Origin of the sequence: Actinokineospora spheciospongiae (assembly GCF_000564855.1) — a bacterium.
Taxonomy (GTDB): domain Bacteria; phylum Actinomycetota; class Actinomycetes; order Mycobacteriales; family Pseudonocardiaceae; genus Actinokineospora; species Actinokineospora spheciospongiae.
In genome coordinates this window covers 1-54,408 of sequence record NZ_AYXG01000148.1, presented here as the reverse complement: position 1 = coordinate 54,408, position 54,408 = coordinate 1, and the positions used below count along the sequence as shown (strand labels likewise).

Here is a 54,408-nt window from a genome sequence, read left to right as displayed (position 1 = left end):
TGTCACATGATCGCCACCCCCGGCCAAACACATCCACCCACCCGGGCAGTCGCGTAGCCGGGCCGGCGGTTCTCGGGGTGATCGGCTGGCCAAGCACACCCGCCCACCCGAGCGTTTGCTTGGCTGGGCTGGCGGTTTTCGGGGCGGTCGGCTGGGCGGGCACATCCACCCACTGGGGCAGTTGGCTCGCCGGGCCGCCGGTTCTTGGGGTGGTCGGCTGGGCGATCGCATCGACCCACCCGGGCAATTGGCTCGCCGGGCAGGCGGTCTTTGGGGTGGTCGGCTGGGCAAGCACCTCCACCCACCCGGGCATTCGCTCGCCGGGCCAGCGGTTTCGGAGGTGGTCGGCCGACAAGCACATCCGCCCACCTGGGCATTTCGGTGGCTGGGCCGCCGGTTCTGGGGGTGGTCGGCCGACAGGCGCGTCCGCCCACCCGGGCGTTTGCGCAGTCGGGCTGGCGGTTTGTCGGGGTTGCCGGTTGTTGCTGCGCCGGTGGGGGTTTCGGGTGGCTGGGGCTGGGCCTGTGGTGTGTTGGTGGTGCGGTCCGTGGGTCCTAAGTGGTCACCACCTCCACTGCCACGGTATGTGCGGGGAGGGCGGAGAGGCCGAGGACTCGGGCCGGGCCGCTGCCCTCGGTCACCCGGACCGTGACCGTGGTGCGTGCTGCCATGTCCAGCAGGAGTGCCATTCCGGAGCTGCTCAGGTAGGACACCTCGGTCAGGTCGACGGTCAGTGGTTCGCCGTGTGCCGCGTGTGCCAGCAGTTCCGGGCGCCAGTGGGCCGCGCCGGTCAGGTCGAGGTCGCCGTTGATCCGCACGCGGTGGTCGGGGGTTGTGGGTGTCCGCTCCACTTGTGGTGGGGGCGTTGTGGTCGGTGTGGTTTCGGTGTTCGTGGGGAGCCGGGCGTCGATCAGGGTTCCTTCTGGGCCGTGCTGGATGGTTGTTGCCGCCAGGCTGCGGATCATGGCCAGGCCGCGGCCTCGGTGGCCGGGGTCCGCCGGGGGTGGCCGCCAGCGCCCGCGGTCGCGCACCTGGGTGCGCAGGGAGCCGCCTGCGCCTCGGGTGACCGAGTAGTCCAGTGTGCCGCCGCCGTTCGGGTAGGCGTGTTCGACCGAGTTGGCCGTCGCCTCGCCCAGGATGAGGTTGAGGTCGATCACGGTGTCCTGGGGCAGGGCCGCGAGGGCGCCCCAGCGGCTGATGTCCGTGCGCACCTCGGCCAGCACCGCCGGGGTGGCGGGCACGTCCCTCCTGCTCAGGGGGGCGGGCAGGTAGCGGGCGACGACCAGGGCCACGTCGTCGTCGTGGCCGTCGGCCAGGAGGGCGGTGGTGATGCGGTCGGTGATGGTCTCCGGGTCCAGGGCGTGCAGCGGGGCGACGAGGTCGGCCAGGCGGGCCAGGTCGTCGTCGATGAGGTGGTCACGGCGTTCGACGAGGCCGTCGGTGTAGAGCACCAGTGAGGTGCCGGGGGAGAGGTGGACCTCGTTCTCGGTGAACGTGCCGTCCGCGCCCAGGAGCGTGCCGGTGGTGCCGGTCAGGAAGCGCGCGCCCGTCTCGTCCACCACCAGCGGTGGCGGGTGGCCCGCGGCCGACCAGCGCAGGACCCCGGTCTCCCAGTCGAGCAGCAGGCAGGCGCAGGTGCTGCCCACCGCGCCGGGGTTGCGGGTCGCGAACAGGTCCAACCGCTGGAGGGCGGACGCGGGGGAGTGGCCGTCGAGCAGGTAGGCGGCCAGCGCGCTGCGCAGTTGGCCCATGACCGCCGCCGCCCGCGGGCCCTTGCCGACCACGTCGCCGACCACCATCGCCACGGACGTGCGGCTGGTGGGCAGCACCTCGTACCAGTCGCCGCCGGTCTGCGCGTGCCGCGACCCCGACCGGTACCGGGCCGCGGTGGCCAGCCGCGCCAGGTCGGGCAGCTCGCGCGGCAGCAGGCTGTGCTGCAGCGCCTGGGCGATCTCGTGCTCGCGGCGCAGCTCGGCCTCCCGCTCCGCCTCGGCCGCGCGGCGGGCGGTGACGTCGCGGCCGATCGCCTGCAGGCCCGCCGGGGTGCCCGCGATGCTCAACTCCACCGAGATCGTGGCGCCGGAGGCGTGCCGCACCTCCCACACCTCGGTGACCTGCTCCCCGGTGGCCACCCGCGCCACCAGGTCGGCCAACCGGTCCGGCGAGCCCGGCAGCAGCAGGTCGGGCACCGACATCGACAGCAGGCGCTCGCGGGAGTGCCCGAGCAGCGCGCACGCCGCCGGGTTCACCTCCACCAAGCGCAGGTCGTGGTCGGCCATCCAGACCGCGTCGGCCGCGTGCTCGAACAGCATCCGGTGCCGCCGCTCGCTCTCCCGCAGCTCCCGCGCGGCGTGCGCGCGCTCCAGCGACTCCCAGCACCGGGCGGCGACGTCGCCCACCAGCTCGACGTCGTCGTCGGTCCACGCCCGGGGCGAGGCCTGGTGCACGGCCATGGCCGCGGTGAACCGGCCCGCCTTGAGCAGCGGGACGCAGATCACCGCCCGGATGCCGGTCAGCCGGTAGGCGTCGAGGTCCCTGACCGCCGGGTCGGTCCCGCTGTCGGTCACCACCCACGGCTCGCCCGCGCGCATGGCCCGCAGGCAGCCCGCGCCGAAGTCGGCCATCGAGTACCGGCCGGGCAGGTGCGGCAGGCCGGTGGCGTGGTCACCGCTCATCAGGAAGTGGTCCTCGTCGGCCTCCGCCCTGGCGTAGGCGCACCGGTCGGCGCCCAGGTGCTCACCGAGCCCGCGGGCCGCCTCGGCCATGATCTGCTCGGCGTCGGTCAGCGGTTGCAGCGCCAACTCCAGCTCGGCGAGGAACCGCTCCCGGTCCTCGTCGAACCGCCGCGCCGTGACGTCCACCATCAACCCGCGCAGCGTGCGCGGTTCACCCCCCGCGCCCCGGACCACGTGGACGACGTCGTGCACCCACAGCACCCGCCCGTCGGCGGCGGTGACCCGGTAGTCGGACTCGAAGTCGTCGCGCTCGGCCACGTTCCGCGCGCGGAACTCCGCCGCCGCGGCCCGGTCGTCGGGGTGGGTGATCGACGCCCAGAACCCCCGGTCACCCGTCCAACGGGTGACCGGGTACCCCAACAGGGTCTCGGCGTGCTCGGACACGAACGTGAACGCCCCCGTCCGCGCGTCCGCCTCCCACACCACCAGCGGCAGCCCACCCAACAAGCCGCGCAGTCGCTCCGCTTCGTCCACGCCACGATGGTGCCCCGATCCCCCGTCCGATGCCCGACGAATCGCCGAAGGACCCCCACGACAACTCGCCGTGACGCGGGCGCCCGCCACCTCGGCTCTCCGACCCGCCGACCACCGCGTGGCGGAACACCCCGCGGACCAGGGCCGAAGATCACCCACCAGGGGCTCTAGTAGTTGCCCAGTCCGCCGCAGACGTTCAGCGCCTGGGCGGTCACCGCCCCGGCCCGCTCGCAGACCAGGTACTCGACCATGGCCGCCACCTCGTCCGACTCCACGTACCGGTGGATCGGCACGCGGGCCGTGATGCGGTCGAACGCCTCCTCGGTGTCGACCCCCCAGATCCCGGCGTAGTGCTCGCGCACCCGCGCGGCCATGGGGGTCTCGACGAACCCGGGGCACACGGCGTTCACGGTGATGCCGGTGGCGGCCAGCTCCAGCCCGAGCGCCTTGCTGAACCCGACCACCCCGTGCTTCGACGCCGAGTAGGGTGCGGCGTGCACCACGCCCTGCTTGCCCCCGGTCGAGGCGATGTTGACCACCCGGCCCCACTTGCGGTCCAGCATGGCGCCGGTGGTGAGCACCGCCTTCGTCATCAGGAACACGCTGTTGAGGTTGGTGTTGATGACGTCGAACCACAGCTCGTCGGGGATCTCGGCGGTGGCGCCACCGCCGCTGCGCCCGGCGTTGTTGACCAGGACGTCGATCGGCCCGTACCGGTCGACGGCGGCGCGGACGAACCGCCCCACCTGGTCGGCGGAGGTCACGTCGCACGCGCTCCCGTCCACCTCGAGCCCCCGGGCCCGCAGGGACCCCACCGTGCGGGCCAGCCGATCCGCGTCCCGGGCGCAGAGGTAGACCCGCCTGCCCTGCTGGGCCAGCCGTTCGGCGATGACCAGCCCCATCCCGCTGGTGGCACCGGTGACGATCGCGACCTGCTGGTCGACTCGGCTCATGGCTCTTCCCTTCGCGGTGGTGGAACGCGGGCGACGGCACGACGGTGACCGGTGCCGCTCGGAGTCCGGTCGTGCCCGTCTTGGCCCCGGGGGGCGGGGTTCGAGCGACCCGCTAGTCCGGTGCGCCACGGTGGCGGCTTCCGCACGGCACCGGGAGGAACCCATGACCACGACCGACACCGCCCGCGACCTCCACGGCGAGGTGGTGCACTTCCTCGCCAGGCAGACGCACCTGATGGACGGCCGCGACTTCGAGGGCTTCGCCGCGACCTTCACCGAGGACGGCGAGTTCAGCCACACGCCGGGGCAGTTGGCCGCCACCAGGGCGGGGATCGTGGCGGAACTGGTCGAGTTCCACCGGCGCTTCGACGACGACCCGGTGGTCCGCAGGCACTGGTTCAACATGGTCGTCCTCGACCCGGGGGAGGGTGGTTCCTGGCGCGCGACCTACTACGCCTACACGGTCAACACCAGGCCGGGTGGCGACCAGCGCATCGGGCCCAGTTGCCTGGTGACCGACGTGCTGGTGCGGGTGGGGGACGAACTGCTGACCAGGTCCAGGCACGTCCGGCAGGACCGGCTCCACTTCGACTGAGCCGCTGACCGGGGCGCGGGGTTTCCGCAGGCGGTGGAGACCCCGCGCCGGTGGACCGGGAGGTCGGTCCGCGGATCACCCGAGCCGCACGCCGCGCCGTGAGCCGACCTCGACGTCCTCGTAGCCCTCCTTCCGCAGCCCGGACCGGTAGGCGCGGTCCACCACCGGCCGCAACACCCGACCGATCCCGGGAATCCCCACGACGGCCTTGAGCGCGCGAGCGAGCGGGCCCCTCCGGGCGTCGGCCATGTTCGCGGCGAGGTGGGCCCCGGCCAGCGCCATCAGATCCGGCACCGCGTGGCGATCGAGGTGCGTGGCCGCCGTCCACACCCCCGAGCGCGCCACGGCGGCGCAGGCGGTCACCTCGGCGTGGTCGACGTCGACGAGCAGCGCCGCGTGCGGGGGCGTCCCGCGCAACGCCATCGTCTCCAACAACGCCGGATCGTCGGTGATCGAGCCCCGGCCGCGGACGTGCAGCACGTCGGTGCGGCCGGGGACGAGGGCGGCGAACGAGAGCCGGTCGTCCCGGAGGACGTTGTGGAGGCTGTCCGCGCGCCTGTTGCCCCTGCGGTCCGGGATGACGAGCGTCCGGGCGTCGAGAACCCGCGCGACGACGTCCCGGTCCCCGCGCGGGCTGGTGTCACCGCCGCCCGAATCGTCCCACGTGGACAGGGCGAGGAACGGGGCGGCGGTGAGGAAGTCCGCGACACCGGGCCCGCGCAGCGGTCCGTCGCCCTCGACGCCGGGCGTCGGGGGCGTGGGAGCGGGTGGCTGCCACAGGCGCGAGCGGATGACGGCCTGCCCGCAGTGCACGTACGCCTCCTGGACGTCGACGAACGTCTCGGTGCCCTTCCGCCTGGCAACAGAACCGTTGACGCGCAACGTTTCCCTGATGCCCGGCAGGAGGAAGACGAAGGACACCGGGCCGTGCGCCTCGCCGTCGGGCAGGGTGAACGAGATCCGCGTCGGCGAGTGGACGCGCACGAATCCCGGTGCGCCGCCGACGAACGCCGTGCGGCTGACGCCGTCGGCGTCGCGGTGACCGAAGCCCGCCAGCGGGCAGAGCGCGAGGATGGCGCGGCAGCCCTCGTCGAGGGCGCTGACCTGCTTCAGCATGATGATCGACGGCGGTCGTCCCACGACGGCCTCGACCTCGTCGAACGTCGTCATGCGGTGGAGTGCGCTGAACTGCATCGGAACCCCCTCAGCCCGGCGCGGACCGACCGCGCCGCAGGCAACCCGCGAACGGGTGAGATTATTATGAGCAATAGCTCACATGTTTTCCACTCGCTTTCGATGCCCTCGGGGAGGACCACGATGCCACCGACGGACCGCCGCTTGGAGCCACGTCGCAAGCCCCGCCAGGTGCGCGCCGAGCTCACGCGCGAGCGCATCCTCACCGCGGCTGCTCACGTTTTCGCCCAGCACGGCTACGCTGCGGGCACCACCAACCGCATCGCCGAGCACGCCCACGTCTCCATCGGCTCGCTGTACCAGTACTTCCCGAACAAGGACGCCATCCTCGCCGAACTCCTGGTCCAGCACATCGACCGCGGCACCTGGACCAGCGCCGACGATGTCGACCTCTCACCGGGGACGCTGGAGGCGACGGTCCGGGCGTTCGTCCGCGACGCCATCGACAACCACAGCGACGACCCCCGCCTGCTCCGGGTGATGATCGAGGAGGCACCGGTCTCCCGGGCGCTGCACGACACGATCGACCGGCACGAGAAGCTGCGCACGGCCCAGGTCCGCGACATCCTCGTCCGGCACCCCGACATCCACGTGGGCGACCCCGACACCGCCGCGCAGATCATCCTGTTCACCGTGGAGATCAACACGCACAGGTTCATGGCCGCTCCGCAGACCGTCCCCGTCGAGACGTTCGAGAACGAACTGGTCGCCATGGTGACCCGCTACCTGCGCGGGGGCCAGTAGGCGCGATGCACCCGCCGACGACCGGCAGGCACACCCGAGGCGGTGTCCGCGCCGAACGACGCGCAGACGTCCACCGGGGCGTCCGCAGCCCCGACCGCTCCACCGCTCCACTGCACAGGTCAAAACCCGGACCGGGCGCTGTGCTCGGCGGCGAAGGCAGCGGCGGAGGACATGGTCGTCGCGCTGTTGCGGCCGAGGGCGTTCCGCACGAACACCTTGGCGTCGGCCACGGTCTTGCCCGCTCCGAGCACGGTGCCGACCGCCCCGGGGTTGATGACCACCGTGTGCCGGGAGGTCACCAGCGCGCCCTCCGGCCCCTCGGTGAAGGTCCACAGGCCACTGTGCCCGTGCAGCAGCTCCGGGGTGACCACCTGCTTGTACGCGATCCACTCCCCTTCACCGCACACCCGGACCGACCGGGTGGTGTGCCGGGAGCCGTCCGCCGTCACCGTGTCCAGCTCCAGGTCCTGGACGCCGGGGGCCGGTTCGGACAGCACCGCCCTGGAGACGTGCGGCAGCCGCTCGGCCCACAGGTCCGCGCGTGCCACGAACTCGTAGGCGCCCGCCGCCGAGCCGGACAGGGCCCGGGCGTCGGTGAACGAGAAGACGACGTCCTCGACCGGGTGACCGGACTGCGCGACGCGGGCCAGGGCGGCGAGTTCCTCCGGGCTGTTGCGGTCCAGTGCCGCGGTGACCCACCCCACGGTCCCGGGGTCGTCGTCGGTCGTGGTGAAGCGGTGCAGCAGCACGACCTCGCACCGGTTCCCCGGCAGGGCGCGGAACCGCCACTCGCCGCCCATCGAGGCGATCGGCGGCGCGCTCACCTCGCGGTCGAAGGTCACCCGCAACCCGCCGGGGTCCAGCGTGCGCCGGGAGGTCCAGGTGCTGACGGCCCCGTTCACCGTGGCCCACAGCTCGAAGCGCTCCTCGCGCTCGGACCGGTCGAGGTGCCGGACGTGCACGCTCGGGCCGAACACGGCGGGCCAGGCGGTGACGTCGGCGACCAGGCCGTAGAGGACCCGCGGCGGCGCCGCGACGACCAGTCGGTGTTCGGTGTGGTGTTCGCGTTCGGTTCGCATCGGTGCTGTCGCCTCTTCCTCGGGTGCTGGGTGGACGGGTCGGCACCGCCCCGGCAGATGATCGGGGCTGCTGCTCGTGCTCCGCTGGTGCGCCCGTCGGGCCCGAGCCGAGGCGGTGGGGCGGGCGGACCCCGCCCCACCGCCTCGGCGCTCAGCGGTCGGCGGTCACCGAGAGCGAGTGGCGGAAGTGGTTGCCCGGGTCCCAGTGGGCCTTCGCCCGTTGCAGCCGCGGGTAGTTCTGGCCGAAGTAGAAGGTGTGCCACGGCACGCCGGACCGGTTGAACCGCGGGTCGGTGATGTCGGGGTCGGGGGCGTTGATGTTGCAGCCCTCGTAGCGCTCGCCGGGCACGGGGTAGCCGCCGGTGGACGCGAACACCTCACCGTAGAGCTCGCGCAGCCAACCGAGGTTCGCCTCGTCCTCGGCCTCGGTGACCCAGTAGTTCTCCAGCACCGCGACGAGGGCGGACCGGCGCTGGAACACCGCGGTGTCGGTGGGGGCCAGGGCGTTCACCTGCCCGCCCGCCATCGCCCCGAGTTGCAGCAGCGAGGCGCCGGGGAACGGGTTGGAGTAGTCCCGCCTGGTCATGTGCCGGTAGATGGCGCCGATCTGCTCGTCGGTGAAGCGCTCGCGCAGGTAGGCCTGCTTGATCCCGCTGCGCAGCGTCGAGTTGGTCATGACCGTGGGGTTGCTGGTGTCGATGGTCTCGGTGGAGGCCAGCCACGGCAGCCGCCGGAACGGGAACGGGCCGGTGATCCCGGTGCCCGCGGTGACCGCGTCGAGGTAGTCCCGCAGCAGCTCCTCCGCGCCGGGGACCGTGGCGTCGACCTGGGTGAGCATCCCGATGCCGCCCGTCGAGACGTGCTGGACGAACAGCAGGCCGCAGAGCGCGGCGCCGGGCGAGTCCGGGGCGCTGTGGTCGACGTACCACTGGCACTGGTTCCGGATCAGGGCGGTGAAGGTGGCCTGGTCGAGCTGCTCCCACGCGGCGAACGCGGTGCTGATCAGCACCTCGGCCGGGGGGTTCGGCAGTTGCGCCGCCGGGTCGTGCCCGGTGGCGCCCCGGGTGCGGAACCAGAACTTCGTGATCACCCCGAAGCTGCCGCCGCCCCCGCCCGCGCAGGCCCACCACAGGTCGTTGAGCCTGCCGGTGTCCTGCCGCGAGGCGACGACGGTCCGCACGTCGCCGTGCCGGTCGACCACCACCACCTCGACGGCCTCGATCAGGTCGGCGACGTTGCCGAACTGGCGCGAGAGCAGGCCGTGGCCGCCGCCGGTCGCGTGGCCGCCGATGCCGACCGACGGGCACACCCCGCCGGGGAGCGTCACGCCCCAACCGCGGAACAGCGTTTCGTAGATGTGGCCCAGTTGCGCGCCGCTCTCGACGGCGAACGCCCTGCGGTGCGGGTCGTAGTGGATGCCGTCCATCAGCGAGAGGTCGATGATGATCTCGGCTTCGGCGTGGTAGGCCAGGTCGGCGTAGCAGTGCCCGCCGCTGCGGACGGAGATCCGCTTCCCGGTCCGCACGGCTTCCCGGACCACTCTCTCGACCTGCTCGGCGCTCCCGACGAGCCGGACGCTTTCCGGCTTCGCCCCCCACCGCCGGTTGAAACCGACCACCAGTTCGGGATAACGCCGATCATCGGATGTCACCGTCACCGGTCCGAATGCGCTTCTGCGCGTCGCAGTGCTTTCTATGTCGTTCTGCATGTTCTCCGCTCCCCCTTGATCCGTTGTTTTCCCACTGAAACATTCACACATCCCCGGGCGCGGTTCCGGCGCTTTCCGCGAATCGCGAGCCGGGATTGATCCGCCTCCCAGCGATCCGCGATCGAGCCCGCGCACACTCCGAACCCGTCGATGCCGACCGCACCCGCGTGGCGGCGGGCCGAACGCGCGGTCACCCCGCAGGCGCGGTAATCGCGGACAGGAGACAAACCGCATGACACGTTTCATCGACCTCAGCGTGACCACGACGGACACCCCCAGCGAAGCGACACCGGTCAAGGTCGACCTGCTCGACCACCGCGCGGCCGCGGCCGTGCTCGGACTGCGACCGGAGGACTTCCCCGGGGGGATGGCCATCTCCAACGAGACGGTCACCCTCACCACGCACACCGGCACCCACATGGACGCCCCGCTGCACTACGGCCCGGAGAGCGGCGGGCGGCCCGCCAAGAGCATCGATCAGGTGCCGCTCGACTGGTGCCACGGCCCCGGCGTGCGCCTGGACCTGCGGCACGTGCCCGCCGGGGCGGGGATCACCGAGGCGCACCTGACCGCCGCGCTGGCCGCCGCCGGGCACGACCTCGCCCCGGGCGACCTGGTGCTCCTGTGGACCGGAGCGGACGCGCTCTGGGGGTCGGCCGACTACCTCACCGACTACCCCGGCCTCACCGGGGAGGGCACGGCCTTCCTGGTGGAGCGCGGGGTGCGGGTCATCGGCATCGACGCTTGGGGCCTGGACCGCCCGATGCGGTCCATGGTCGACGACTACCGCCGCACCGGCGATCGCGCCCACCTGTGGCCCGCACACCTCTACGGCCGCAGCAGGGAGTACCTGCAACTGGAGAAGCTCGCCAACCTGGGGGACCTCCCCGCGGCGACGGGGTTCACGGTCTCCTGCTTCCCCGTCTCCCTCGCGGGCGCGGGAGCGGGGTGGACCCGGGTCGTGGCGATGCTCTGATGCCCGGCGGCGCGTGTCGCGGCAGGACCGGCACGCGCCGTCGAACCGTTCCCCCGTGGTCGGAGCGTCAGAGCGCCATGCGCGGTGGCGCGTGACCGCTCCCGGTCGCCAACAGCTCGTGTTGCAGCAGTTGCAGTTCCGGGGCCGGTTCCACGCCCAACTCCCGGTCGAGGATGCGCCAGAGGTTCCGGTAGGCCTCCAGCGCCTCCGCCCGCCTGCCGCACCGGTGCAGGGAGCGGATGAGCTGGGCGTGCAGGCTCTCGTTCAGCGGGTTCTCGGCCACCAGCAGGCGGAGCCGGGGGACGACCTCCCGGTCCCGGCCGAGGCGCCTGCTCGCGGCCACCCACAGCTCGGTGGCGGAGAACCTGAACTCGTCGAGGTAGGTGACGTGGGCGTCGAGCACCCTGCCCAGCGGCATGCCCGCGAGCACCGGACCCCGCCAGAGGGCCACCGCCCGGTCGACGGACTCGATCGCCGCCTCCGGCTGCCCGGCGTGCAGTTGCCGCCGCGCCTGGCCGACCAGCCGCTCGAACACCTTGATGTCGATCGCGTCGTCGGCGACGTCCACCGCGTACCCGGACGGTCTGGTGAGCAGCAGCCCCTTCCCCTCCGGCATCTTCGCGAACATCCTGCGCGCGTGGTAGACGTAGGTCTGCAGCGTGGTGAGCGCGCTGCGCGGGACGTCCTCCCCCCAGAGCTCCTCGATCAGCGTGTCCACCCGGACGGTCTCGCCGTTCTGCACCAGCAGCACGCCGAGGATCTGGGTGATCTTCGATTTGGGCAGGAAGGAAAGTTTTCCCTCCGCCGTTTCAATGGTGAATTGGCCCAACAGGTGAAACTTCAAGGTGATCCCCCCGGTCGAAACAAATGCTCGGCGCGGGCACCCATCCCCGAATACCCACGTTTCGCGAAAACACTGTCACTGTCCTGCGCCATTGTCTGCACCATGCACGAAGTGCTGTGCGGCAAGAGGCTGTGCGGTGACAGTCCGAGACTTCCTCACCGAGGGTAGGAGGAGTACATCTCGCGTGCAACGAAATGCAATGTGACTTGAATCACACACATTCACTCGAAAGGGAAGTATTTGTTCTGACCGTCGCGCTCAATCGACATCGGCCTCCCCTTTCGGGTAGGTCCAACAGCTCGAACGGTCAGTTCTGGCAATCGGTTGGAGCTGCCAGGCTGAAAGAGGAAACCCCGGAGCCGTCGGACGCGAACCGACGGCCGCACCGGACCGGCAGCACGAAGGGAAAACACATGACCGCCAAGACGGTCTCGGTCGTCGTCGCCTTCCACAGCGGCTACGGGCACACGACCAGGATGGCCGAGGCGACGTGCGACGGCGCGGCCTCCGTCGACGGCGTCGCCGCGGAGCTGCTCACGCTCGACGAACTGACCGAGGACAAGTGGGCCCGGCTCGACGCGGCGGACGCCATGATCTTCGGCTCGCCCACCTACATGGGGTCGGCGAGCCCGCAGTTCCACACCTTCGCGCACGCCACCAGCGGGCGCTGGTTCGCCCAGGCGTGGAAGGACAAGGTGGCCGCGGGCTTCACCACCTCCGGGGCGATGAGCGGTGACAAGCTGAACACGCTCCAGTACTTCACCATCCTGGCCGCCCAGCACGGGATGCACTGGGTGAACCTCGACCTGCCGCCCGGCACGGCCGAGACCGAGCTGAATCGGCTCGGTGGCTGGCTGGGCGCCATGGGGCGGTGCCCGGGGGACCAGGGGCCGGAGGCCATGAGCGAGGCGGACCTGCTCACCGCGGCCCACCTCGGCCGCCGGGTCGCCGACCACGCGCTGCTGCTGAGCCGGGCCAGGCTCTCGATCTGACCGGCGCCCGCCGCGGCGGCGGGCAGAGGTCGGGGCGGGGTGCCCGGGTCGGGTGACCCGGGCACCCCGCGGGTTCCCGGTGCTCCTGCCGCCCGGTGGCGCGTCAGGGGTGCAGTGCGCGGCGCAGCGCGGTGACCTGGTCGGCGATCATCCGCCGCGAGGACGCCGCGTGGGCGAGGCCGATCGAGCCGTGGAACGCGCCGGAGTAGTGCGCCAGCTCGGCCTCCACGCCGCTGGCGGCCAACCGGTGGGCGTAATCGATGCCCTCGTCGCGCAGCGGGTCGTACTCGCACACCCCGACGAAGGCGGGCGGGAGCCCGGACAGGTCCTCGGCGCGGGCGGGCGCGGCGTGGCCCGAAGCCGCCGCTCCCCCCAGGTAGTGGCCCCAGCTCAACTCCAGGCTCCGGCGGTCCAGCATCGGCGTGTCCACGAAGGAACGCGCCGAGGGGGTGGTGAGCCGGTCGTCCAACTGGGGGAACAGCAGGTACTGGAAGCACACCCGGGGGCCGGACCGGTCCCTGGCGAGCAGCGCGAGCCCCGCCGCCAGCGCTCCGCCCGCGCTGAAGCCGCCCACCGCGACCCGGTCTGCGTCGACCCCCAGCGCGGCGGCCTCGGCCACCGTCCACTCCAGCGCCGCGTAGCAGTCCTCCAGCCCGGCCGGGTACGGGTGCTCCGGCGCCAGGCGGTAGTCGGGGGACACCACGACCGCGCCGACGAGGTCGGCGATCCGGGTGGCCGCGGTGTCCACCGTGTCCAGGTCGCCGGTCACGAACCCGCCCCAGTGCGGGAAGACCAGCGCGGGCAGCGGGTCGACCCGGGCCGCCGGGCGGTGCAGCCGCACCACCACCCCGGGGGCCCCGACCGGCCCCGGGACGGTCTGGTCCCGCACCAGCACCTCCGACACCGGCTCGTGGCGCGGCTGCCGGGCCATGACCGCGCGCAGGGCGGCCCGCGCCGAGACCGGGTCCGCGTAGTCGAGCGGTCGCAGCCGCGGTGCGGCGTCGGCCAGGTCCGGGTCGAAGTCGTGGGTCATCGCGGCCCCCCGGTCGCGCGGCGCCAGGTCAGCACCCGCCTGCGCGGCGGTCCCGCGCCCGGCGGTGTCTGACCGGACAGGGTGAGCAGGTCGCCGTCGAGCGCGAGGTCGCGCACCTGGCGGGTGCCCACCAGGTAGTCGTGCGACGCCACGTCGACCTGGTGGACGACGTGGCGCCCCACCAGCCACCACGTGCCCGCGTAGCCCATGAAGCGGACCACCTGACCGCCCGGCGCGGGCGGACCGGGATCGGTCCGCATCATGCTCACCGACACCCGGCCGCAACCGGTGTAGATGAGCAGGCCCGCGGGGGTGGGGCCGAGCGGGCCCTCCTCGACCAGCCCGTCGGTCACGTCGACGTAGGCGTCGAGCCGCCAGGCCCCGGCCAGTGCGGCGGCGAGGGCGTCGGTCGCCACCGCCGTCACCACGCGGCGGGCCGGTGCGCGACCACGAGCCGGTCCATCCGCAGGGAGGCTCCCTGGCCGAACAGGCGGTTCGCCTCCAGGCTGCGGTCGTCGGCGAAGGTCAGCGGGGTGGGCGGGCCGGTGACCGGGTCGTAGTAGTAGTCGGTGGCGGTGCTCAGCCGCACCAGGCCGGAGCCGGGGCGGCCGGGTGCGGCCCCGTCGAGGAAGTTGAACAGCCCCATCCCGACGGCGAGCTGGTCCGGCCGGACCGTCTCCTCGACGCCACCGTGGTCCTGCACCAGGTGGCGGCGCAGCGCAGGCGGCAGGTGGTGGCCGATCCGGTCGAGCCGGAAGACCTCCCGGCCGTCGAGGAACCAGCGGACCAGGCCGCGCGAGTGGTCGTGGGCGAGCCTGAGGTGGTGCGTCTGGTCCGGTGATCGCCGCCCGACCGGGATCGCGTAGAGGAAGGAGGCGTAGTTCCCGAGCGCGCCGCGGCTGTTGGGCAGCCGCTCGTAGTAGGCGTAGACGCTCTCGTTGGTGAGGGCGAACTCGAAGGCGACGTCCGTTGCCAGGTCCTGCATGGCCAGCGCCGCGGAGGCCAGCCGGGGGTCGTCCTCGGCACTGGGCACCCGCGCGCCGAAGGGGTGTCGACCGACGCCGTACGTCCGGCCCGACAGGTTGGTCTCGCAGGACAGTTCGTACCCGGGTCCGGTGTCGAAGCCGAGCGTTCCGCCCGAGGACGTCCTGTTGGCGTAGACCAGCCACTTGACGTGGTCGAGCGTGCCGGGGAAACCGCCGGGGTCGTCCTGGGCCACGGTGGCGGTGAAGGCGGGCTCACCGGTCGCCGGGTTGATCCCGGAGGAACGGACCCGCAGGCCGCGCGGCGACGTGGTGATGACGCCGTCGCGCCCGGTGGTGGGACCGAACGGCAGGTGCACCCACTTCGCGTCCGGCCCCTCGGTGCGCAGGCCCCGGGAGAAGTCGTCCCAGACGACCCGGAACGGCGCGGGTGGGGCGCTCGCCCGCGCGGTGGGCGCCGGGGCCGCGTCCGGGCCCGCGGCCCCGGGGATGCCCTGCGTGGCGGTACGCCGGTTCGTCGTCATGGCAGATCCGTCTCCGATCCTCTTCGTGGGGCACTCCGGTTCCGGGGATCGCCGCTACACCCGGATCACCTGGTGCGCGTAGGCGGTCGACGCGGACTCGACCTGGAGGCCCTGGTGGCCCGCCAGGGAGTTGACGTCGCGCCAGAACCGCTGGACCGGGTTGGCCGAGTTCTGCCCGGTGGTCCCCACGGCGCGGAACAGCCGGTTCACCACCGCCACCAGGGATTCGGTGGCCACCGCGCAGTCGCGCCAGGTGCGCGTGGTGTCCAGCACCGTGATCGCGGGCCCGAGGTCGGCGGTGACCGCGGCCCGTTCGAGCAGCAGCTCGGCGGCGTCGATCTCGGCCGCGCTGCGGGTCAGGACCACGTCGTGGGCGGCCCGGTTGAACGTCGGCATCCCCGGCAGGGCGGGCGCCGGTGCCGCCGCCGCGGCCCGAATCCTCGGGGTCACGTGGTCCACCCAGGACTTCAGCGCGCCCTTGGCGGCACCGAGCGCGGGCACCGCGAACATCATCGTGGTGGACTGCATCGGCACCGCGTGGCACGGGGCGTCGGAGTCGGTCGCGCGACCGGCGAACAGGTCGTCGCGGCTGACGGTGCGCGCCGCCGGGACGAAGACGTCCTCGACGAGCACCGTGTTGCTGCCGGTGGCGGCCATGCCGACGTTCTCCCAGGTGTCCGCGGTGCGCCAGGCCGAGCGCGGCACGGCGAAGACCCTGGCGCGGCCGTCGTCCGCCGTCGAGGCCAGCAGCGCCCACTCGGCGTGGTCGATGGCGCTGACGAAGGGCCACTTGCCGGTCAGCCGGTAGCCGCCGGGCGCGGTCTCGGCGCGACCGGCCGGGGTCAGCGACGCGACGAGCAGCGCGTCGGGGCCGTCCGCCCAGACCTCGCGGTAGCCCTCGGCGGGCAGGTGCGCCGCCATCCGCGACACGTGCGCGGCCAGCGACGCGCACCACGCGGTGGCGGTGCAGCCCTCGCCGACCGCGCTCACCGCCCGGTTCAACTCCAGGAAGGTGCCCGGGTTCCCGCCGCACTCCGCGGGCACGAAGTGCCGGGGGAACCCGGCCACCACCAACGACTTGACCACCTCGGGGTCGAGCCTGCGCCGGGCTTCCGCGCCGGGGGCGCACCGCGCCGCCGCGACCGCCACCTCCCCGGCCGCGGTGAGCAGGGGGGTCGGCGTCGATTCCAGGTCCATCCGGTTCGCTCCTCGGCTGGCGGGTTCGGCTCGGGGGAGCCGCGGCACGGCCGGTTCCGTCCCGGCCCGCCCCCGGATGCTCACCGCCGCCGCTCGGGTCCCGCTGGGCTTTCGCTGGGGCGCACCGGATCGACCGCACCGGCCAACCACGGCCCGACCGTCCCACTAGTACCGGTGGCGACGCTGGCGTCCGCCTTGGAAGGGGGTCACACCGATGATCGGTCCAACAGCTCAGGTGCCACCGGGTGGTGCGCGGTGAACCGCCGGGTGGTGATCACCGGCATCGGGGTGCGCACGCCGGGTGCCAACGGGACGAAGGAATTCCTCGACCTGTTGACCGCGGGGCGCACCGCCACGCGCCGGATCTCCTTCTTCGACCCGTCGGCCTACCGGTCCCGGGTCGCGGGGGAGGTGGACTTCGCCCCCGAGCACGAGGGGCTGTCCCCGCTGGAGGTCCGCCGGATGGACCGGGCCGCGCAGCTCGCCGTCGTGTGCGCCGGGGAGGCGGTGGCCGACAGCGGCCTGGAGTTCGAGGACTTCGACCCCACCAGGGTGGGGGTCAGCCTCGGCAGCGCGGTGGCCTCGGCGACCAGCCTCGAACAGGAGTACCTGGTGCTGTCCGACAGCGGCCGCAACTGGCTGGTCGACCACACCAACCTGTCCCCGCACATGTTCGACTACCTGGTCCCGAGCGCGATGCCCGCCGAGGTGGCCTGGACCGTCGGTGCGGAGGGCCCGGTGACCATGGTGTCCAACGGGTGCACCTCGGGCATCGACTCGGTGGGCCACGGGTGCCAGTTGATCCGCGAGGGCAGCGCCGACGTGGTGCTGGCCGGGGCCTCGGACACGCCGATCACCCCGATCGTTGTCGCCTGCTTCGACGCGATCAAGGCGACCACGCCGAACAACGACGACCCGGAGCACGCCTCGCGGCCGTTCGACCGGACCCGCACCGGGTTCGTCCTCGCCGAGGGCGCCGCCGTGTTCGTCCTGGAGGAGCACGAGCGCGCCAGGCGGCGCGGCGCGCGCGTCTACGCCGAGATCTCCGGCTACGCGACGCGGTGCAACGCCTACCACATGACCGGGTTGAAGACCGACGGCCGCGAACTCGCCGAGGCCGTGACGGTGGCGCTCGACGAGGCCAGGATCGACCCGACGGCGATCGACTACATCAACGCGCACGGGTCCGGCACCAAGCAGAACGACCGCCACGAGACCGCGGCGTACAAGCGCAGCCTCGGCGAGCACGCCCGGCGGACGCCGATCAGCTCGATCAAGTCGATGGTCGGGCACTCGCTCGGCGCGATCGGCTCGATCGAGATCGCCGCTTGCGCCCTGGCCATGGTGAACGACGTGGTGCCGCCGACGGCGAACCTGCGCGTGCCCGACCCGGAGTGCGACCTCGACTACGTCCCGCTGACCGCCCGGCAGAAGAGGCTGGACAGCGTGCTCACCGTCGGCAGCGGCTTCGGCGGCTTCCAGAGCGCGATGGTCCTGCGCCGGACCGGGGGGTCCAGGTGAGCGAGGGGGTCTACGTCACCGGGATCGGCCTGCTGGCACCGAACGGGTCCGGGCTGGAGCAGCACTGGGCGGCGACGCTGGCGGGCCGCAGCGGGATCGCCACCCTGTCGCGGTTCGACGTCTCGCGGTACCCGGTCCGGCTGGCCGGTCAGGTCGACGACTTCGACGCGGCGCGGCACCTGCCGAGCAGGCTGCTGCCGCAGACCGACATCTCCACCCAGCTCGCGCTGGTGGCCGCGGATTGGGCGCTGGCGGACGCGGAGATCGACGAGGGGTTCTTCGCCGACTACGACACGGGTGTGGTCACCTCCAACGCCACCGGTGGTTTCGAGTTCACCCACCGGGAGTTCCGGAAGCTGTGGACCCGGGGGTCCGCCGCGGTGAGCGTCTACGAGTCCTTCGCCTGGTTCTACGCGGTGAACACGGGTCAGATCTCCATCCGCAATCAGTTCCGCGGACCCAGTTCCGCGCTGGTCGCCGAACAGGCGGGCGGACTCGACGCCATCGGCCACGCCCGCCGGACCATCCGGCGGGGCACCCCGATGGTGGTCACCGGGGGCGTCGACTCGGCCCTCGACCCGTGGGGCTGGGTGGCGCAGATCGCCAGTGGGCGGCTCAGCACCGCGACCGACGCGCACCGCGCCTACCGCCCCTTCGACGTCGACGCCTGCGGGTACGTCCCCGGCGAGGGCGGGGCGATCCTCGTCCTGGAGACCGCGTCCGCCGCGGCGGCCAGGGGAGCGCGGCAGGTCTACGGCGAGATCGCGGGCTACGCCACGACGTTCGACCCGCCGCCCGGTTCGCCGCGACCGCCGGGGCTGCGCCGGGCGGCGGAGTCGGCGCTCGCCGACGCGGGCCTCACCCCGGACCAGGTCGACGTGGTGTTCGCCGACGCCTCCGGGGTGCCCGAGCTGGACCGCGCCGAGGCCGCCGCCATCAGCGGGCTGTTCGGGCCGTTCGCGGTGCCCGTCACCGCGCCGAAGGCGCTGACCGGCCGGATGTACTCCGGTGGCGGCCCGGTCGACGTCGCCGACGCCCTGCTGTCCATCCGGGACGGGGTGATCCCACCGACACCCGGCACCGCCGAGGTGCCGGAGGACTACCGGATCGACCTGGTGCGCGGGGTTCCCCGCCACCACGAGGTGACCACCGCCCTGGTGCTGGCCAGGGGCCGGTGGGGGTTCAACTCCGCTGTCGTCGTCCGCGCGGTGCCCGGACCGCGCACCCCGGCGCCGCGGAGACCGCGACAACCACAGGAGCGAACATGAGCAGGATGACCATCGACGACCTCCGCCGCGTGCTGGTCGAGTGCGCGGGCGAGGCCGACGGCGAGGCGCTGACCGCCGACCGCCAGGACCGGGACTTCGAGGAGTTCGGCTACGACTCCCTCGCGCTGATGGAGACCGCGGCCAGGATCGAGGCGGAGTACGGGGTGCGGGTCCCCGAGGAGCGCATGGCCGAACTGCGCACCCCGCGCGAGGTGCTCGACCTGGTCAACGACGCCCTCGTGCGGACGAGCTGACCGGGCGGGCAGGCCATGGCCGACGACTTCAAGGACGTGCTCGCCCGGCTCCCCGCCGGGGTCGCCATCGTCACGACCCGCGACGAGCACGGCACCCCGCACGGCATGACCGTCAGTTCCTTCTGCTCGGTCTCGCTCACCCCGCCGCTGGTCCTGGTGTGCCTGGCCAGGTCGTCGAGGTGCTTCCCGGTCTTCGCCCGCGCGGAGCGGTTCGCGGTCAGCATCCTGCGCGCGGAGCAGACCGACCTCGCCCGCCGGTTCGCCACCAGGCTGGCCGACAAGTTCGCGGGGGGCGGTTTCGCGCCCGCCGACGACCGGGCGCCGATCGTCGAGGACGCGTTGGGCGCCGTCGAGTGCCGGACGCACCAGCGGCACGACGCGGGGGACCACGTGATCGTCGTCGGGGAGGTCGTCGACCAGGTGCTGGCCGCCGCGGGCCCACCCGCGATCTACTTCGACCGCCGGTTCGCCACGCTCGACCCGAACCCGGTCACGGCGGGAGGTGGAACCCGTGGCACGGGCTAGTTTCCCCGACCTCGACGAGGACACCCTGCGCGAGCACCTGGTGGACGCGGAGATCCCGGCGCTGGTGATGACCGTCGCCCACCTGACCGGGGACGTGTCGCTGCTGGGCGAACTCCCCCGGAGCCCGGGGTGGCTGTTCGCGCCCCAGGGCGGGCTGACCCCGGAACAACAGGAATCGCTGCGGGAGAGGGCGTTCCTGGCGCTTCGCCGGCTCCGTGGGCAGGAGGTGCGGCCCCCGGGCGACGACCTGTTGCGCGCGATCACCACGTGGGCCATGGGGACCGACACCGCGGAACTGCTGCCACTGCTCGCCGAGGGGTTCGCGCTCCCCGGCGAGGACCCGCGAGCGCCCCGCTGGACCTTCGCCGAACTCTCGCCGCCGGCGGGCTTCCGCGTCGCCGTCATCGGTGCCGGTTTCAGCGGGTTGCTCGCGGCCCGCCGCCTCGCCGAGGCCGGGGTGCCCTTCGTGGTCTACGAGAAGAACCCCGACCTCGGCGGGACGTGGTTCGAGAACACCTACCCCGGTTGCCGCACCGACGTGGCCAGCCACCTCTACGACTACTCGTTCGCCCCGAGGGCCGACTGGCCCGACCACTTCAGCACCCGCGACGACGTGCTGGACTACCTCCGGGCGTTCGCGGAGGAGTCCGGCGTCGGCGAGCACGTCCGGTACGGCGTCGAGGTGGGCACGATGCGCTGGGACGAGCGGGACTCCCTGTGGCACCTGGGCACGAGCGGGCCCGACGGGGAGCGGACGGACACCTGCAACGTCGTCATCAGCGCGGTGGGGCAGCTCAACCGGCCGAGCACCCCGGACATCCCCGGCCGCGACGCGTTCGCCGGGACCGCGTTCCACTCGGCGGCCTGGGACCACTCGGTCGACCTGGCGGGCAAGCGCGTCGCCGTGATCGGGACCGGGGCGAGCGCCTACCAGTTCATCCCGGAGATCGCCGGGGTGGCGGCCGAGGTGGTCGTGTTCCAGCGCACCCCGCCGTGGTTGCGCCCGACCCCGCACTACCACGACCCGGTGCCCGCGGGCGCGCACTGGCTCCACCGCCACCTGCCCCACTACGGCCGGTGGCACCGGTTCTGGCTCTTCGCCCCCGGGTTGCGGGGAATCCTGGAGGGGTGGGTCGTCGACCCGGACCACCCGCCGACGGAGCGCGCGGTCTCGGCGCTGAACGAGGACCTGCGGGCGGGCCTGGCCGCGGCCATGGAAGCGCAGTTGGCCGACGCGCCGGAACTCCGGGACGCCGTGATCCCGAGGTACCCGGTCGGCGCCAAGCGCGTCCTCCGGGACAACGGCCGCTGGATCGCCACGCTGAAGCGGGACGACGTGCGGCTGGTGACCGAACCCATCGAGCGGATCACCCCGACCGGGGTGGTCGCGGGCGGTGCGGCCGTCGACGTCGACGTGCTGGTCTTCGCCACCGGGTTCCGGGCGTCGCACTTCCTGGCCCCGATGGTGGTGACCGGGCGGGCGGGCGTCGACCTGCACGAGACCTGGAACGGCGCACCGCGCGCCTACCTCGGCATCGCGGTGCCGGACTTCCCCAACCTGTTCTGCCTCTACGGCCCCAACACCAACCTGGTCGGTCAGGGCGGCAGCATCGTCTACTTCTCCGAGTGCGCGACGTCGTACGTCCTCGACGCGATCCGGTTGCTGCTGGAGAGCGGCAAGAGCGCGATCCAGGTGCGCCGCGACGTCCACGACCGCTACAACGAGTGGATCGACTCGGGGAACCGGAACCGCGCGTGGGGCTGGTCGAAGGTGGGCGGTTGGTACAACGAGGGCGGGCGTTCGGCGGTGAACTGGCCCTATTCCGCGCAGGAGTACTGGCAGCGCACCCACGAGGTGGACCCCGATGACCACGAACTGTCGTGAAAGAGCCATTCCCGCGCCAGAAGGACGAGGACACAGCAGATGCCGGAAAACGAGGTTCCCCTCTCCACCGCCGCGGTGGACGTCGCCGAGGTCGCGTCCGGGCTCTCCGCCGAGATGTACCGGCAGCGGCGGCTCGGCCCGGAGGTGTTCGAGGCCGTGCTCGGAGCGGGCTTCCTGCGGCACTTCGTCCCGGCCGGTTTCGGCGGGCGGGACGGCACGTTCCGGCAACTGCTGCCCGCGGTCGCGCTGATCGGTGAGCGGTGCCCCGCCACGGCTTGGTGCGCGTCCCTCTTCGCGAGCACCCCCAGGTTCCTCGCGCTGTTCCCGCAGGCGGCGCGGCGCGAGTTCTGGGCCGACGGGCCGGACACCGCCGTGGTCTGCTCGGTGCTCCCGTTCGGCGAGGCCGTCGCCGAACGGGGCGGCTGGCGGGTGTCGGGCCGGTGGCCGTACCTGAGCGGGATCGAGTTCGCCGAGTGGGCGGTCCTGTGCGCGAAGGTGCTGGTCGACGGGGAGCCCGTGTTGAAGCTGGTGGCCGTGCCGCGGGAGGCGTGCCGGGTGGAGGAGACCTGGTTCAGCGTGGGGATGCAGGCGACCGGCAGCAACACTGCCGTGCTGGAGGACGTCTTCGTCCCCGCGCACCGGGTCGTGGGTCGGGAGACCGTGTTCGCGGGTCGCCCGGTGGACCCGGCTGGTGAACCGGCCGCCCCCGTCGCACCGCTGCCCGCGGTCAACGGCCTGACCTTCGTCGTCCCCGCGCTCGGTGCGGCGCGCGGTGCCCTCGCGCTGCTGTCCGCCCACGTCGCCCGCAAGGTCCGCGACGCGCCGGTTCTCCCGGGGGCGCCCGGGGCGCAGGGGAACCTGGCCACCTGGGAATCCGTGCTGGCGCGCTCGTCCGCCGAGATCGATGCCGTCGGGCTGCTGCTGGAGCGCATCGCCGACGTGGCCGACCGGGGGGACGTCACCCCCGCGGAGGTCGCCCGCGGCGCCCGCGACGCCGCGTTCGCCATCGACGTGCTCACCGGGGCGGTCAACCGGATCTTCCGCGCCGCGGGGACCGGCGGCCAGGTGGCCGACGGCCTGCTCCAGCGGCTCTGGCGCGACGTCAACTCGATCTCCACGCACCAGGCGCTCCAGTTCGAGCCCGCCGCCCGCAACTACACCAGGACCGCCTGCGAGCCCGCGGGCTGACCGCACGCCGGGCACAGCCACCCCGATCGACGACCCGAGGAGAACAGGATGACCCGACCACAGCCCACCGCCGAGGCGATCATGCGGACCGGCATGGGGTTCCAGGCGTCGAAGACGCTGCTGAGCGCCGTCGAACTCGGTGTGTTCACCGAACTGGCCGTGCGACCGGCCGGTCTCGTCGAACTGCGCGAGCGGCTGGGCCTGCACCCGCGCGGGGCGCGCGACTTCCTCGACGCGCTGGTGGCCCTCGGGTTCCTGCGCCGGGTCGACGACGTCTACCACAACACCGAGGAGACAGCCGCCCACCTCGACCGCGCCAAGCCCGCCTACGCGCACTCGGGCGGCATGCTGGACATGGCCAACGGGCGGCTCTACCGCATCTGGGCCGACCTCACCGACTCGCTGCGGACCGGCGCCGCGCACGACGAGTCCGCCGACGGTGACCTCGACACCTACGACGCGCTCTACGCCGACCCGGTGCGGCTCAAGCAGTTCCTCGCGTCCATGACCGGGATCAGCCACGCGGCGAACACCAGGATCGCCCGGCAGGTGCCCTGGAAGGACTACGGGACCGTCGCCGACCTGGGTACCGCGCAGGGGGACCTGGTGGTCCAGGTCCTGCTGGCCAACCCCCACCTGAGCGGGATCGGCTTCGACCTGCCCGCTGCCGCGCCCGTGTTCGAGGAGTACGCGGCGGAGAACGGGCTGCGGGACCGGCTGGCGTTCGTCGGCGGCGACTTCTTCACCGACGACTTCCCGCGCGCCGACGTCATCACCTTCGGCCACGTCCTGCACAACTGGGACCTGGAGAAGAAGAAGCTCCTGCTGCGGAAGGCGTGGGACGCGCTCCCCGAGGGCGGCGCGGTGATCGTCTACGACTCGCTCGTCGACGACGACCGCTCGGAGAACGCGTTCGCACTGCTGATGAGCCTGACCATGCTGGTGGTCACCGACGGCGGCTTCGGCTACACCGCGGCCGAGTGCACGGGCTGGATGGCCGAGGCGGGGTTCAGCCGTTCGTGGTCGGAACACCTGATCGGGCCCGATTCCATCGTCATCGGGATCAAATAGCCCTTCCGAGCGCACCGTTCCCGGTACGGTCGCTCCCACCCCGCACCCCCGAACGAGGAGACCCGCATGTCATCCGATTCCCTTGTGGCGAACAAGAAGCTCGTCGCGGACTACATCGACGCGTTCTACAACAAGAAGGACTTCGACAACGCGAAGCTGATGCTCGCCGAGGACTTCGCCAACCACCACCACGGGGTCGGGGTCGGCAGGGAGCGGACGGTGGAGACGTTCAAGGAGATGGCGGCGACCCCGTTCCCCGACTTCTCGCTGACGGTCCTGCGCGCGGTCGCGGAGGACGACCTGGTCTGGACCCACGGTGTCATCCGGGTCGCGCCCGGCGTGCCGCCGGTGATCGTGGTGGACATCTGGCGGGTCCGCGACGGCCTGCTGGTGGAGCACTGGGACGTGGGGCAGGCGGTCCCCGAGGGCGCCACCCTCGACGAACTGGTGCAGGGGGTCCGGTGACGAGCACGATGCGCGCGGTCACCCAGCGGTCGTTCGGCGGGCCGGACGTCCTGGAACTCACCGAGGTGGACCGGCCCCGGCCGCTGCTGAACGAGGTGCTCGTCCGGGTGGTCGCCGCCGGGGTCAACCCGATCGACGCCCACGTGCGCTCCGGGGCGATCCCCCTGCTCGGCGAGCCGCCGTTCACCGTCGGCTGGGACGTCTCCGGGGTGGTCGAGTCCGTTTCGCCGGGGGTGAACCGGTTCGCCCCCGGCGACGAGGTCTACGGGATGCCGTGGATTCCGCGCGCCGCCAACGGGTACGCCGAGTACGTCACGGCGCCGTCGAGGCAACTGGCCCGCAAACCCGCGACGATCGACCACGTGCGGGCCGCGGGGCTGCCGCTCGCCGGGCTGACCGCGTGGCAGGCGCTGGTGGACACCGCCGGTGTCCGCCGCGGTCAGACCGTCCTGGTCCACGGCGGCGGTGGCGGGGTGGGCCACCTGGCGGTCCAGGTCGCCAGGGCCAGGGGCGCCACGGTCATCGCCACGGCGAGCGCCGCCAAGCACGACTTCGTCCGGGACCTGGGGGCCGACGAGGTGATCGACCACCGCGCCGCCGACTTCGCCGAGGTGGTCGCGGGGGTGGACGTCGTGCTGGACACGGTGGGCGGTGACACCGCGGTCCGGTCGCTGGACGTGCTGCGGCCCGGCGGGCTGCTGGTGACCATCGTGGAGATGACCGACGCCGGGCTGGCCGCGCGCGCGGCCGGGCGCGGCCTGCGGTTCGCGGGCGTCACCGCGGAACCGGACAGCGCGGGGTTGGCGGCGCTCGCGGACCTGGTGGACTCCGGGCGGCTGCGGGTCCACGTCGGGCACGTCGTCGCGCTGGCCGACGCCGCGCGCGCCCACGAACTGATCGCCACCGGGTCCGCCCTGGGCAAGGTCGTGCTCAGGACGTGAAGCGGCTCGGGGTGGGCCACGCGGCCTGCGCGGGCAGGTTCGGCGAGCCCACCAGCGAGGGCTCGGCGGGGAAGCCCGCGGCCCTGGCGACCGCGGCGGCCTCGCCGCGGGAGTCGACGTCGAGCTTCTTGAGGATCTTCGCCACGTGGAACTTCACCGTGTGCTCGCTGATGTGCAGGTGCTCGGCGATCACCCGGTTGCGGTGCCCGTTGACCAGGTGTTCCAGCACGTCCAACTCCCTCGGGTTGAGCACGCCCAGGGGTTGGTCGCCGTGGGACAGGTCGGGGGCGGCCAGCGGGAGCCGCACGGTCACGATCGTGCCCCACTCCGGGACCGAGTCGACGTGCAGGCTGCCGTTGTGCGCCGCCACCCGGTCGGTGAGGCGGTGCACGGTGAGCGCCTCCGCGGCCAGCGTCCCCGGGCCGTCGTCGCGCACCGTGCTGCGCAGCTCGGTGTCCTCGACCTCCCAGCAGACCCGGATGCGGTTGACCCCGCCCTGTTCGAGCATGGTCAGCACGGTGCCGCGGATGACCGCGCGGGCGGTGCGGGCGATGTCGGCGGGGATCAGCCGGTTCCGGCAGGCCACGGGGGAGAAGTCCAGGGCCACGCCGCCGTAGCGCGACAGCAGGCCCAGCATGTCGGAGAGCCTGCCGTATGCGTCGCCGACCACCTCCTCGTGCGGCGCCGGGTCGTCGTCGTCGGTGGCCCGCAGTTCGACCATCGCCGAGGCCACGAGGTCGACGGCCGTCCGGCGCGCGGTCCGGTCGTCGAGGCCGCGGCTGCGCAGCACGCCCAGCAGGGCCGTCAGCGTGGTGGCGTGCGCGTCGGTCAGGCCCGCGATGACCCTGGCCCGCTCGCTGTTGGCGATCCACGGCGTGCTGACCGGCACCGCCGCGGGCAGCAGGTCAAGGATGCGGCTGGTGACCAGGTCCCACAGCGCCTGCACCACCGGGGGAGCGGCGGCCGGGTGGTCGCCGGTGGTGAGCACGGCCAGCAGTGCCCCGGCGGAACCCGACGGCGCCGAGGCCACCGCGAGGACGGGCCGGGGGGAGCCCGCGAGGGTGGCTTCCCCGACCCAGGGGGTGCCGACGTCGACGAGGGTGGAGAGCCTGGTCAGCTCGACGGTGGTCACCTCGCCGACGAGCGCGGCGTCCCCGTGCGCCCACATCGGTGTCTTGGGGCAGTCGCCGGAGAGCATCACCAGGGCGGTGTGCGGGAGGAAGTCCGCGGTGACCTCGGACAGGGTCGCGAGGATCTGCCGCAGCGGCGCCCGCAGCACCTGGCCCGCCGCGGCCAGCACCCGCTGTGGTTCCGCCCATCCCCCTGGTGTCATGGGTTCATGCTAGTTACCCACGGCTCACCGCTCACCACTCTTCCGGTTAGGTTAAACCAGTCGGAAGGCTAGTGGCCTGGCCGCTTCTCCACTGGTGGACTCGTGTTCGCAGGAGGGGTGACCCCTGCGCGTTCCGGGGGATTCCAGAGGAAGGCCACGCGATGATCGACGGTCCGTACCGGGGTGAGGTGGCCCTGGTGACAGGTGCGAACAAGGGGATCGGGCTGCGGATCGCCCGGCGGCTCGGCGAGGTGGGGATGACCGTCCACCTCGGGGCCAGGGACCAGGAGCGGGGCCGCGCGGCCGAGCGGGAACTCCGGGCCGATGGGCTCGACGCCCGGTTCACCCGGATCGACGTGACGGTCCAGGAGGAGGTCGAGGCGGCCGCCGAGCGGATCGGGACCGAGCACGGCAGGCTCGACGTCCTGGTCAACAACGCCGGGGTCGTGGTCGAGTGGGGAATCCCCACGGCGGAGATCACCGCGGAGCACATGCGCGCCGCGTTCGAGGTCAACGTGTTCGGCACGGTCGCGGTGACCAACGCGTTCATCCCGCTGCTCAGCCGCTCGGCCAACGCGCGGGTGGTGAACATCTCCAGCCCGCTGGGGTCGCTGAGCCTGCTCAGCGACCCGGAGAACCCCATCTCCACCCGCGGCCTGCTGCCCTACAGCTCCTCCAAGGCGGCCCTCAACGCGGTCACCCTCGTGTACGCGAACGCGCTGCGCGGAGCGGGCATCAAGGTCAACGCGGCCAACCCCGGCCTGGTCGCCACCGACCTCAACTCCCGCTCGCCCTTCAGCCGCGGCGTGCTCACCCCGGAGCAGGGTGCCGAAGTCCCGGTCCGACTGGCCCTGCTGCCCGAGGACGGTCCCACCGGATCGTTCCGGGGCAGTGGTGACGGTGACGGTTCGGTGGACGTGGTCGTGCCCTGGTGATCCCGCCCCGGTGCGGACCGGCCGACCGGCCGCGCCCGGCTGTCGGAGCCACGTCCACCCGATCGGGGCGCCCGGGAACCCGATCGGCCGTTGTCCGGCCGCGACCGGCGGCACCATCCTGTGTGCCGTCCGCCAACCGATCGCGTACGGAGGCCCCATGCCGGTCAACGACCTGCTCAAAGCCAAGATCAACCACGGGTTCGACCACCTGGACGTCGACGGGGACGGTCTGCTCACCGAGCAGGACCACGTCCTGATGGGCAAGCGGGCCGCCGAGGCCCTCGGGCACGCCCCCGGTTCGCCGAAGGAGCAGGAGATCGTCGACGCCTACCTGCGGGTGTGGCGCGAGCTGCACCTGCCGCACATCCCCGGCGGGGGGACCTCGATCTCGCGCGAGCAGTTCCTGGCCTCCACCGGTTCGCTGACCGACGACCCGGAGGCCGCGCGGGCGAGCGTGGGCGCGCTGGCCCGGGCGTTCCTCGCCGTGGCCGACACCGACGCCGACGGCCGGGTGAGCCCCGCCGAGTACCTGGCGTTCCAGCGCGGGCACTTCCCCGGCCTGACCGAGGCCGAGGCCACCGAGGCGTTCGCGCACCTCGACATCGACGGCGACGGCCACCTCACCGCCGAGGAGTTCACCAGCGCCTGCGTGGAGTTCTGGTCGAGCACCGACCCGGGTGCCCCGGGCAACTGGTGGATGGGGCGGTCCTTCGCCTGATCCGACCCGCGGGTGGCCGACCCCGTCCCCGGCGGCGGGGTCGGCGCCCGGCCGGGCCGGTCAGACGAAGGCGCCCATGCCGGTGATCGCCCGGCCCACGATGAGCTGGTTGATCTCGCGGGTGCCCTCGTAGGAGTAGAGCGCCTCCGCGTCGGCGAAGAAGCGGGCCACGTTGTTGGTGAGCAGGATTCCGTTGCCGCCCAGCACTTCCCTGGCCAGCGCCACGGTCTCCCGCATGCGGGTGGTGACCACGGACTTCACCAGGGCGGAGTGCTCGTCCTTGTTGACGCCGTGGTCCTGCAACTGGGCCAGGCTGACCACGAGGGCGAGCGAGGAGGTGACGTTGCCGACCATGGTGGCCAGGTGGTCCTGGATGAGCTGGAACTTGGCGATCGGGCGGCCGAACTGGACCCGCTCGGTGGCGTAGGCCAGGGCCAGTTCGTAGGCGGCCATCATGCAGCCGACCGCGCCCCAGGCGACCCCGCCGCGGGTCAGCCGCAGCACGTCGCCGGTGTCGCGGAAGCTCTCGGCGCGCTGCAACCGGTCCCGCTCGGCGACCCGGCAGTCGGTCAGCACGATGTCGGCGTTCTGCACCGTGCGCAGGGCCACCTTGTCCTCGATCTTGGTGGCGGAGAAGCCGGGGGTGCCCTTCGCCACGACGAACCCCTTGACGTGGTGGTCGGCCTCGTCCCGGGCCCAGACCACGACGAGGTCGGCGAAGGTGGCGTTGCCGATCCACCGCTTCTCCCCGTTGAGCACCCACTCGTCGCCCTCGCGGCGGGCCGTGGTCTCCAGGCCGCCCGCCACGTCGGAGCCGCCGTGCGGTTCGGTGAGCGCGAAGGCCCCGATCTTCTCCATCCGGGCCATCGCGGGCAGCCAGCGCTCGCGCTGCTCGTCGGAGCCGCACCGGTTGATGCTGCCCATCGCCAGACCGGTGTGCACGCCGTAGAAGGTGTTGATCGACGGGTCGGCCCTGCTGATCTCCAGCGCGAGGAAGCCGCTGAGCAGCCGGGTGCCGTAGTGCGCGGCCAGGCCCTCGTACCGCAGGCCCGCGATGTCCAGGGCGCGCAGGCCGTCGATGATCTGGAAGGGGAACTCCGCGCGGGACCAGTGGTCGTTGGCGATCGGTTCGACCTCGGTGCGCAGGAACTCCCGCACCCGCATGACGATGTCGCGCTCGTCCTCCGCGAGCAGGTTCTCGAAGCCGAAGAAGTCACCGGTCAGCGTCTCGAAGTGCCGGTCGCCGCTGCGGGGGAAGGTGCTCGCGCTGCTCTGCACGGCGCTCATGGTGTTCCTCTCGGTCAGGTGTCGGTCCGCGCCTGCGCGCGGGCGTTGAGGACGGCGATCTCCCGCAGGTCCCTGGCGCGGGTCAGGTCCGCGTAGTCCTGCCCGGCGTAGGCGCCCTCGGTGGCCTCGACGAGCCGCGCGATGACCTCGTCGGTGAGTTCGGGTGTGCCGAGGTCGCGCCAGCGGCGGGCCATGCCGGGGCCGAGGTGTTCCAGGAAGTGCCGGAAACCGCCGGGGCCACCGCCGAGGTGGTAGCTCAGGAACGGGCCGCCGGTCGCCCAGCGCGGCCCCACCGACTCGGTGACCACCGTGTCCAGTTCGGCCGGGGTGACCACGCCGCGCAGCACCAGGTCGACGGCCTCGCGGAACATGGCCGACTGCAGGCGGTTGGCGACGAACCCGGGCGTCTCCTTGCGCACGTGCACCGGGACCTTGCCCAGACCCCGGTACAGGGCCATGGCCCGCTCGACGGCGTCCGGGGAGGTCCGGCTGCCCGCCACGACCTCCACCAGCGGCAGCAGGTGCGGCGGGTTGAACGGGTGGGCCACCACCACGCGCGCGGCGGCGGCGTCGGCGAGGTGTTCGGCGATGTCGCTGGGTTGCAGGCCGGAGGTGGAGGAGGCGAGCAGCGCGCCCGCCGGGGCGGCGGCAGCGAGGTCGGCGAACAGCCGCTGCTTGAACCCCAGGTCCTCGGGGCCGTTCTCCTGCACCAGGTCCACCGTGTTCACCGCCGCGCCCAGTTCGGTGTGCACCCGCACCCGCCGTTCCAGCACCTCGGCCGCCACCGGTTCGAGCAGCGTCGGGGCGAACTGGCGCAGGCCCCCGGCCACCGCCTCTTCCAGGTCGGGCCGCGGGTCCTGGATGTGCACCGACCAACCGTGCGCGGCGAACAGGACGGCCCAGGACAGCCCGATGGTGCCCGCCCCGATCACCGCGACCGTGCCGGGGGAGTCGGCGCTCACAGGTCCTCCAGGTAGTCGTGCACCGGGTGCACCGGTTCCAGGGTCAGGTCGGTGCGCACGTGCGACGCGGCCACGACCTCCCGCACCGGCAGGTCGGCCAGCGGCGCCAGGACGTGCTCGAACAGGTGCAGCCGGGCCGGGCCGGACCAGGCCTCGTGCACGACGACGTCGGTGATCCGGGTGCGCACCAGGTCGCACACCTGCGGCCGGGGGCCGTAGCCCGCCACGATCTTGACCATGAACGTGGGCACGGTGATCTGCGCTCCGGCTTCGGCGAGGTCCATCGGCCGGTGCTTGTAGGCCATGGTCGCGGCGGCGACCCGCAGCGACCCGACGTCCAGGGTGCCGACCAGCGCCCCTTCTTCGACCCGCAACGCGGGCTTGCCCGGCCCCTTCGGGTAGGCGCTGCTCTCGCGGCCCGCCGCGGTGCCCGCGAAGCTGTCGAGGTACATCGCGTGCAGGTACTCGCCGCGCTCGCCGTCGAAGGACACCGGGATCGCCTGCCCGCACTCGGTGTACGGCCCGAAACCCGGGACGTCGCCCATCCGCATCACCTCGAACCGCACCAGGTCGTCCTCGACCTCCAGCGGCTCGGGCACGACCCGCCGCAGGGCGTCCGGGTCGGTGCGGTAGACGACGTTGAGGTACTCGCGGTCGGTGAACCTGCGGCGGACCCGCGCGTAGGGCGGCGCGGTGAGCGGGGTGGTGCCCGCCGCCACGATGTCCGCGGCCGTCAGCCGCCCGGTGCTCACGCGCCGGTCCCCGGCGTGCCGACCACGGACTTGGCCACCAGGTCGGCGATCGCCTCGGCGTCGTAGCCGAGTTCGGTGAGCAGTTCGGTGGTGTGCTGGCCGAGCGCCGGGGTGTGGCTGCGGATCGTCGGCGGGGTCTCGGAGAACGCCAGCGGGTTGCCGACCACGCGGTAGGCCCCCTCGGTCGGGTGCTCGGCCACCGACAGCAGACCGCCCTCGGTGAAGTACGGGTCCTCGGCGGCGTGGTCGAGGTCGAGCACGGGGGAGAAGGGGATGCTGTTGTCGGCGCAGATCCGCGCCCACTGCGCCGTGGTCCGCTCCGGCGCCAATTGCTCGATCAGCTCGTAGAGGTCGGAGTAGTGCCGGGCGAGCTGCCCGGAGGTGGCGAACCGCTCGTCCCCGGCGAGGTCGGGCCGGTCGATCGCGGTGAAGAAGTTGCGGATGTCGCGGGGGGTGTAGGGGATGATGCACGCCCAGCCGTCCGCTGTGGACATCGCGCGGTGACCCGCCGACAGCGAGCGCGGGAACCCCACCGGCCCGGCAGGCGGCTCGAAGGTCTGCCCGGCCAGGTGCTCCACCAGGTTGAACGCGAGCATGGTGTCGGTCATCGGCACCTCGACGTGCTGGCCCGCACCGGTGGCGCGCTGGTGGATCACCGCGATCAGCGCGGCGTAGACGATGGTCAGCGCGCACACCTTGTCCGCCAGGATGGTCGGCACGTAGGTGGGCGTCCCGGTGGCCCGGCGCATCAGGTCGGCGAGGCCGGACCCGGACTGCACGATCTCGTCGTAGGCCGCGTGGTCGGCCCGGTCCGAGTTCCCGCGGAAACCCTGCGCGGAGCAGTACACCAGCCTCGGGTTGACCGCGGCGAGCGATTCGTAGTCCAACCCCAGCCGCCGCAGCCCGCCCGGTCGGGTGTTGGTGATCAGCACGTCGGCGCTGCGCACCAGGTCCAGGAACACCTCCCGGCCCTCGGCGGACTTGAGGTCCAGCGACAGGCTGCGCTTGTTGCGGTTGACGTTGAGGGCCAGCGCGCCCATGCCCTCGTGCCGCTGCGGGTGGGTGAAGCGCGTCATGTCCCCGGCCGGTGGCTCGACCTTGATCACGTCGGCGCCGAAGTCACCGAGGATCTGCGCCGCGTACGGGCCCATCACCACGGCCGCCATGTCGATCACCCGGATGCCCCGCAGAGCCGCGGTGGGCTCGGCTGCGCTCATGTCGGTCCCTCTTCCTCGACGTCGGCATTCCGCTACGTCTACCCGGCGCTGGGCCGGTGACACATCGCCGAGGGGGTTTCACCTGACGGGAGGGGTCCGCCGAGCGGATCAGAAGGCGTAGCGGACGCGCAGGTACGGGGCGCACTCGGTGACGAGGGCGAGGAACTGGTCGAGGAACTGGCGCTTGAGGCCCGCGCGGTAGCGCACGTTCGCGGCGCCGTTCTCGCTGCGCTTGGGTTCCTGCAGGCGCGGCTGCCACAGGAGGTCTTCCGCGCGCGGGTGCCAGGCGAGGTTCACCTCGTGCAGGGCCAGGTTGTGGGTGAGCATGATGACCTCGGCGGCGAGCTGGGCCTTCGTGGTGGGGGAGGTGGCCTCGCCCAGGGTGGTGAGCAGTTCGCGCCAGTCGGCGAGCCAGTTGTCGTGCACGACGACGGGGCTGAGGTTGAGGTGGACCTCGTAGCCCGCCGCGACGAAGTCGTCGATGGCGGCCAGGCGCTCGGGGACCGGGGTGGTGCGGATGTCGAGCAGCTTCGCCGTGGCCTCGGGCATCAGGGAGAAGCGGACGCGGGTGCGGCCCGCCGGGTCCCAGTCGAGCAGGTCGCGGTTGACGTACTTGGTGGCGAAGGACGCCTTCGCGGTCGGCTGGGTGCGGAAGAGCGCCACCAGGTCGCGGACGTTGTCGCTGACCAGGGCGTCGGCCGAGCAGTCGGAGTTCTCGCCGATGTCGTAGACCCAGGCGTGCGGGTCGCACTGGTCCGGGGCGGGCTTGGGGCCCTGGCGGGCGATGTGCCGGGCCAGGTAGCCGGTGATCTGCTCGATGTTGGCGAAGACGGTGATCGGGTTGGAGTAGCCCTTGCGGCGGGGCACGTAGCAGTACGCGCAGGCCATGGCGCACCCGTTGGCCGTCGACGGGGCGATGAAGTCGGCGGAGCGGCCGTTGGGGCGGGCGGCGAGGGACTTCTTGACCCCCAGCACCAGCGCCTCCCGCTTGATCCGCACCCAGCGCCGGGCGTTGGCCTCGTCGCCGTGCAGCTCCGGGATGCGCCAGTGGCTCTCGACCTCCACGCGCTCGGCGTCGGGGAAGCGCTCCAGCACGGCCCGGCCGCGCGGCAGCTCGGCGGCGGCGGGCTCCACGTAGATGCGGGTCGGGTTGAGCAGGGGCGCGGTCACGGTTCCAGTATCCGGGATGGACCGACATTCCGCGGTGGGCGCCGCGCCCTCAGGTGCGGCGCAGGACCACCAGGGCGATGTCGTCGTCCTTGTCCCGGCCGAAGGTGGCCAGGAGGCGGCGGCAGACGGCTTCCGGCTGCTCACCGGGGTCCATGGACGCGCGGAGGGTCTCCAGGTCGTCGTCGAGGGGAACGGCCCGGCGCTCGACGAGCCCGTCGGTCATCAGCACGATCGTGGAGCCCTTGGGGAACGCGATGGTGGTGGCCTCGGGCCGGGGGACCTCGATGCCGAGGATCGCGCCGGGCAGGGGCAGGTAGGCGGCGTGCTCGTCGTCGATGAGCAGGGGCGGGATGTGGCCCGCGTTGGCGATGGTGGCGGTTTCCGCCGCCAGGTCGAGCAGGATCAGGCACAGCGTGGTCAGGCCGGTGGGGTGAAAGCGGCAGACCATCGCGTTGAGCAGGGCGATGATCTCGGTGGGGGTGTGGCCCTCGATGGCGTAGGCGCGCAGGGCGTGCCGGACCTCGCCCATGACCGTCGCCGCCTCGATCGAGTGGCCGGTGACGTCGCCGATGGCCACCAGCACACCGGTGTCGAGCTCGGTGACCTCGTAGAAGTCGCCGCCGACCTGGGCGACGCTGGAGGCGGGGACGTAGCGGGCGGCCATGGTGAGGCCGGGCACGACCGGCAGGCGGCTCGGCAGCAGGCTGCGCTGCAGCGACAGGGCGATGTCGTGCTCGTCGGTGTAGGCGAGCAGGCCGCGGGCGGCGACGGCGGTGGTCTGGCCGAGCTGGATCAGCAGGTCGCGTTCCTCGCCGGTGGTGACCGCCGCCGCGGGCAGGGCCACGCAGGTGGCGGGCTGCTCGGGGTCGGTGTGCACGACGGCGGCGGTGACCTCCGCCGCGGGCCACTGCTCGCCGGGGTCGGTGAAGGTGACCAGTTGCACGGTGTTGGTGGGGTCCAGTGCGGACCGCGGTGGCCCCGGGGTGGCCCGCCACTGCGGCACCAGCGGGTCGGGGTGCTCGGCCCGGGTGGTGACCGGCCTGTCCGGCCCCTCGCCGCAGCCCCACAGGTGCGCGCCGCTGGGCAGCACGACCAGGACCGTCACCGGCTGGCCCAGGACCGCCGTCGCCCCGCGCACCGCGGCGGCGAGCAGGGCGGGGAAGGTGCGGGCGGTGTTGATCTCCAGCCCGGCCTCGGTGAGCCTGCTCAGCCTGCCCGCCAGGTTCTCCGCCGCCGCGCGGGCCCGGTAGTAGCGCAGCGCCGCCTTCACCGTGGCCTGCAACTCGCCGGGATCGATCGGTTCGCTGAGGTAGGCGTCCGCGCCCCGGGTCAGGCCGGTGGCGCGGTCGCCCGCCTCGACGTGGCTCGCCGACACGTGCACCACCGGGATCGCCGCGGTGGCCGCGTCGCCCTTGAGCACCTCGCACACGTCGAAGCCGCTCATGTCCGGCAGGTTCACGTCCAGGATCACCAGGTCGACGACCTCGTCGCGGACGGTGTCCAGGGCGGCGCGGCCGGTGGCGGCCTCCAGCACCTCGTGCCCGGCGCGGCGCAGCCAGCCACCGGTGATGTAGCGGTTGGCCTCGGTGTCGTCGACCACCAGGATGCGCGCGGGGGCGTCCGGGTCGACGCGGTTCACAGTCGTCACAGGTCCGCCAGTGCTCGCCGGATCGCCTCCCGGACCGAGTCCGTCGAGAGGCGGGACTTGTGCAGCGTGGCCACCGGTGCCTCCTCGCCGTCGTCAGACGGTACCGCTTCCGCCGCGGACAGCGCCACGACGGCGATCCCCGCCGCGACCAGCGCGTCCAGCAGGGCGTCCGCCTCGGGGGGCGCCAGGTCGAGCACCACCAGCCCGGGCCGCTCGGAGGTGACCGCGGCGGCCAGGTCGGCGGGGGCGACCGGGACGCAGGGGCCGTCGCCGAGCGCCGCCACGACGCTGGTCAGGCGACCGCGCAGGGTGTCGTCGTCGGTGACCACCAGCACCGTGCCGACGTCGGGCAGCGGCTCCGGGCTGGGCAGCCGCACGGTCACCTCGGTGCCCACCCCCGCCTGGCTGCTCAGCTCCAGCGAGCCGCCGAGCACCTGCGCCAGGGTGCGCGCGTACGGCAGGCCGAGGCCGGTGCCGGGGCTGCGCGCCTGCAACGGGTTGGGCACCTGGTGGAACTCCTCGAAGACGTGGTCGAGGTGCTCGGCGTCGATGCCGATGCCGGTGTCGGTGACCCGGAACACCCAGTCGCCGCCCGCGTCGACCTCGACCGCGACGCGGACGCTGCCCCGCTCGGTGAACTTGAGGCTGTTGGAGACCAGGTTGCGCAGGATGTGGACGAGCAGCTTCTCGTCGGTCACCAGCGTCGCCGCGGGTGCCTCGACGAAGACCAGGTCGACCCCGGAGGTCGCGGTGGCCACGAACATGTCCCGCACCTGCGCGAACAGCAGCCGGGGGTCGACCGGGGCGAGGACCGGGACCAGCCTGCCGGACTCGGCCTTGGCCACGTCCAGCAGCTCGTTGACCAGTGCCAGCAGCCCCGCCCCCGAGCGCTCGACCAGCTCGAGCTGGCGGCGCTGGTCGTCGGTCAGCGGGTCGGCGCCGGGGCCCAGCAGCAGCCGGGCCAGGCCGACGATGGCGTTGACCGGGGTGCGCACCTCGTGGCTGACGTTGGACCAGAACCGGTTCTTGGCCGTGCTGGCCCGGTTCAGCTCGATCGTCTTGTTGTCCAGCTCGGCGTAGAGGGCGACGACACCGCGGTTGGTCTCCTCCAGCTCCTCGGTGAGCTGGCTGTAGAGCGCCATCACGCCGCGGTTGGTCTCCTCCAGCTCCTCGTTGACGTGCACCAGCTCGCGGCGCTTGGCCTCCAGGGCGTCCAGCGTCGCCAGCAGTTCCTCGTTCTGCGTCCGCAACTCGTCGGCGGCCTCCCGGCCGGTGAGCGCGTCCACCACCTCCCGCAGGCGGGTCAACTGCTTGCCGCTGAGCGCGGGGGCTCCCGGCGGCAGGTTCTTGGTGACGGTGATGGTCAGCGCGAGGTCCGCCTCCTCGGCGGCGAACTCGTCGAGCAGGCGCTGCGCGGTCTTCCAGCCCGGCTGGTCGGCCTCGTTCCCCTTGGCCGCGGTCCGCAACCGCACCCGGAGCGCGTGGTCGGTCACCTCGAACTCCACCACCAGCGGCACCTCCCCGGTGAGCAGGATGCGCCCGAGGTCGCTGAGCGCGGTGGCCACCCTGATCCGGTCCTGGAACTCCAGCCCCACCGCCGCCGCGACCTCCCGGCCGCACTGGCGGAGCTGGAACACCGACTGCCCACCCGACAGCGTCAGCCGCAGCAGGCTGGTCGGCTTCCCCCCGGCCGTCATGCCCGCTCCGCCCGGGCCACCAGCACGCTCGCGTCGTCGCGGCGCACCCCGGCGTCACGCAGCAGGGTCAGCGCGACCACCAGCGGCGGGTGCGCGCCCAGGCCGGGGGCCAGCTCCCACCGGTCGGTGAGCCCGTCGGAGTGCAGCACCACCACCGCGCCCGGTGGCAGCGGGTACTCGAACATCCGCACCGAGCGGGCCTGGTACCCGGCGATCCCGGGCAGCGACACCATGCCGCGCCTGCGCTCGGCCACCACCGACCCGCCGATATTGCCCAGGCCCGCGTAGCGCACCACACCCCGGTCCTGGTCCAGTTCGGCGACGGCCACCGCCCCGCCCCGGCTGCCGGACATCGCCTCGTGCAGGCGGCGCACCATCGCGTCCGGCGCGGTCGGCGCCGAGCCCAGGAACGCCCGCACCGCCAGGGCGGACGCGGTGGCCGCGAGCGGGCCGTGCCCGGACCCGTCGCACAGCAGCAGCCCGAGCCTGCCGCCGTCGCGGCGGACCGCGTAGGCGTCGCCGCAGGCCCCCTCACCGGTCATCGGCCTGGTCACCCCGGCGAACGGCTCCCGCGGCACCGGCCCGGGGCCCGGGGTGAACAGCGCGGTCAGGACCGTGCCGTCCGGGCCGGAGCGCACCGCGGTGGCGTCGGCGAGCCTGCGCACCGCGCCCAGCCCGATGCCCAGCGTGCCGGTGGTGGAGTGCCCGTCGAGGAAGGCCAGCCCGGTGCTCGACATCCCCGGGCCGTGGTCGACGGTGGCCACCTCGACCGCCGAGGTGTCCCCGGTGCGCACCTCCCGCAGCAGCAGCGAGCCGCGGTCGGCGTGCTTGTGCAGGTTGGAGGCCAGTTCCATCGTCGCCAGCCCGACCTCGGCGCCCCGGCTGCCGGAGAACCCCAGCCGCTCGGCCAGGGCCGCCGCGGCCCGGCGCGCGGTGCCCGCGGTGACCCGGTCGTCGATCCGGAACCAGGCGACATCCTCGGTCACCGGGGGCTCGGCGGTCACCGCGACCACTTGACGATGGTCACCGTCGTGCCCCGGCCGACCTCGGTGTCCAGGGTGAACTCGTCGACCAGCCTGCGGCTGCCGCTGAGGCCCAGGCCCATGCCCTTGCCGCTGGTCCAGCCCTCGGTCAGGGCCAGGTCGAGGTCGGGGATGCCAGGACCCTCGTCGATGAACCGGGCGCGGATGCCGACCCGTCTGCCGTTGGTGGGCATGTCGATCACGACCCGCCCGCCGCCGCCGTAGGTCAGGGTGTTGCGGGCCAGTTCGCTGGCGGCGGTGACGACCTTCGTCTGGTCGACCAGCGACAGCTTGGCCTCCTGTGCCCTGGTGCGCACCAGTTGCCTGATCCGCACGATGTCCTCGTCCGCGCCGATCGGCAGCTCGATCGCCGCCGCGGCGGTCACCGGTCGACCGGCTGGTCGTCGTCGGCGCGGCCGAGGACGTCGGAGCGGGTACCGCCGATCTGGCGCAGGATCGCCAGGCCCTTCTCCAGGTTGAGCGCGGTGCGCACGTTGCCCAGCGTCAGCCCCAGCTCCACCAGCGTGATCGCCACCGCCGGGCGCATGCCGACGACCACGGTGGTGGCGTCGAACAGCCGCGAGGTGGAGGCGATGGTGGCGAACATCCGGCCGATGAACGAGTCGACGATGTCGACCGCGGAGATGTCGATGACCACACCCCGGGCGCCGGTGTCGCAGATCTGCTCGGACAGGTCTTCCTGCAACGCGAGCACGTCGCGGTCCTGCAGGTCGATCTGGATGGAGACCAGCAGCACGTCGCCGATCTTGAGGATGGGGATGCGCTCCACGTCAGCGCCCGGTCCGACCGCGCACCACGTCGACGCCCGAGCGCCGCAGCGCGTGCAGCAGCGCGTCGGCCAGGGATGCCTTGGTGGTGATGTCGCCGAACTCGATGCCCAGCTCCACGATGGTCTGCGCGATGTGCGGGCGGATGCCGGAGATCGTGCACTCCGCGCCCATCAGCCGCGCCGCGGTGGCGGTCTTGAGCAGGTACTGGGCGACCTGGGTGTCGACCGCCAGGACCCCGGTGATGTCGATGATGGCGTGCTCGGCGCCGGTGTTGACCAGCGACTCCAGCAGCTTCTCCATCACCACCTGGGTGCGCCCGGAGTCCAGCGTGCCGACCAGCGGCACCGCCAGCACCCCGTCCCACAGCTTGACCACCGGCGTGGTCAGCTCCAGCAACTGCGCGGCCTGCTCGTCGATGACCTCCTCGCGGGCCTTGGCGTAGGCCTCGAACGTCCACAGCCCCAGCGCGTCGAGGAGCTGGGAGACGGTCACCAGCTCGGCGATGCCCGCGCCCTCATCGCCCTCGATCACCTCGAACACGGCCCGCTTGAGCGAGAAGACGCCGGTGGCGGTCTCGGTCGGGGTGAAGCCCGCCCGCGCCCGCCGCCGCGACAGCTCCGAGAGCAGCGCCCGCACCTCGGCGTACGCCTCGTCGTCGACGTCGCGGCTGCCGGTCTCGACCGCCGCCAGGAAAGCCTCGAACAGCTCGCCCAGCTCGCGCTCCAACTCGGCCCGGCTGACCCGGCCGCGCAGCGGTGCGGCGGTCAGCTCCACCCAGCGCTCGGTGAGGGACCGCGCGGACGATCGCAGCAGCCCCGAGATCCCGTCGTCGCGCCCTGCCGCAACCGTCATCAACGCCTCCTCGAACCTTCGACTCGCGGCAGCTTAGCCTCGCCCGCTCCGGCCGCACCCGGTGCCGCGCCCGTGTCCGCGCGGGGCCGGTCGCCGGGGTCGCGCCGCGGTGCGGCGTCGAGGGTGACGCGCCCGCCGGGAGGTAGGGTGGGACGTCCGGTATCAGCTCACACGGCGATTGCCACGCGCTTGTGCTGTTCACCCGATGTGCACCGTAGGGCGTGGGATGGGGTTGGCGATGGGTGGTGGCCGCGGTCCGGACGTGCGGCTGCGCGTGCTCGAGGCGATCACCGACACGGCGCTGCGGGACCTGGACCTGGACAAGCTGTTCGAGGTGATGGTGTGGCGGGTGCGCGAGCTGTTCGCCGTCGACACCGCGACCATCCTCCTGCTCGACGTCCGCGGTGAGCAGTTGGTGGCCAAGGCGACCTCGGGCCTGGAGGAGGAGGTCTTCCAGGGCGTCCGCATCCCGGTGGGGACGGGGTTCGCCGGGCGGGTCGCCCGGGAGCGCGAGCCGGTGGCGCTCGACCACGTCGACGAGTCCACGGTGGTCAACCCGCTGCTGTGGGAGCGGGGCCTGCGGGCGCTGCTGGGCGTGCCCATGGTGACCCAGGGCGAGGTGGTCGGGGTGCTGCACGTCGGCAGCACCACACCCCGCCGGTTCGCCGACGAGGAGGTCGACCTGCTGCAACTCGTCGCGGACCGGCTGGCGATGGCCGCGCACACGCACCGGTCGCGGTCGGAGCGGGCCGCGGCGGCCATGTTGCAGGACAGCCTGCTGCCCGGCCTCCTGCCGACCTCCCCGGACTGGGACCTGGCCGCCCGCTACGTCACCGGGGCCGAGAGCGGCGTCGGCGGCGACTGGTACGACGTGTTCGACCTCCCCGGCGGGCGCATCGGCCTGGTCGTCGGTGACGTGGCGGGCAACGGGCTGGCCGCGGCCATCGTCATGGGGCGCCTGCGCAGCGCCCTGCGCGCCTACGCCCTGGAGTTCACCGACCCCGCGGAGGTGCTGGGCAAGCTCGACCGCAAGGCCACCCACTTCGCGGGCCACGGCATGGCCACGGTCGCCTACGCGGTCGTCGAGACGGCGACCGGCCGCATGGACCTGGCCCTGGCGGGCCACCTCCCGCCCCTGATCGCCGTGCCGGGGCGGGAGACCGCGTTCGTCGACGCCCCCCTCGGCCCGCCGGTCGGCTACGGCCTGGCCATCACCGGGCGCCGCAGCGCCCGCGCCGACATCCCGTTCGGCGCCCTGATCGCCTTCTACACCGACGGCCTGGTCGAGCGCCGCGAGCTGGACCTGGACAGCCGCCTGGAAACCCTCCGGCGGGTGGTGACCCCGGTGTCGCCGGAGCGGGCCTGCGTCCGCATCATGGCCGCCCTCGTCGGCGACCGGCCCGCCACCGACGACATCACGCTGCTCGCGATCCGGCACAAGCACGCGTCCGAGCCCGACCGGGCCGCCGCGCCCTGGATCACGTCCACGCCCTGAGCCCCGTCGGCGGCGTGGGCACCGGCCGCCGTGGGCGGTTCCCGCACCGCGAGGTGGGGCCGGAATGACCTCGGCTCCCTTTCCCCGGAGATCTGGGCGTGCCCCTCGCTCCCGGCTTTCCGCGCCTCCGCCGACGGCGGGGCGGAGAAGTGTCGGAAGAATCAGGAGGTGCGAATGGTATCCCTGTGGGTGACGACGAAAAATAACTCCGGGCGAGCCGTTCGGCTCGCCCGGAGTTCTAACGCTTTTCGCGATCCCGCTCAGTGCGGATCACGGCGACACAGACCCGGTGTGGGTCAGTTGTCCCAGTCGCCCGCGCTGGAGGCGATCTCCGCCGACGAGGCGCCGTTGGGGCCCGCCACGTTCGAGGACCACAGGAAGGCGGCGCCCTGGTCGTCGCCGTCGTAGTCCTCGTCGTCGTCGTTGTTGTAGTTGCCGTGGTGGTTGTGGTGGTGGGGGTGGTCGTCGCCCGCGTAGGCCGCGACCGTGTTGCTGCTGGCGCCACCCGGACCGGTGGCGACCTGCTGGCGCAGGTAGAAGGCGTTGCCCTCGTCGTCGACGGCGCTGACGACGCGGTCGGCGTACGTGCCGTTGGGGCCCGCCGTGGCCGAGCTGGCGCTGTAGTCATCCGCGAGGGCCATTCCGGCCGCACCGACCGTCAGCGGGATCGCGATGAGGCTGCCGACGACCATCCGCGTGATGCTTCGCATTGTTGTCTCCCGATGTTGTAGGTATTCAGTATTAAGTGCCGCCGTTCTCGGCCTGCGCTATTGAAACTACCTGCGCGACTCGGCGGCGCAAGTCCTCTTTCCTGGTCTTCATCCGGACGTGTGAGAATCGGGTGAGGTCCTTGATCGACGTTTAACCCGCGAAAATGCGTTGTCTTCCGGATTCCCGGCACCCCGCCGGAATGGCGCGGGCGCGGCGGTGCGGCCCGGCCCCGGTGGCGCCGCGGTGCCCGGCGCCGCCGTCGCCCCGACGCGACCGGGCGCGGGCCTGTTACCGTGCGTCCACAGCCGACCGGGTGGCTCCCCGACACCCGCGAGCCGGTGTCCCGGCCCCCGGGACGATCTGTGAGGTTGTGCGGTGGACGTCCCGGAGCCGGTCCTGCCGCCGGCGGACGACGCCGAGGACATCTACGAGCACGCCCCCGTCGGCCACCTGTCCACCCGACCGGACGGCCTCATCGTCAAGGTCAACGCGACACTGCTGCGCTGGCTGGGTCGCACCCGCGCGGACCTGGTCGGCAGCCGCCGCTTCGCGGACCTGCTCCCGGTCGGCGACCGGATCTACCACGAGACGCACCTGTCCCCGCTGCTGCTGGTGCACGGCGAGGTCAACGGCATCGCCGTGCAGGTCAGGACCGCCGACGGCGCCCGGTTGCCGGTGCTGCTGACCGCCACCGTCAAGGCAGGCGCCGACGGGAAGCCGCTGCTCATCCGCATCACCCTGTTCGACGCGCGCGAGCGGCGGGCCTACGAGGAGGAGTTGCTGCGCGCCCGCAAGGCCGCCGACTCCGAGCGCGACCGCGTCCAGTGGCTGGCCACGACCCTGCAGAGCACGCTGCTGCCCCCGGTGCTCGCCGCACCGCCGGGCACGGAGGTCGCCGCGCACTACCACCACGCCAGCGCCGACGAGGTCGGCGGCGACTTCTACGACCTGTTCCCGCTCACCGAGCACCGGTGGGGGCTGTTCCTCGGCGACGTGTGCGGCAAGGGCGCGGAGGCGGCGGCGATCACCTCGCTGACCCGCTACACCCTGCGCGCGGCGGCGGTCTACAACACCGACTGCGCCGCCGTGCTGACCAACCTCAACACCGTGCTCAACCAGGAGAGCGGCAGCCTGGCCCGGTTCTGCACGGTCATCTTCGGCCTGCTCACCCCCGACGGCGACGGCTACGCGGTGACCCTGGCCAGCGGTGGGCACCCGCCCGCGCTGCTGCTGCGCGCCGACGGCACCGTCGACTACCTGCCCACCCCGGGCGGGCAGCTCATCGGCGTCCTGCCGGAGGCCACCATCACCACCGTCACCGTGCACCTGGGCCCCGGCGACACCCTGCTGCTCTACACCGACGGGCTCACCGAGGCCCACACCGGCCGGGACCGGGAGCGCTACGAGGAGGCCGCCCTGCTGACCTTCGCGGCGGGACTGGCCCCCAGCACGGCGCCCGCCGTCGTCCACGCGGCGCGCCGCCTGCTGGCCGACTTCGGCGCGGGCCTGGAGGACGACGCCGCGGTCCTCGCGATCAGCGTCCCGGCCGCCCCCGCGCCGCCGGGGTGAGGCCGCGCGGGCGATAAGTGTGCACCCGGGCCGCCTGGGTACCCGATCGAGGTCACCGTCCTCCTCGCGTCGCGTCGAGTGGCGATCACAGAGAGGAGAACCATGTCGACCCCGACATACGAAATGCAGCTCGACTCGCCCGACCCGCCCTCGCTGGGCACTGTCCGCGACTGGTCCCGCCGGGTGCTGGAAGGTCTGGACCCGACAACCCTCAGTGACGTCGAACTGGTCATCACCGAACTCGCCACGAACGCCCGCGAGCACGCCACCGGCCCGCGCAGCGTCCGCCTGGCCCGCGAGGACCACACGATCCGCGTCGAGGTGGACGACGCCACCCCGGGTTCCGTGCCGGTCGAGCGCGCCCTCTCCACCTCCGCCCACCGCGGCCGGGGCCTGCTGCTCGTGTCGAAGCTCTGCGACTGCTGGGGCATCCACCGCCACCTCGCGAGCAAGACGGTCTGGGCGCGGCTGAACTCCGCAGGCTGAGCGCGGCCCGGCCCCCGGCTACTTCGTGGGGGACACGATCACCGGTGAGCCCTGGGGGACCGGGAGCACCTGCACCTTGCCGTCCTTGATGGCCTGGTTCACCGCCTGCTGCTGCTGGTACTGCTGGTAGGCGACGATCCCGCCCGGGAACGAGGCCGCGGCCTGCTTGTCGACCTCCACCGCCTGCCCGCGCAGCTCGGCGGCCTGCTTCTCGGTGAGCCCCTGCACCAGCGCGGCCTGGATGCCCGGCTTCTGCAGCAGCACGCTGTTGATGGTGATCAGGTCCACGCCCTGGGTCAGCGACCGCAGGATGTCCGGCAACTGCTCCAGGACGTCCTTCTCCCACTGCGCCTTCGCGGCGGTGTCGGTGTAGAGCTTCTGCCACGGGTACTTGAGGGCCTCGTTGTCGGTGGCCCGGTCGAGGGCGGCACCGACGTAGTTGCGCAGCAGCTCCGACCAGCCCTCCTCCATCTGCTCGCCGCCGTCGGTGGGGGCGGCCTCGTACTTGTAGGCGATCAGCTCGTGGAACATCTGCAGCTTCCCGCCCGGCCACACCTTGCCGGTGGGGTCGGTGAACTGGGCGCAGTCGGTGTTGAGGGTGAACTTCACCGTGCCCGTCACCTTGATCTCCTGGGAGTCCTGGGTGGTGGACGTGAGCGCCGCGGCGTCGAGCCCCTCGCCGTCGCCGAAGGTGAAGTCCCGCTGGCCGGAGGGGTAGTAGTAGTGGTCGTCGTTGACGTCGGAGACGTCGCGGGCGGTCTCGCACTCGACGAACTTGCGGGAGTCGAACGGGCCCGCGCCGTACTGCAGGGACACCTCGCTGGAGGTCGGGTTGGCGATGGAGCAGCCCACCAGCAGGAGGGCCGGGATCAGCAGCGACGGGGCTAAGGCGCGGGTTCTCACTTGGCGGGTTCCGTTCGTCCGGCGTTCGGGTCGCGAGGGTGGCCCGCACACCGGCGGAGGACGGGGACGACCACGATCACCCCGATGGCGGCCTGCGCGGCGGCTTTCGGGTCCACCTGTAACCCCGGGTGCGGACGCGGGCCAGTGTGGCACAGGGCGTGTCCGGCCCGGGGTGGATTCCGCGCACCGCCGCCCACTCGGACCACCGGCCGCCGGTCGCGTTCGGGACGACCCCGGACGGGCCCGGCTACGGTGGTGGGGTGTTCACCGAAGGGGACCGCGCCGCCCGATCCGGCCGGGCCCGCGACGCCGCCGTGGCCGCCGCGCGCGGGCTGGGCCTCACGGTGCGCGACGCGCGGGTGCTGCACGACGTGTTCTCCGTGGTCGTGCGGCTCGACCCGGCGCCGGTGGTGGCCAGGGTGCCGGTGGTCGTCCCGAGGGCGGTCACCCCCGCCGTGCGGGCGGGTTACCAGCGGGCGGAACTCGCCGTGACGGCGTGGCTGGCCGGGCGCGGCGCGCCCACCGTCGTCCCGAGCCCGCTCGTGCCCGCCGAACCGGTTCGCCACGGCGGGTTCGCGATGACGTTCTGGGAACGGGTCGACGGCGTCACCGAGTCCACACTGGACCTGCCCGAGCAGGTCGCGCTGACCGCCCGGCTGCACTCGGTGCTGCGCGACTACCCGGGTGAGCCGCGCCTGTTCGCGGCGCTGGAGCATGGCGTGGAGGACGGGTTCCACCAGTTGGCCGACCGCCCGGACCTGCTGGCCCCCGAGGACGTCGACCGCGCCCGGCGGGAGTGGGCGGTCCTGGGCCCGCTCACCACCTCCGCGGACGCGTTCCGGGCCGAGTTCCCCGACGCCACCCTCCAACCGGTCCACGGCGACGCGCCCTACCACAACCTGATCGAGACCCCGGACCGCGTGTACCACTGCGACTTCGAGCACGTGATGCTCGGCCCGGTCGAGTGGGACCTGACCCACGTCGGCGCGCGGGCGCTGGCCGCCTACGACGCCGCCGCTGCCCCGCTCGGCCTGCGGCCTGCCGACCCCCGCCTGCTGCGGGCCATGGTGGCGCTGCGCGACCTGCAGATGCTCAGCTTCCTGGCCCTGGCGCCGGAAATGCCGCTCCTGGTCGAGGGCTTGCAGCCGATGGTCGCCGAGTGGCGCGGGAGCGAGTTCGCGGGGGGCCTCGGTTGATCCCCCGAACCCACCCCGTGCTGTCGGGCCCGGGGATCGTCGTCGCGGACGGTGGGCTGGCCACCGAGTTGGAGCGGCGGGGCAACGACCTGTCCGACCCGCTGTGGTCGGCCCGGCTGCTGGTCGACTCCCCGGCGGAGGTCGTGGCCGCCCACGCGGCGTACTTCCGGGCGGGCGCGCGGATCGCCACCACCGCCAGCTACCAGGCGAGCTTCACCGGTTTCGCCGCCCGGGGTCTGGGCTTCGACGACACCGCGGCCCTGCTCCGCCGCAGCGTCGAACTCGCCGACGCGGCCCGGCAGGAGGTCGCGGGCGACGGGGGGCAGCGCTGGATCGCGGCATCGGTCGGGCCGTACGGCGCTGTGCTCGCCGACGGTTCGGAGTACCGGGGCCGCTACGGCAAGACGGTCGCGGAGTTGCGGGCCTGGCACCGCCCGCGGCTGGAAGTCCTGGCCGGATCGGGCGCGGACCTGCTGGCGGTGGAGACCGTGCCGGACGTCGACGAGGCCGAAGCCCTGGTCGACCTGGTGCGGGAACTCGGCGTGCCCGCCTGGGTGAGCTACACCGTCGACGGCGACCGCACCCGCGCCGGGCAACCGCTCGACGAGGCGTTCGCGGTGGTCGACGGCGTGGACGAGGTGATCGCGGTCGGCGTCAACTGCTGCCGCCCGCAGGACGTGCCCGGCGCGATCCGCACCGCCCGGCGGGTCGTGGACAAGCCGGTCGTGGTCTACCCCAACAGCGGCGAGGACTGGACCGGCACCTGGACCGGTGCGGCGCGCTTCGACGCGGCGGCGGCGCGGGGGTGGGCGGCCGATGGGGCGTCGGTGATCGGCGGGTGCTGCCGCGTGGGCCCGGAACTCATCGCCGGGGTGGCCGACCTCCTCCGCGCCGAGCGGCCCGGCTGAACGCGCGATCCCCCGACGCGGGGCGTCGGGGGATCGGCTCGCGCGAGGTCCGCGAGGTCGCCGGGAACCACGCGCGCGGTCAGAAGATGAGTACCGCCAACAGGATCAGCCCGAGGACCACGGCGATGACCGTGGGGATCAAGGCGGGCGAGCGGCGGTAGTGGCTCTGCACCGTGGTGGTGCGGAACCAGCTCCCCGGCAGGCGGCGGCGGTGCTGTTGAACCCGAGGCATGTCTGCTCCAACCCTGGTGCGTCCGGTACGCGATCACAGTTCACGTACCCCCTGTCGGTGGCGATGACACGTGTGGGTGACCCGTGGGTGCGATCAACGGCACCGGGCGGTGCTCCTCCGGCAGGGTTGACCTGCCCACGGCGGGGTATTTCTGTGGCATGGCCGAAGTGACGAGAGACGTCGATGCCCCGGTGTCCCAGGTGTGGGGCGTCATCGCCGACGGGTGGAGCTACGCCGGGTGGGTGGTCGGTGCCTCGCACATCCGCAAGGTCGACGCGGGCTGGCCCGCCCTGGGCACGCGCATCCACCACAGCGTGGGCGCGTGGCCGGTGACCATCGACGACACCACCGAGGTGGTGCGGGTCGACCCGGGCCGCATGATCGAGCTGACCGCCCGCGCCTGGCCGACCGGTGAGGCCCTGGTCCGGTTGGAACTGGAGCCCCAGGGCCCGGCGCGCACGCGCATGCGGATGGTCGAGCAGGCCCGCAGCGGTCCCGCGCGGCTGCTGCCCAAGCCGGTGCAGGACGCGCTGCTGAAACCGCGCAACGTCGAGGCGCTGAGCAGGCTCTCCGACCTCGCCCTGCGCCGCAGCGGGGACTGACCGCAACACCGTCCACAGCGAACTCGGCGCTCGTCCCGATCCACCGGGACGAGCGCCGAATCGCGTTGCGGGCAGGAGGATCAGGCGTGCAGCGCGCGTTGGACCCCGCGCATCCCCGCCCGGTACAGCGGGCCGTACCAGGAGCGGGACGCGAGGGCGGCGCGGGCGGCGTTCGCCCCGGCGGAACCGTGCACCCCACCGCCCGGGTGAGCGGAGGCGCCCGCGAGGAACAGGTTCTCCACCACGGTGTCCGGCCGGGACAGCCCCGGGGTCGGGCGGAAGATCAACTGCTGGTGGATGCCCGAGGTGCCCTGGTTGATGGCACCCTCGACCAGGCTGGGGTTGGCCCGCTCCAGGTCCGCCGGGCCCGCCACCGACCGGCCGATAATCAGGTCGCGGAACCCGGGGGCGTGCCGCTCGATGAGCGCCTCGAACTCCTCCGCCTTCGCCGCCAAGCGCTGCGCGGACCACTGGTCGTCGCGCGGCACGTGGGTGTAGGCCCAGGCCGTCTCGGTGCCCGCGGGGGAGCGGGTGGGGTCGGCGGTCGTCATCTGCCCGAGCAGCAGGAACGGGTGCTCCGGAACCCGGCCGCGGTCCAGGTCGTTGTTCGCCGCGGCCAAGCCGTCCAGGTCGACCCCCAGGTGCACGGTGCCCGCCCCGGCCGCGTCCCGGGAGCGCCAGGGGATCGGCTCCGACAGCGCCCAGTCGACCTTGATCGTGGCGTCGTCCCAGTCGAACCGGCGCAGGTCGCGCACCAGGCTGGCGGGCAGCAGGTCCGCGCCCACCAGGTCCAGCAGCAGCGCCGGGGCGGGCACGTCGGCCACGACCGCCCGGGTGGCCCGGACGTCCTCGCCGTCAGCGGTGCGCACGCCGAGCGCGCGACCGCCCGCCACGTGCACCTTCGTCACCGGCCGACCGCACTCGACCCGCCCGCCCTTGGCCCGCAACCGGGCCACCAGGGCGTCGATCAACCCGCCCGCCCCACCCCGGGGAACGGGGAAGCCGACGTCCTGGGCCAACATGCTCAGCAACCAGCCGAACACCGCGCTGCCCGCCTGGTCCGGCCCGAGGTCGGTGTGCTGGGCGTTGCCCGCCAGCAGCACCCGGGCGCCCTCACCGCCGAACACCTCCTGCCCGAACCGCCGCGACGGCATGGTCAGCACCCGCGCGTCGCGCAGCGCGCCACCCAGGCCGAGGGTGCGCAGCAGACCCAGACCCGCCCGCACCGGGGGGAACGGGCGCAGCACGGCTGCCAGCAGGTCCTCGCGGATGTCGAGGTAGTGCCGGAACAACCCGCGCCACGCCTTGCCGTCACCCGCGCTGAACGCGTCGACCGAGGCCGCCGTCCGCTCCACGTCGCGCGACAGCACCGCCACCCGGTCGTCCGGGAAGAGGTGGGCGAGCACGTCGGGTGCGTGCTCCCAGCGCAGGCCGTGGGCCTCCAGGTCCAGTTCGCGCAGCACCGGGGACGCCGCGCCCAGCGGGTAGAACGCGCTGAACAGGTCGTGCCGGAAACCGGGCACGGTGAGTTCGGCCGTCTTGACGGCGCCGCCCGGCTCGGCCGCCGCCTCCAGTACCAGCACGTCCCAACCCGCGTCCGCGAGCAGGTTCGCGGCGACCAGCCCGTTGGGGCCCGCACCGATCACGACCGCGTCGACCACGGTTCTCCCTTCACAGGTGTCCGCTCACTGGTCGTCGCGGACCTTCCGCCGGTGGCTGGTGTCGCAGAGCGGGAAGGTCTTGCTGCGCTTGCAGGTGCAGACGGCGACCATGAAGCGGTCGGAGTGCACGACCTTACCGTCCGGGGTGCGCAGGTCGACCGGTCCTTCCACCAGCACCGGACCGTCGAGCTCCAGGGACACCTGTCGCGTCGGCTTCGCCATGGGCTTCCTCTCCCGGGAGCGGGTCACAGGGGCAGCAGGAGCGAGGTCCCGCCGGAGTTCCAGGCGCCGAGGACGTGATCGGCGAAGTCCTGTTCCAGCAGGTCGGTCGCCTGGATGCCGAAGACGACGTCGGCGGCGAGTTCCGGTTCGGCCTCGACCAGGCCGCCGACCACGTCGTGGCGGAGCACCTGCTCGTGCACGGCGTCGGCCTCGACGTGCTCGGTGTAGAAGAAGCGGCACGCGGCGGGGGCGTCGAAGCGGGCGAGGGCCTTGTCCATCCGCTGCGCGCTGGGGCCGGTGGTGATCTCGGCGGCGGCGAAGTGCCCGACGAGCGCCCCCCGCAGGCGCCGGTGCAGGCCGAACATCGACATCATGTTGACCGTGGCCAGCGTGGCGGCGGGCACGTGGTCGACGTAGTGCAGGTAGCCCGCGTCCAGACCGGCGGCGGTGAGCAGGTCGGCGTACAGCCGCGAGTGCATCCGGTCGGCCCGGCCGCCGCCGTACTCGTCGAACTCCACCGCCACCAGCGCGGCCTTGGCGACCCCGGAGAGCCGGGGGATGACCCAGGCGTGCGGGTCGGCCTCCTTGAGGTGGTAGATCGAGCGGTGCGCGAACAACTCCCGCATCTGCTCCCAGGTGCCGTCGGCGACCAGGTGGTGGCTCAGACCGCTGCCCGGCAGGTGCTCGACCAGCAGGTCGTCGAACTCGCCCGCGATGTCCGCACCACCGCTCACCCGGTCGCGCAGCGCACCCTCGAACAGGGCTTCCAGCCGCGCCCGGAAGCCCAGTAGCTCCGGGTCCCACTCCCACCGGGGGTCGACACCGGGGAAGCCCTGGTAGTGCAATTCGTAGCAGAGGGCCAAGGCGAGTTGCAGGTCCGCGCCCAGCGGGTCGGCGTCCCCCGGCGTCGGGAGCGCGGTGCCTGCGGGCTCCCGCAACACCTCGGCGACGGCCTCGGACAGGGGTCCGCGCGCCGCGGGCAGTCCCGAGGTGCGCACGTCAAGGATTGTCACGGTCTCTCCAGCCCCGTCGGTGTACTCCGTCCGCAGTGGATACCCCGCGCCCGCGGGCGGCAATCGCCGAACGCGTCATGGTTTGCCCCGGGGGCATCACGGGAACAGGTGGCGCCGCGACACCCGTCGGTGGGCGATCGGTGCCTGCCTGTGCTCGGGGTGTCGGTGTGGGGAACCGGGCGGTCCGATCGGGGTGTGGGTTCCGGCGCGGTCGGGTATGTCTGGTTTCGTGATGAACGACGGGGTCGACGCGGCCGAGGTGTTCCCGGAGCTGCGCACGAAGCTGCGCGTGGAGTTCTCCGACGACGACGATCCGGTGCTCATCCGCGAGGACGGGAGCGCCGTCGAGACCTGGCGGGAGAACTACCCGCTCGACGAGCGCATGACGCGGGCGGAGTACAACCACACCAAGCGCCTGCTGCAAATCGAACTGCTGAAGTTGCAGTACTGGGTCAAGGACACCGGCGGGCGCATGGTCATCGTGTTCGAGGGGCGCGACGCGGCGGGCAAGGGCGGGACCATCAAGCGGTTCACCGAGCACCTCAACCCCCGTGGCGCCCGGGTCGTGGCACTGGGCAAGCCGACCGACCGCGAGCAGGGGGAGTGGTACTTCCAGCGCTACGTCACCCACCTGCCCACCGCCGGTGAGATCGTCATGTTCGACCGGTCCTGGTACAACCGCGCGGGCGTGGAGCGGGTGATGGGCTACTGCGACCAGGAGCAGTACGACCGGTTCATCCGCCAGGCGCCCGCCTTCGAGCGGATGCTCGTCGACGACGGGGTGCTGCTGGTCAAGTTGTGGTTCTCGGTGTCGCGGGCGGAGCAGCGCACCCGGTTCATCATCCGCCAGGTCGACCCGGTCCGGCAGTGGAAGCTCAGCGCTAACGACATCGAGTCCCTGGACCGGTGGGACGCCTACACCAAGGCGAAGGTGGAGATGTTCCGCGCCACCGACACCGAGCAGGCGCCGTGGACCGTGGTCAAGAGCAACGACAAGAAGCGCGCCCGCGTCGAGGCGATGCGCAGCGTCCTGGCCCGCTTCGACTACAGCGACCGGAACCCGGAGACCATCGGCAGCCCGGACCCGCGCATCGTCGGCCCGGCCGCCACCCTGCTGGAGGCGGGGGAGGACGACACCGACCTGACCCCGACCCCGCTGGCGGCGGGCCCGGCGGCCGACCACGGTCCCGGCGAGCACCCCGGACGGCGGGTCCACGCGGGTTGATTGGCGGTGCGGGCCGCCGCTTCGGCGATTGTCCACATGATTTCCACCCGGTCAGCGAATCGCACACAACGAAGGCCCGACGCCGGGGCGTCGGGCCTTCGTCGGAGTTCGGTCAGGGTGGAGCCGGACCTCCGGGGGCCGGTCAGTACCAGAGCTGGTTGCCGCCGATGTAGCAGTCCCACATGCCCACCGGGGCACCGTTGTTGTTGTTGTAGTTCAGGATTTCCAGGCACCGGCTGTTGTACAGCGACCGGATGTCCGCACCCAGGGAGTACCACTTCTGGTTGGGGCCGCCGTGGCAGTCCCACATGCCCGCGGGGAGCACCGTCGGCGCCTGGTACCTGGCCTGGTACCTCAGCGCCTACCACCGCCAGCGCGGTCACCTGCACGAGGACGTCGCCGTCTGGCGGCTCGACCTCGGCGCCGCCACCCGCCTCGGCGACCCGGCCCGGGAACTCGTCGCCCACCGCGGCCTCGGCTCCGCGTGCGCCAGGGTCGGCGCGCACGCCGAGGCTCTGGAACACCTCAACCGCGCCCTCGCCCTGGCCAGGGACACCGGCGACACCACCCAGCAGGCCCACACCGACCGGGCACTGGCCCAGGTATGGCACCAGCGCGGCGAGAACGAACGGGCCCTCGACCACAGCACCCGGGCACTGCGCCGGTACGCGGCGGAGGGCAACCCGGCCCGCGAGGCCGAGGCGCTCAGCGACACCGGCTGGTACCTCGCCCTGCTCGGCCGCTACTTCGAGGGGAGGGTGGCCCGCGAGGCGGCCCTGTCCTGGTTCCGCCGCCACGGCCACCGCAGCCGCGAAGCCGCCGTCCGCGACACCCCGGGCGTCATCGCCCGGTGCACCGGCAGGCACGGCGAAGCCCTCGACCACCACCGCCACGCCCTCGACCTGCACCGCCTGCTGGGCGACAGCCACGCCGAGGCCGACACCCTCGACCACCTCGGCCACGCCCACGCCGCCCTGGGCGGGCGGGCGCAGGCGGGGGAGAGCTGGCAGCGGGCACTGGAGCTGTACCGCTCCCAACACCGCGAACGGGAAGCCGAGCGCGTCGCGGACCAACTCGGCGCGTGACCCTCAGACCGCCGACGGGCCGCGGCGGGGATCGACGTGGACCTTCGGCCCGGGACCGGCCCCCACCGGGCGCCACCCGGACAGCACCCGACCCACCTGGTCGAGCCCGACCGTGGCCGCGACGAGGTCACGCGGGTCCACCGCCCCGGAGGCGTAGGCGTCGATCGTGGCCGCCAGCGCGGGGGACGCGCCCAGGACGCCCACCGCGGTCACGTCCTTGAGCGCCAACACCCGGGTGTCGACCGCGCTGGGCGAACCCGCGAGGCCGATGTAGACCACCCGCTTGCCCGGCTCCACCAACTCCACCGCCAGAGCGGGCAGCGCCGGGGAGTTCGAGGCGTCGACCACGGCGTCGAACGGCACCGGGGGCAGCGCGTCGGCGGTCCACACCCCGGCGAACCCCATGCCGCGCGCGAAGGTCTGGTCGCCGCCCGCCGGACCCACCAGGTGCACCTCGACGCCGCGCGCCCGGGCGAACCGGGCGACGAGCAGCCCGATCGTCCCGGGGCCGAGCACCAGGAGCCGGTCACCCGGCCGCAGGTCGGCGGCCAGCACGGCGCGCAGCGCGTTGCCCCCCGGCTCCACCAGGGCACCGAGGGCGGCGTCGACGGAGTCCGGCAGCCGGTGCAGCGCGGTCACCGGGACGGCGAGCCGCTCGGCGAGGGCACCGGGGAACCCACCCCGCACCCCGATCTCGAAGCGGTCCGCGCACACGTGGTGGCGCCCGTCGAGGCACCGGTGGCAGCGCCCGCACCCGAGCATGGTGTCCCCGGTGACCCGGCGCCCCAGCCACACCGGGTCCACCCCGCCGCCGACGGCCGTGACGGCGCCGCACCACTCGTGGCCCAACCGCATCGGGTAGGCGGCGTCCCCGGTGTGCAGGTAGCTCATCTCCCCGGTGAAGAACTCCACATCGGTCCCGCAGACCCCCACCCGCTCCACGTCCACCACCACCTGCCCCACCCCGGCGACGGGATCGGGCACGTCCAGCACCTCGGCACGGCGCGGACCGGTGACGACCAACGCCCTCATCGCGCGCCGCTCACCCGTCGCCCGCCGGGATGGTGGACATGCTCCACCAGTCGTCCTCGGATACCGGCTGGAAGAGGTGTCGAGCCGCCATCGGAGGAGCGACCAGGTTTTCCGGATCTCCGGCCAACACCTTGCTGACAATGGTTCCGCGGACCAGGCCCGCGAGGAATTCCACCGCCCCGCAGTCGAACTCCTCGACGACCGGGAAGAGTTCATCGCACCGCCAGATGCCTCCGTTGGACACGGCGACGGTCCACTTGTCGGGGGACTGGCCGGGTTTGCGGACCCACAACAGGACCTCGCGGGCTGTCCGAGCCCAAGGAATCATCCCCCCGGGTTCAGGGTGGATCGGGTGCGGGACGTCCTCGGGGTGCTCGTCCCGCCAGTCGCGCAACTCACGCATCTCGGTGCTGAACTGGTACAGGTAATCCAGTTTGCCCGCAACGGTGTGCGGTGGCATCACGATGGCCTCGCCGAGGTGCAGGTTGGCGGCGTTGAAGGTGCCGGGTGCGAAGGTGGCGAGCAGTTCCTTGTA

General features: G+C 72.8%; 53 protein-coding genes and 1 pseudogene. 23 read left to right on the top strand and 31 right to left on the bottom strand.

What is annotated here, in order from left to right; all coding sequences use genetic code 11:
* Positions 1–554 precede the first annotated feature (554 nt).
* Positions 555–3,209 carry a SpoIIE family protein phosphatase gene (locus UO65_RS20035; RefSeq protein ID WP_052021396.1) on the bottom strand — a complete coding sequence of 885 codons (2,655 nt, stop codon included), beginning with the start codon at positions 3,207–3,209 and terminating at the stop codon, positions 555–557.
* Positions 3,210–3,376: 167 nt separating this feature from the next.
* Complete coding sequence (locus tag UO65_RS20030; RefSeq protein WP_035284871.1) at positions 3,377–4,162, bottom strand: SDR family NAD(P)-dependent oxidoreductase; 786 nt, start codon at positions 4,160–4,162, stop codon at positions 3,377–3,379.
* Positions 4,163–4,325: 163 nt separating this feature from the next.
* Between UO65_RS20030 and UO65_RS20025 the strand changes: the two genes are divergently transcribed.
* On the top strand, positions 4,326–4,757 hold the full coding sequence (locus UO65_RS20025) for a nuclear transport factor 2 family protein (RefSeq protein WP_035284869.1): 432 nt from the start codon (positions 4,326–4,328) through the stop codon (positions 4,755–4,757).
* 75 nt (positions 4,758–4,832) lie between these two features.
* Here UO65_RS20025 and UO65_RS20020 read toward each other — a convergent pair whose 3' ends face one another.
* Complete coding sequence (locus UO65_RS20020; RefSeq protein WP_233427763.1) at positions 4,833–5,927, bottom strand: pyridoxamine 5'-phosphate oxidase family protein; 1,095 nt, start codon at positions 5,925–5,927, stop codon at positions 4,833–4,835.
* 147 nt (positions 5,928–6,074) lie between these two features.
* Between UO65_RS20020 and UO65_RS20015 the strand changes: the two genes are divergently transcribed.
* The gene (locus UO65_RS20015) at positions 6,075–6,695 is read left to right on the top strand and encodes a TetR/AcrR family transcriptional regulator (RefSeq protein ID WP_035284867.1); all 621 of its coding nucleotides are present in this window, start codon (positions 6,075–6,077) and stop codon (positions 6,693–6,695) included.
* 119 nt (positions 6,696–6,814) lie between these two features.
* Here UO65_RS20015 and UO65_RS20010 read toward each other — a convergent pair whose 3' ends face one another.
* Both UO65_RS20010 and UO65_RS20005 read right to left on the bottom strand, forming a co-directional pair.
* Positions 6,815–7,774: an aromatase/cyclase gene (locus UO65_RS20010; RefSeq protein WP_035284865.1), complete on the bottom strand. Its 960-nt coding sequence runs from the start codon at positions 7,772–7,774 to the stop codon at positions 6,815–6,817.
* A 151-nt stretch (positions 7,775–7,925) separates the two neighbouring features.
* Positions 7,926–9,392, bottom strand: a complete 1,467-nt coding sequence (locus tag UO65_RS20005) for an FAD-dependent oxidoreductase (RefSeq protein WP_200873411.1) — start codon at positions 9,390–9,392, stop codon at positions 7,926–7,928.
* Between the two features lie 322 nt (positions 9,393–9,714).
* On the opposite strand from UO65_RS20005, the gene UO65_RS20000 reads away from it, so the two are divergent.
* Positions 9,715–10,458, top strand: coding sequence for a cyclase family protein (locus UO65_RS20000; RefSeq protein ID WP_035284860.1), 744 nt, complete (start codon positions 9,715–9,717; stop codon positions 10,456–10,458).
* A 67-nt stretch (positions 10,459–10,525) separates the two neighbouring features.
* Here UO65_RS20000 and UO65_RS19995 read toward each other — a convergent pair whose 3' ends face one another.
* Positions 10,526–11,302 (bottom strand): AfsR/SARP family transcriptional regulator, encoded by a 777-nt coding sequence (locus UO65_RS19995; RefSeq protein ID WP_035284858.1) that lies wholly within the window; start codon positions 11,300–11,302, stop codon positions 10,526–10,528.
* A gap of 413 nt (positions 11,303–11,715) precedes the next feature.
* Between UO65_RS19995 and UO65_RS19990 the strand changes: the two genes are divergently transcribed.
* The gene (locus tag UO65_RS19990; RefSeq protein WP_035284857.1) at positions 11,716–12,294 is read left to right on the top strand and encodes a flavodoxin family protein; all 579 of its coding nucleotides are present in this window, start codon (positions 11,716–11,718) and stop codon (positions 12,292–12,294) included.
* Positions 12,295–12,397: 103 nt separating this feature from the next.
* Here UO65_RS19990 and UO65_RS19985 read toward each other — a convergent pair whose 3' ends face one another.
* Genes UO65_RS19985 through UO65_RS19970 form a run of 4 tightly spaced genes read right to left on the bottom strand, consistent with a single transcriptional unit; the run spans position 12,398 to position 16,031 of the window.
* Complete coding sequence (locus tag UO65_RS19985; RefSeq protein WP_035284855.1) at positions 12,398–13,327, bottom strand: alpha/beta hydrolase; 930 nt, start codon at positions 13,325–13,327, stop codon at positions 12,398–12,400.
* On the bottom strand, positions 13,324–13,743 hold the full coding sequence (locus tag UO65_RS33475) for a lipocalin-like domain-containing protein (RefSeq protein ID WP_200873410.1): 420 nt from the start codon (positions 13,741–13,743) through the stop codon (positions 13,324–13,326). The genes UO65_RS19985 and UO65_RS33475 overlap by 4 nt, the downstream gene beginning before the upstream one ends.
* A 5-nt stretch (positions 13,744–13,748) precedes the next feature.
* Complete coding sequence (locus tag UO65_RS19975; protein WP_052021393.1) at positions 13,749–14,834, bottom strand: DUF6081 family protein; 1,086 nt, start codon at positions 14,832–14,834, stop codon at positions 13,749–13,751.
* Positions 14,835–14,888: 54 nt separating this feature from the next.
* Positions 14,889–16,031 carry an acyl-CoA dehydrogenase family protein gene (locus UO65_RS19970; protein ID WP_035284852.1) on the bottom strand — a complete coding sequence of 381 codons (1,143 nt, stop codon included), beginning with the start codon at positions 16,029–16,031 and terminating at the stop codon, positions 14,889–14,891.
* 255 nt (positions 16,032–16,286) lie between these two features.
* Here UO65_RS19970 and UO65_RS19965 point away from each other — a divergent pair, with 255 nt between their 5' ends.
* From UO65_RS19965 to UO65_RS19925, 9 genes are all read left to right on the top strand, one after another.
* Entirely contained in the window at positions 16,287–17,552 is a 1,266-nt protein-coding gene (locus UO65_RS19965) for a beta-ketoacyl-[acyl-carrier-protein] synthase family protein (RefSeq protein ID WP_035284849.1), read from the top strand.
* On the top strand, positions 17,549–18,820 hold the full coding sequence (locus tag UO65_RS19960) for a ketosynthase chain-length factor (protein WP_052021392.1): 1,272 nt from the start codon (positions 17,549–17,551) through the stop codon (positions 18,818–18,820). The genes UO65_RS19965 and UO65_RS19960 overlap by 4 nt, the downstream gene beginning before the upstream one ends.
* Positions 18,817–19,074: an acyl carrier protein gene (locus UO65_RS19955; protein WP_035284847.1), complete on the top strand. Its 258-nt coding sequence runs from the start codon at positions 18,817–18,819 to the stop codon at positions 19,072–19,074. Before UO65_RS19960 ends, UO65_RS19955 begins: the two co-directional genes overlap by 4 nt.
* Positions 19,075–19,089: 15 nt before the next feature.
* On the top strand, positions 19,090–19,599 hold the full coding sequence (locus tag UO65_RS19950; protein ID WP_035284845.1) for a flavin reductase family protein: 510 nt from the start codon (positions 19,090–19,092) through the stop codon (positions 19,597–19,599).
* Positions 19,586–21,484, top strand: coding sequence for a flavin-containing monooxygenase (locus UO65_RS19945; protein WP_035284843.1), 1,899 nt, complete (start codon positions 19,586–19,588; stop codon positions 21,482–21,484). The genes UO65_RS19950 and UO65_RS19945 overlap by 14 nt, the downstream gene beginning before the upstream one ends.
* A gap of 39 nt (positions 21,485–21,523) precedes the next feature.
* Positions 21,524–22,672: an acyl-CoA dehydrogenase family protein gene (locus UO65_RS19940; RefSeq protein ID WP_035284837.1), complete on the top strand. Its 1,149-nt coding sequence runs from the start codon at positions 21,524–21,526 to the stop codon at positions 22,670–22,672.
* 48 nt (positions 22,673–22,720) lie between these two features.
* The gene (locus UO65_RS19935) at positions 22,721–23,743 is read left to right on the top strand and encodes a methyltransferase (RefSeq protein ID WP_035284835.1); all 1,023 of its coding nucleotides are present in this window, start codon (positions 22,721–22,723) and stop codon (positions 23,741–23,743) included.
* 66 nt (positions 23,744–23,809) lie between these two features.
* The gene (locus UO65_RS33470; protein ID WP_084175918.1) at positions 23,810–24,208 is read left to right on the top strand and encodes a nuclear transport factor 2 family protein; all 399 of its coding nucleotides are present in this window, start codon (positions 23,810–23,812) and stop codon (positions 24,206–24,208) included.
* Between the two features lie 8 nt (positions 24,209–24,216).
* The gene (locus UO65_RS19925; RefSeq protein ID WP_035284834.1) at positions 24,217–25,149 is read left to right on the top strand and encodes an NADP-dependent oxidoreductase; all 933 of its coding nucleotides are present in this window, start codon (positions 24,217–24,219) and stop codon (positions 25,147–25,149) included.
* On the opposite strand, the gene UO65_RS19920 is transcribed toward UO65_RS19925, so the two are convergent.
* The gene (locus UO65_RS19920; RefSeq protein WP_084175915.1) at positions 25,139–26,482 is read right to left on the bottom strand and encodes a helix-turn-helix transcriptional regulator; all 1,344 of its coding nucleotides are present in this window, start codon (positions 26,480–26,482) and stop codon (positions 25,139–25,141) included. The two genes, UO65_RS19925 and UO65_RS19920, sit on opposite strands and share 11 nt — an antisense overlap.
* A gap of 161 nt (positions 26,483–26,643) precedes the next feature.
* Here UO65_RS19920 and UO65_RS19915 point away from each other — a divergent pair, with 161 nt between their 5' ends.
* Complete coding sequence (locus tag UO65_RS19915; protein WP_035284833.1) at positions 26,644–27,417, top strand: SDR family NAD(P)-dependent oxidoreductase; 774 nt, start codon at positions 26,644–26,646, stop codon at positions 27,415–27,417.
* Positions 27,418–27,574: 157 nt separating this feature from the next.
* Positions 27,575–28,135 carry an EF-hand domain-containing protein gene (locus tag UO65_RS19910; RefSeq protein ID WP_035284832.1) on the top strand — a complete coding sequence of 187 codons (561 nt, stop codon included), beginning with the start codon at positions 27,575–27,577 and terminating at the stop codon, positions 28,133–28,135.
* A 60-nt stretch (positions 28,136–28,195) separates the two neighbouring features.
* Here UO65_RS19910 and UO65_RS19905 read toward each other — a convergent pair whose 3' ends face one another.
* The 11 genes from UO65_RS19905 to UO65_RS19855 form a co-directional block, all read right to left on the bottom strand.
* The gene (locus UO65_RS19905) at positions 28,196–29,359 is read right to left on the bottom strand and encodes an acyl-CoA dehydrogenase family protein (RefSeq protein WP_035284889.1); all 1,164 of its coding nucleotides are present in this window, start codon (positions 29,357–29,359) and stop codon (positions 28,196–28,198) included.
* A 77-nt stretch (positions 29,360–29,436) separates the two neighbouring features.
* Positions 29,437–30,384 carry a 3-hydroxyacyl-CoA dehydrogenase NAD-binding domain-containing protein gene (locus tag UO65_RS19900; protein ID WP_035284831.1) on the bottom strand — a complete coding sequence of 316 codons (948 nt, stop codon included), beginning with the start codon at positions 30,382–30,384 and terminating at the stop codon, positions 29,437–29,439.
* A complete protein-coding gene (locus UO65_RS19895) occupies positions 30,381–31,136 on the bottom strand; it encodes an acetoacetate decarboxylase (RefSeq protein ID WP_411431364.1) in 756 nt (251 codons plus the stop codon). The genes UO65_RS19900 and UO65_RS19895 overlap by 4 nt, the downstream gene beginning before the upstream one ends.
* Complete coding sequence (locus UO65_RS19890; protein WP_035284830.1) at positions 31,133–32,353, bottom strand: CaiB/BaiF CoA transferase family protein; 1,221 nt, start codon at positions 32,351–32,353, stop codon at positions 31,133–31,135. The genes UO65_RS19895 and UO65_RS19890 overlap by 4 nt, the downstream gene beginning before the upstream one ends.
* A gap of 108 nt (positions 32,354–32,461) precedes the next feature.
* Positions 32,462–33,523, bottom strand: coding sequence for a spore photoproduct lyase family protein (locus UO65_RS19885; protein WP_035284829.1), 1,062 nt, complete (start codon positions 33,521–33,523; stop codon positions 32,462–32,464).
* A gap of 49 nt (positions 33,524–33,572) precedes the next feature.
* Positions 33,573–35,171, bottom strand: a complete 1,599-nt coding sequence (locus UO65_RS19880; protein ID WP_035284826.1) for a fused response regulator/phosphatase — start codon at positions 35,169–35,171, stop codon at positions 33,573–33,575.
* Positions 35,168–36,868 (bottom strand): sensor histidine kinase, encoded by a 1,701-nt coding sequence (locus UO65_RS19875; RefSeq protein WP_035284823.1) that lies wholly within the window; start codon positions 36,866–36,868, stop codon positions 35,168–35,170. Before UO65_RS19875 ends, UO65_RS19880 begins: the two co-directional genes overlap by 4 nt.
* Positions 36,865–37,881: a SpoIIE family protein phosphatase gene (locus UO65_RS19870; protein ID WP_052021389.1), complete on the bottom strand. Its 1,017-nt coding sequence runs from the start codon at positions 37,879–37,881 to the stop codon at positions 36,865–36,867. The genes UO65_RS19875 and UO65_RS19870 overlap by 4 nt, the downstream gene beginning before the upstream one ends.
* Positions 37,869–38,276 (bottom strand): anti-sigma regulatory factor, encoded by a 408-nt coding sequence (locus UO65_RS19865; protein ID WP_035284820.1) that lies wholly within the window; start codon positions 38,274–38,276, stop codon positions 37,869–37,871. The genes UO65_RS19870 and UO65_RS19865 overlap by 13 nt, the downstream gene beginning before the upstream one ends.
* Positions 38,273–38,680: an STAS domain-containing protein gene (locus tag UO65_RS19860; RefSeq protein WP_052021388.1), complete on the bottom strand. Its 408-nt coding sequence runs from the start codon at positions 38,678–38,680 to the stop codon at positions 38,273–38,275. Before UO65_RS19860 ends, UO65_RS19865 begins: the two co-directional genes overlap by 4 nt.
* Position 38,681: 1 nt before the next feature.
* Entirely contained in the window at positions 38,682–39,533 is an 852-nt protein-coding gene (locus UO65_RS19855; protein WP_063935977.1) for an STAS domain-containing protein, read from the bottom strand.
* A 226-nt stretch (positions 39,534–39,759) separates the two neighbouring features.
* On the opposite strand from UO65_RS19855, the gene UO65_RS19850 reads away from it, so the two are divergent.
* On the top strand, positions 39,760–41,028 hold the full coding sequence (locus tag UO65_RS19850) for a PP2C family protein-serine/threonine phosphatase (protein WP_233427762.1): 1,269 nt from the start codon (positions 39,760–39,762) through the stop codon (positions 41,026–41,028).
* A 296-nt stretch (positions 41,029–41,324) separates the two neighbouring features.
* Here UO65_RS19850 and UO65_RS36870 read toward each other — a convergent pair whose 3' ends face one another.
* Positions 41,325–41,738 carry a hypothetical protein gene (locus tag UO65_RS36870; RefSeq protein WP_161784490.1) on the bottom strand — a complete coding sequence of 138 codons (414 nt, stop codon included), beginning with the start codon at positions 41,736–41,738 and terminating at the stop codon, positions 41,325–41,327.
* 376 nt (positions 41,739–42,114) lie between these two features.
* Here UO65_RS36870 and UO65_RS19840 point away from each other — a divergent pair, with 376 nt between their 5' ends.
* Entirely contained in the window at positions 42,115–43,308 is a 1,194-nt protein-coding gene (locus UO65_RS19840; protein ID WP_063935976.1) for a PP2C family protein-serine/threonine phosphatase, read from the top strand.
* 102 nt (positions 43,309–43,410) lie between these two features.
* Positions 43,411–43,794, top strand: a complete 384-nt coding sequence (locus UO65_RS19835) for an ATP-binding protein (RefSeq protein WP_063935975.1) — start codon at positions 43,411–43,413, stop codon at positions 43,792–43,794.
* An 18-nt stretch (positions 43,795–43,812) separates the two neighbouring features.
* On the opposite strand, the gene UO65_RS19830 is transcribed toward UO65_RS19835, so the two are convergent.
* The gene (locus tag UO65_RS19830) at positions 43,813–44,697 is read right to left on the bottom strand and encodes an SPFH domain-containing protein (protein ID WP_035284812.1); all 885 of its coding nucleotides are present in this window, start codon (positions 44,695–44,697) and stop codon (positions 43,813–43,815) included.
* A gap of 260 nt (positions 44,698–44,957) precedes the next feature.
* Between UO65_RS19830 and UO65_RS19825 the strand changes: the two genes are divergently transcribed.
* Positions 44,958–45,893: an aminoglycoside phosphotransferase/kinase family protein gene (locus UO65_RS19825; protein ID WP_035284875.1), complete on the top strand. Its 936-nt coding sequence runs from the start codon at positions 44,958–44,960 to the stop codon at positions 45,891–45,893.
* The gene (mmuM, locus tag UO65_RS19820) at positions 45,890–46,801 is read left to right on the top strand and encodes a homocysteine S-methyltransferase (protein ID WP_233427761.1); all 912 of its coding nucleotides are present in this window, start codon (positions 45,890–45,892) and stop codon (positions 46,799–46,801) included. Before UO65_RS19825 ends, mmuM begins: the two co-directional genes overlap by 4 nt.
* 79 nt (positions 46,802–46,880) lie before the next feature.
* Here the strand turns inward: mmuM and UO65_RS37485 are convergent, their stop codons facing one another.
* A complete protein-coding gene (locus UO65_RS37485; RefSeq protein ID WP_181399938.1) occupies positions 46,881–47,033 on the bottom strand; it encodes a hypothetical protein in 153 nt (50 codons plus the stop codon).
* Positions 47,034–47,191: 158 nt separating this feature from the next.
* Here UO65_RS37485 and UO65_RS19815 point away from each other — a divergent pair, with 158 nt between their 5' ends.
* A complete protein-coding gene (locus UO65_RS19815; RefSeq protein ID WP_035284808.1) occupies positions 47,192–47,635 on the top strand; it encodes an SRPBCC family protein in 444 nt (147 codons plus the stop codon).
* Between the two features lie 80 nt (positions 47,636–47,715).
* Here the strand turns inward: UO65_RS19815 and UO65_RS19810 are convergent, their stop codons facing one another.
* From UO65_RS19810 to UO65_RS19800, 3 genes are read right to left on the bottom strand one after another with little or no spacing between them, the layout of a single operon-like run.
* Positions 47,716–49,296 (bottom strand): phytoene desaturase family protein, encoded by a 1,581-nt coding sequence (locus tag UO65_RS19810; protein ID WP_035284807.1) that lies wholly within the window; start codon positions 49,294–49,296, stop codon positions 47,716–47,718.
* 24 nt (positions 49,297–49,320) lie between these two features.
* Positions 49,321–49,518 (bottom strand): CDGSH iron-sulfur domain-containing protein, encoded by a 198-nt coding sequence (locus tag UO65_RS19805; RefSeq protein ID WP_035284805.1) that lies wholly within the window; start codon positions 49,516–49,518, stop codon positions 49,321–49,323.
* Between the two features lie 23 nt (positions 49,519–49,541).
* Positions 49,542–50,531 (bottom strand): iron-containing redox enzyme family protein, encoded by a 990-nt coding sequence (locus UO65_RS19800; RefSeq protein ID WP_035284804.1) that lies wholly within the window; start codon positions 50,529–50,531, stop codon positions 49,542–49,544.
* A gap of 232 nt (positions 50,532–50,763) precedes the next feature.
* Here UO65_RS19800 and ppk2 point away from each other — a divergent pair, with 232 nt between their 5' ends.
* On the top strand, positions 50,764–51,756 hold the full coding sequence (ppk2, locus tag UO65_RS19795) for a polyphosphate kinase 2 (RefSeq protein WP_035284802.1): 993 nt from the start codon (positions 50,764–50,766) through the stop codon (positions 51,754–51,756).
* 142 nt (positions 51,757–51,898) lie between these two features.
* On the opposite strand, the gene UO65_RS19790 is transcribed toward ppk2, so the two are convergent.
* Positions 51,899–52,081, bottom strand: coding sequence for an RICIN domain-containing protein (locus UO65_RS19790; protein ID WP_035284801.1), 183 nt, complete (start codon positions 52,079–52,081; stop codon positions 51,899–51,901).
* Between UO65_RS19790 and UO65_RS19785 the strand changes: the two genes are divergently transcribed.
* Complete coding sequence (locus UO65_RS19785; RefSeq protein WP_052021386.1) at positions 52,065–52,841, top strand: tetratricopeptide repeat protein; 777 nt, start codon at positions 52,065–52,067, stop codon at positions 52,839–52,841. The genes UO65_RS19790 and UO65_RS19785 overlap by 17 nt on opposite strands.
* A 3-nt stretch (positions 52,842–52,844) precedes the next feature.
* On the opposite strand, the gene UO65_RS19780 is transcribed toward UO65_RS19785, so the two are convergent.
* On the bottom strand, positions 52,845–53,873 hold the full coding sequence (locus UO65_RS19780; RefSeq protein ID WP_035284799.1) for a zinc-dependent alcohol dehydrogenase: 1,029 nt from the start codon (positions 53,871–53,873) through the stop codon (positions 52,845–52,847).
* A 10-nt stretch (positions 53,874–53,883) separates the two neighbouring features.
* Positions 53,884–54,408, bottom strand: a pseudogene (locus UO65_RS36865) (hypothetical protein); the annotation flags it as partial.

What these genes read in the sequence shown, in the direction of transcription:
- UO65_RS20030 (WP_035284871.1), bottom strand. Translation starts at nt 4,162, where the DNA reads ATGAGCCGAGTCGACCAGCAGGTCGCGATCGTCACCGGTGCCACCAGC.
- UO65_RS20025 (WP_035284869.1), top strand. Translation starts at nt 4,326, where the DNA reads ATGACCACGACCGACACCGCCCGCGACCTCCACGGCGAGGTGGTGCAC.
- UO65_RS20020 (WP_233427763.1), bottom strand. Translation starts at nt 5,927, where the DNA reads ATGACGACGTTCGACGAGGTCGAGGCCGTCGTGGGACGACCGCCGTCG.
- UO65_RS20015 (WP_035284867.1), top strand. Translation starts at nt 6,075, where the DNA reads ATGCCACCGACGGACCGCCGCTTGGAGCCACGTCGCAAGCCCCGCCAG.
- UO65_RS20010 (WP_035284865.1), bottom strand. Translation starts at nt 7,774, where the DNA reads ATGCGAACCGAACGCGAACACCACACCGAACACCGACTGGTCGTCGCG.
- UO65_RS20000 (WP_035284860.1), top strand. Translation starts at nt 9,715, where the DNA reads ATGACACGTTTCATCGACCTCAGCGTGACCACGACGGACACCCCCAGC.
- UO65_RS19990 (WP_035284857.1), top strand. Translation starts at nt 11,716, where the DNA reads ATGACCGCCAAGACGGTCTCGGTCGTCGTCGCCTTCCACAGCGGCTAC.
- UO65_RS19985 (WP_035284855.1), bottom strand. Translation starts at nt 13,327, where the DNA reads ATGACCCACGACTTCGACCCGGACCTGGCCGACGCCGCACCGCGGCTG.
- UO65_RS19975 (WP_052021393.1), bottom strand. Translation starts at nt 14,834, where the DNA reads ATGACGACGAACCGGCGTACCGCCACGCAGGGCATCCCCGGGGCCGCG.
- UO65_RS19970 (WP_035284852.1), bottom strand. Translation starts at nt 16,031, where the DNA reads ATGGACCTGGAATCGACGCCGACCCCCCTGCTCACCGCGGCCGGGGAG.
- UO65_RS19955 (WP_035284847.1), top strand. Translation starts at nt 18,817, where the DNA reads ATGAGCAGGATGACCATCGACGACCTCCGCCGCGTGCTGGTCGAGTGC.
- UO65_RS19950 (WP_035284845.1), top strand. Translation starts at nt 19,090, where the DNA reads ATGGCCGACGACTTCAAGGACGTGCTCGCCCGGCTCCCCGCCGGGGTC.
- UO65_RS19940 (WP_035284837.1), top strand. Translation starts at nt 21,524, where the DNA reads ATGCCGGAAAACGAGGTTCCCCTCTCCACCGCCGCGGTGGACGTCGCC.
- UO65_RS19935 (WP_035284835.1), top strand. Translation starts at nt 22,721, where the DNA reads ATGACCCGACCACAGCCCACCGCCGAGGCGATCATGCGGACCGGCATG.
- UO65_RS33470 (WP_084175918.1), top strand. Translation starts at nt 23,810, where the DNA reads ATGTCATCCGATTCCCTTGTGGCGAACAAGAAGCTCGTCGCGGACTAC.
- UO65_RS19925 (WP_035284834.1), top strand. Translation starts at nt 24,217, where the DNA reads ATGCGCGCGGTCACCCAGCGGTCGTTCGGCGGGCCGGACGTCCTGGAA.
- UO65_RS19920 (WP_084175915.1), bottom strand. Translation starts at nt 26,482, where the DNA reads ATGACACCAGGGGGATGGGCGGAACCACAGCGGGTGCTGGCCGCGGCG.
- UO65_RS19915 (WP_035284833.1), top strand. Translation starts at nt 26,644, where the DNA reads ATGATCGACGGTCCGTACCGGGGTGAGGTGGCCCTGGTGACAGGTGCG.
- UO65_RS19910 (WP_035284832.1), top strand. Translation starts at nt 27,575, where the DNA reads ATGCCGGTCAACGACCTGCTCAAAGCCAAGATCAACCACGGGTTCGAC.
- UO65_RS19890 (WP_035284830.1), bottom strand. Translation starts at nt 32,353, where the DNA reads ATGAGCGCAGCCGAGCCCACCGCGGCTCTGCGGGGCATCCGGGTGATC.
- UO65_RS19875 (WP_035284823.1), bottom strand. Translation starts at nt 36,868, where the DNA reads ATGACGGCCGGGGGGAAGCCGACCAGCCTGCTGCGGCTGACGCTGTCG.
- UO65_RS19855 (WP_063935977.1), bottom strand. Translation starts at nt 39,533, where the DNA reads ATGACGGTTGCGGCAGGGCGCGACGACGGGATCTCGGGGCTGCTGCGA.
- UO65_RS19850 (WP_233427762.1), top strand. Translation starts at nt 39,760, where the DNA reads ATGGGGTTGGCGATGGGTGGTGGCCGCGGTCCGGACGTGCGGCTGCGC.
- UO65_RS36870 (WP_161784490.1), bottom strand. Translation starts at nt 41,738, where the DNA reads ATGCGAAGCATCACGCGGATGGTCGTCGGCAGCCTCATCGCGATCCCG.
- UO65_RS19835 (WP_063935975.1), top strand. Translation starts at nt 43,411, where the DNA reads ATGTCGACCCCGACATACGAAATGCAGCTCGACTCGCCCGACCCGCCC.
- UO65_RS37485 (WP_181399938.1), bottom strand. Translation starts at nt 47,033, where the DNA reads ATGCCTCGGGTTCAACAGCACCGCCGCCGCCTGCCGGGGAGCTGGTTC.
- UO65_RS19815 (WP_035284808.1), top strand. Translation starts at nt 47,192, where the DNA reads ATGGCCGAAGTGACGAGAGACGTCGATGCCCCGGTGTCCCAGGTGTGG.
- UO65_RS19805 (WP_035284805.1), bottom strand. Translation starts at nt 49,518, where the DNA reads ATGGCGAAGCCGACGCGACAGGTGTCCCTGGAGCTCGACGGTCCGGTG.
- ppk2 (WP_035284802.1), top strand. Translation starts at nt 50,764, where the DNA reads ATGAACGACGGGGTCGACGCGGCCGAGGTGTTCCCGGAGCTGCGCACG.
- UO65_RS19785 (WP_052021386.1), top strand. Translation starts at nt 52,065, where the DNA reads ATGCCCGCGGGGAGCACCGTCGGCGCCTGGTACCTGGCCTGGTACCTC.
- UO65_RS19780 (WP_035284799.1), bottom strand. Translation starts at nt 53,873, where the DNA reads ATGAGGGCGTTGGTCGTCACCGGTCCGCGCCGTGCCGAGGTGCTGGAC.